Annotated in this window: 46 protein-coding genes, 1 tRNA gene and 1 pseudogene (1 of these 48 running past the window's edge); 13 read left to right on the top strand and 35 right to left on the bottom strand. The window is 64.9% G+C overall.

Annotated features, from left to right (window positions below; genetic code table 11):
• The 13 genes from M3I56_RS23980 to M3I56_RS23920 all read right to left on the bottom strand — a co-directional run.
• On the bottom strand, positions 1-327 hold the beginning of the coding sequence (locus tag M3I56_RS23980; RefSeq protein ID WP_254356128.1) for a CoA ester lyase. The gene continues 477 nt to the left of window position 1, outside the view; the window shows 327 of its 804 coding nt (coding positions 1-327); the start codon lies at positions 325-327; the stop codon falls past the left edge of the window.
• Positions 324-1,703: an MmgE/PrpD family protein gene (locus tag M3I56_RS23975; RefSeq protein WP_254356127.1), complete on the bottom strand. Its 1,380-nt coding sequence runs from the start codon at positions 1,701-1,703 to the stop codon at positions 324-326. The genes M3I56_RS23980 and M3I56_RS23975 overlap by 4 nt, the downstream gene beginning before the upstream one ends.
• 45 nt (positions 1,704-1,748) lie before the next feature.
• Positions 1,749-2,927, bottom strand: coding sequence for a CaiB/BaiF CoA-transferase family protein (locus M3I56_RS23970; RefSeq protein ID WP_254356126.1), 1,179 nt, complete (start codon positions 2,925-2,927; stop codon positions 1,749-1,751).
• 15 nt (positions 2,928-2,942) lie between these two features.
• On the bottom strand, positions 2,943-4,106 hold the full coding sequence (locus M3I56_RS23965) for an acyl-CoA dehydrogenase family protein (protein WP_254356125.1): 1,164 nt from the start codon (positions 4,104-4,106) through the stop codon (positions 2,943-2,945).
• Positions 4,107-4,144: 38 nt separating this feature from the next.
• Entirely contained in the window at positions 4,145-4,990 is an 846-nt protein-coding gene (locus M3I56_RS23960) for a MaoC family dehydratase N-terminal domain-containing protein (protein ID WP_254356124.1), read from the bottom strand.
• Between the two features lie 158 nt (positions 4,991-5,148).
• The gene (locus M3I56_RS23955) at positions 5,149-5,937 is read right to left on the bottom strand and encodes a citryl-CoA lyase (RefSeq protein WP_254341679.1); all 789 of its coding nucleotides are present in this window, start codon (positions 5,935-5,937) and stop codon (positions 5,149-5,151) included.
• A gap of 32 nt (positions 5,938-5,969) precedes the next feature.
• Positions 5,970-6,839 carry a MaoC/PaaZ C-terminal domain-containing protein gene (locus M3I56_RS23950; RefSeq protein WP_254356123.1) on the bottom strand — a complete coding sequence of 290 codons (870 nt, stop codon included), beginning with the start codon at positions 6,837-6,839 and terminating at the stop codon, positions 5,970-5,972.
• A 21-nt stretch (positions 6,840-6,860) separates the two neighbouring features.
• Positions 6,861-7,652: an enoyl-CoA hydratase/isomerase family protein gene (locus M3I56_RS23945; protein WP_254356122.1), complete on the bottom strand. Its 792-nt coding sequence runs from the start codon at positions 7,650-7,652 to the stop codon at positions 6,861-6,863.
• Complete coding sequence (locus tag M3I56_RS23940) at positions 7,649-8,785, bottom strand: hypothetical protein (protein WP_254356121.1); 1,137 nt, start codon at positions 8,783-8,785, stop codon at positions 7,649-7,651. The genes M3I56_RS23945 and M3I56_RS23940 overlap by 4 nt, the downstream gene beginning before the upstream one ends.
• Positions 8,782-9,957 carry a phenylacetate--CoA ligase family protein gene (locus M3I56_RS23935; protein WP_254356120.1) on the bottom strand — a complete coding sequence of 392 codons (1,176 nt, stop codon included), beginning with the start codon at positions 9,955-9,957 and terminating at the stop codon, positions 8,782-8,784. The genes M3I56_RS23940 and M3I56_RS23935 overlap by 4 nt, the downstream gene beginning before the upstream one ends.
• A 45-nt stretch (positions 9,958-10,002) precedes the next feature.
• Entirely contained in the window at positions 10,003-11,202 is a 1,200-nt protein-coding gene (locus M3I56_RS23930; RefSeq protein ID WP_254356119.1) for an acetyl-CoA C-acetyltransferase, read from the bottom strand.
• Positions 11,203-11,261: 59 nt separating this feature from the next.
• Entirely contained in the window at positions 11,262-12,554 is a 1,293-nt protein-coding gene (locus tag M3I56_RS23925; protein ID WP_254356118.1) for an acetyl-CoA hydrolase/transferase family protein, read from the bottom strand.
• On the bottom strand, positions 12,554-13,459 hold the full coding sequence (locus M3I56_RS23920; RefSeq protein WP_254356156.1) for an SDR family NAD(P)-dependent oxidoreductase: 906 nt from the start codon (positions 13,457-13,459) through the stop codon (positions 12,554-12,556). The genes M3I56_RS23925 and M3I56_RS23920 overlap by 1 nt, the downstream gene beginning before the upstream one ends.
• A gap of 303 nt (positions 13,460-13,762) precedes the next feature.
• Between M3I56_RS23920 and M3I56_RS23915 the strand changes: the two genes are divergently transcribed.
• Complete coding sequence (locus M3I56_RS23915) at positions 13,763-14,665, top strand: LysR substrate-binding domain-containing protein (RefSeq protein ID WP_028208306.1); 903 nt, start codon at positions 13,763-13,765, stop codon at positions 14,663-14,665.
• Positions 14,666-14,707: 42 nt separating this feature from the next.
• Here M3I56_RS23915 and M3I56_RS23910 read toward each other — a convergent pair whose 3' ends face one another.
• The 4 genes from M3I56_RS23910 to M3I56_RS23895 form a co-directional block, all read right to left on the bottom strand.
• On the bottom strand, positions 14,708-15,865 hold the full coding sequence (locus tag M3I56_RS23910; RefSeq protein ID WP_254356117.1) for an acyl-CoA dehydrogenase family protein: 1,158 nt from the start codon (positions 15,863-15,865) through the stop codon (positions 14,708-14,710).
• A gap of 69 nt (positions 15,866-15,934) precedes the next feature.
• Entirely contained in the window at positions 15,935-17,467 is a 1,533-nt protein-coding gene (locus tag M3I56_RS23905) for a class I adenylate-forming enzyme family protein (protein WP_254356116.1), read from the bottom strand.
• Positions 17,468-17,736: 269 nt separating this feature from the next.
• Entirely contained in the window at positions 17,737-19,110 is a 1,374-nt protein-coding gene (locus M3I56_RS23900; protein WP_254356115.1) for an MFS transporter, read from the bottom strand.
• A gap of 47 nt (positions 19,111-19,157) precedes the next feature.
• Positions 19,158-21,497: a cytochrome P450/oxidoreductase gene (locus M3I56_RS23895; protein WP_254356114.1), complete on the bottom strand. Its 2,340-nt coding sequence runs from the start codon at positions 21,495-21,497 to the stop codon at positions 19,158-19,160.
• 164 nt (positions 21,498-21,661) lie between these two features.
• Between M3I56_RS23895 and M3I56_RS23890 the strand changes: the two genes are divergently transcribed.
• Complete coding sequence (locus M3I56_RS23890; protein ID WP_254356113.1) at positions 21,662-22,546, top strand: IclR family transcriptional regulator; 885 nt, start codon at positions 21,662-21,664, stop codon at positions 22,544-22,546.
• Positions 22,547-22,636: 90 nt separating this feature from the next.
• Here M3I56_RS23890 and M3I56_RS23885 read toward each other — a convergent pair whose 3' ends face one another.
• Positions 22,637-23,878 carry a cytochrome-c peroxidase gene (locus M3I56_RS23885; RefSeq protein WP_254356112.1) on the bottom strand — a complete coding sequence of 414 codons (1,242 nt, stop codon included), beginning with the start codon at positions 23,876-23,878 and terminating at the stop codon, positions 22,637-22,639.
• A gap of 76 nt (positions 23,879-23,954) precedes the next feature.
• A complete protein-coding gene (locus M3I56_RS23880) occupies positions 23,955-25,832 on the bottom strand; it encodes an alkaline phosphatase family protein (RefSeq protein ID WP_254356111.1) in 1,878 nt (625 codons plus the stop codon).
• 281 nt (positions 25,833-26,113) lie between these two features.
• Between M3I56_RS23880 and M3I56_RS23875 the strand changes: the two genes are divergently transcribed.
• Positions 26,114-27,466 (top strand): NYN domain-containing protein, encoded by a 1,353-nt coding sequence (locus M3I56_RS23875; protein ID WP_254356110.1) that lies wholly within the window; start codon positions 26,114-26,116, stop codon positions 27,464-27,466.
• A 262-nt stretch (positions 27,467-27,728) separates the two neighbouring features.
• Here the strand turns inward: M3I56_RS23875 and M3I56_RS23870 are convergent.
• From M3I56_RS23870 to M3I56_RS23830, 9 genes and pseudogenes are all read right to left on the bottom strand, one after another.
• A pseudogene (locus M3I56_RS23870) lies at positions 27,729-27,959 on the bottom strand (hypothetical protein); the annotation flags it as partial.
• Between the two features lie 64 nt (positions 27,960-28,023).
• Positions 28,024-28,830: a hypothetical protein gene (locus M3I56_RS23865; protein ID WP_254356109.1), complete on the bottom strand. Its 807-nt coding sequence runs from the start codon at positions 28,828-28,830 to the stop codon at positions 28,024-28,026.
• Positions 28,827-31,058: a sodium:proton antiporter gene (locus M3I56_RS23860; protein WP_254356108.1), complete on the bottom strand. Its 2,232-nt coding sequence runs from the start codon at positions 31,056-31,058 to the stop codon at positions 28,827-28,829. The genes M3I56_RS23865 and M3I56_RS23860 overlap by 4 nt, the downstream gene beginning before the upstream one ends.
• Before the next feature lie 12 nt (positions 31,059-31,070).
• Positions 31,071-31,658 carry an LUD domain-containing protein gene (locus tag M3I56_RS23855; RefSeq protein WP_254356107.1) on the bottom strand — a complete coding sequence of 196 codons (588 nt, stop codon included), beginning with the start codon at positions 31,656-31,658 and terminating at the stop codon, positions 31,071-31,073.
• Positions 31,645-33,039 carry a lactate utilization protein B gene (locus M3I56_RS23850; RefSeq protein WP_254356106.1) on the bottom strand — a complete coding sequence of 465 codons (1,395 nt, stop codon included), beginning with the start codon at positions 33,037-33,039 and terminating at the stop codon, positions 31,645-31,647. The genes M3I56_RS23855 and M3I56_RS23850 overlap by 14 nt, the downstream gene beginning before the upstream one ends.
• The gene (locus M3I56_RS23845) at positions 33,036-33,779 is read right to left on the bottom strand and encodes a (Fe-S)-binding protein (RefSeq protein WP_254356105.1); all 744 of its coding nucleotides are present in this window, start codon (positions 33,777-33,779) and stop codon (positions 33,036-33,038) included. The genes M3I56_RS23850 and M3I56_RS23845 overlap by 4 nt, the downstream gene beginning before the upstream one ends.
• A 120-nt stretch (positions 33,780-33,899) precedes the next feature.
• Complete coding sequence (locus M3I56_RS23840) at positions 33,900-35,111, bottom strand: porin (RefSeq protein WP_254356104.1); 1,212 nt, start codon at positions 35,109-35,111, stop codon at positions 33,900-33,902.
• Positions 35,112-35,250: 139 nt separating this feature from the next.
• A complete protein-coding gene (locus M3I56_RS23835; protein ID WP_254356103.1) occupies positions 35,251-36,660 on the bottom strand; it encodes an APC family permease in 1,410 nt (469 codons plus the stop codon).
• 356 nt (positions 36,661-37,016) lie between these two features.
• Positions 37,017-38,033 carry an AraC family transcriptional regulator gene (locus M3I56_RS23830; protein ID WP_254356102.1) on the bottom strand — a complete coding sequence of 339 codons (1,017 nt, stop codon included), beginning with the start codon at positions 38,031-38,033 and terminating at the stop codon, positions 37,017-37,019.
• Between the two features lie 206 nt (positions 38,034-38,239).
• Between M3I56_RS23830 and M3I56_RS23825 the strand changes: the two genes are divergently transcribed.
• The 5 genes from M3I56_RS23825 to crcB all read left to right on the top strand — a co-directional run bounded on the left by M3I56_RS23825 (position 38,240) and on the right by crcB (position 44,168).
• Positions 38,240-40,222 (top strand): primary-amine oxidase, encoded by a 1,983-nt coding sequence (locus tag M3I56_RS23825; protein WP_254356101.1) that lies wholly within the window; start codon positions 38,240-38,242, stop codon positions 40,220-40,222.
• Positions 40,182-41,210, top strand: a complete 1,029-nt coding sequence (locus tag M3I56_RS23820; protein WP_254356100.1) for a hypothetical protein — start codon at positions 40,182-40,184, stop codon at positions 41,208-41,210. The genes M3I56_RS23825 and M3I56_RS23820 overlap by 41 nt, the downstream gene beginning before the upstream one ends.
• Before the next feature lie 49 nt (positions 41,211-41,259).
• Entirely contained in the window at positions 41,260-42,738 is a 1,479-nt protein-coding gene (styD, locus tag M3I56_RS23815; protein ID WP_254341634.1) for a phenylacetaldehyde dehydrogenase StyD, read from the top strand.
• A gap of 123 nt (positions 42,739-42,861) precedes the next feature.
• On the top strand, positions 42,862-43,608 hold the full coding sequence (locus tag M3I56_RS23810; RefSeq protein ID WP_254356099.1) for an SDR family oxidoreductase: 747 nt from the start codon (positions 42,862-42,864) through the stop codon (positions 43,606-43,608).
• A gap of 179 nt (positions 43,609-43,787) precedes the next feature.
• Complete coding sequence (crcB, locus tag M3I56_RS23805) at positions 43,788-44,168, top strand: fluoride efflux transporter CrcB (RefSeq protein WP_028208288.1); 381 nt, start codon at positions 43,788-43,790, stop codon at positions 44,166-44,168.
• Between the two features lie 67 nt (positions 44,169-44,235).
• Here the strand turns inward: crcB and cfa are convergent, their stop codons facing one another.
• Positions 44,236-45,399 carry a cyclopropane fatty acyl phospholipid synthase gene (cfa, locus tag M3I56_RS23800; RefSeq protein WP_254356098.1) on the bottom strand — a complete coding sequence of 388 codons (1,164 nt, stop codon included), beginning with the start codon at positions 45,397-45,399 and terminating at the stop codon, positions 44,236-44,238.
• Between the two features lie 235 nt (positions 45,400-45,634).
• On the opposite strand from cfa, the gene M3I56_RS23795 reads away from it, so the two are divergent.
• The gene (locus M3I56_RS23795) at positions 45,635-46,051 is read left to right on the top strand and encodes an HIT family protein (protein ID WP_254356097.1); all 417 of its coding nucleotides are present in this window, start codon (positions 45,635-45,637) and stop codon (positions 46,049-46,051) included.
• Between the two features lie 37 nt (positions 46,052-46,088).
• Here M3I56_RS23795 and M3I56_RS23790 read toward each other — a convergent pair whose 3' ends face one another.
• Together M3I56_RS23790 and M3I56_RS23785 are read right to left on the bottom strand one after the other, a co-directional pair.
• Positions 46,089-46,760 carry a nitroreductase gene (locus M3I56_RS23790; RefSeq protein WP_254356096.1) on the bottom strand — a complete coding sequence of 224 codons (672 nt, stop codon included), beginning with the start codon at positions 46,758-46,760 and terminating at the stop codon, positions 46,089-46,091.
• Positions 46,761-46,846: 86 nt separating this feature from the next.
• Positions 46,847-48,052, bottom strand: coding sequence for a porin (locus tag M3I56_RS23785; RefSeq protein WP_254356095.1), 1,206 nt, complete (start codon positions 48,050-48,052; stop codon positions 46,847-46,849).
• A 220-nt stretch (positions 48,053-48,272) separates the two neighbouring features.
• On the opposite strand from M3I56_RS23785, the gene M3I56_RS23780 reads away from it, so the two are divergent.
• Positions 48,273-48,363: transfer RNA gene (locus tag M3I56_RS23780), tRNA-Ser, on the top strand.
• A gap of 114 nt (positions 48,364-48,477) precedes the next feature.
• Here M3I56_RS23780 and M3I56_RS23775 read toward each other — a convergent pair.
• From M3I56_RS23775 to acs, 4 genes are all read right to left on the bottom strand, one after another.
• The gene (locus M3I56_RS23775) at positions 48,478-48,840 is read right to left on the bottom strand and encodes a hypothetical protein (protein WP_254356094.1); all 363 of its coding nucleotides are present in this window, start codon (positions 48,838-48,840) and stop codon (positions 48,478-48,480) included.
• 388 nt (positions 48,841-49,228) lie between these two features.
• Positions 49,229-51,247, bottom strand: a complete 2,019-nt coding sequence (locus M3I56_RS23770) for a sodium:solute symporter family protein (protein ID WP_254356093.1) — start codon at positions 51,245-51,247, stop codon at positions 49,229-49,231.
• Positions 51,244-51,609 carry a DUF4212 domain-containing protein gene (locus M3I56_RS23765; protein WP_254356092.1) on the bottom strand — a complete coding sequence of 122 codons (366 nt, stop codon included), beginning with the start codon at positions 51,607-51,609 and terminating at the stop codon, positions 51,244-51,246. Before M3I56_RS23765 ends, M3I56_RS23770 begins: the two co-directional genes overlap by 4 nt.
• A 100-nt stretch (positions 51,610-51,709) precedes the next feature.
• Positions 51,710-53,692, bottom strand: coding sequence for an acetate--CoA ligase (gene acs, locus M3I56_RS23760; RefSeq protein ID WP_254356091.1), 1,983 nt, complete (start codon positions 53,690-53,692; stop codon positions 51,710-51,712).
• Between the two features lie 337 nt (positions 53,693-54,029).
• Between acs and M3I56_RS23755 the strand changes: the two genes are divergently transcribed.
• The 3 genes from M3I56_RS23755 (at position 54,030) to M3I56_RS23745 (ending at position 57,381) form a co-directional block, all read left to right on the top strand.
• Entirely contained in the window at positions 54,030-54,926 is an 897-nt protein-coding gene (locus tag M3I56_RS23755; RefSeq protein WP_254356090.1) for a DMT family transporter, read from the top strand.
• Between the two features lie 233 nt (positions 54,927-55,159).
• Entirely contained in the window at positions 55,160-55,804 is a 645-nt protein-coding gene (locus M3I56_RS23750; RefSeq protein ID WP_028208416.1) for a TIGR00645 family protein, read from the top strand.
• Positions 55,805-55,857: 53 nt separating this feature from the next.
• Positions 55,858-57,381, top strand: a complete 1,524-nt coding sequence (locus M3I56_RS23745; protein WP_254356089.1) for a fumarate hydratase — start codon at positions 55,858-55,860, stop codon at positions 57,379-57,381.
• The last annotated feature ends 290 nt before the right edge of the window (positions 57,382-57,671 follow it).

Genomic DNA, 57,671 nt, shown 5'->3' with positions numbered 1-57,671 from the left:
GCCGTGCGCGCCTGAACGCACCGCCGCGACCTGCTCCGCGCTTTCCGCCTTCGGCAACATGATGCCCGCCACGCCCGCATGTCCCGCAAGTGCGGCGGCGTCATCGGCGAACCAGGGCGTGTCGGTGCCGTTCACGCGCACCCACACGGGGCGCGCCGCGTCCAGCGCCGCGAGCACGGCGTCGCGCGCCGCGCCCTTTTCCGCCGGCGGAACCGCATCCTCCAGATCGACGATCACGGCATCCGCCCCCGCGCCGCGCGCCTTCTCGAAGCGTTCGGGCCGGTTGCCCGGCACGAAGAGATACGAGCGGGAAAGCGCAGCGCTCATACACTCGCCCCTTCACCGAACAGCGTGCTTACGCGCTGCGCCTCGGCAATGCCCCACGCCGCGTCGAGCAGGCGCTGCGCTTCGCTCTCGCTCGCGGCGCCCGAGAATGCCACGAGTCGCACGAACTTCGCTGCGATCTCCTCGCGCGAGAGCGTATTGCCCGGGTCGCCCTTCGGCTCGTCCACGCGGCCCTGCAACGTGCGGCCGTCGCGCGTCGTCACGCTCACCTTGCCGATCCAGCGCGCGGGATACGCGTGGTCCACTTCCTCGTCGAGCGCCATCGTCACGCGTTCGCGAAACGCCGCGATATCGGCCGCCGAGTAGTCGCGCTCGAACTCGTTCACGCCCGCATAGCCGCGGTATGCGACCAGGCCCAGCACCGTCCCCATGTTGAATTTCGCCTGATGAACGGTGCTCGGCACGACCACGCTGCCGAGCACGTCGATGGCGCCTTGATGCACGTGCGCCGTTACGCTCGCGATATCGTCGGGACTCAGGCCGTGCGTGTCGATCACGGACAGCAGCGCGTCGGCGGCCGGATGCGTGTGACGACACGCCGCGTGATACTTGAACGACGTTTCGACCGTGGCCCAACGCTCGCCCAGGCGGTCGACCAGCTTCGTGGGATCGGCATCGCTCGACATGCCGGCCGCCATGCCTTGCGCGCCTTCGAGAATGCGCTGCGCGCCACGAAAGCCGTCCGCTGCGAGCTGGGCGGCCATCAGGCCGTTCGCAGCCGCCATGGCCGTGTGCAGTTGCTTCGAATCGGCCGCGTCGCGCAGGAACTCCCATAAGCCGCTCGCCTGCGTGCCTGCCGACCCGAACGCGTCGAGCATCTGCTCGGGCGTGAGCTTGAGCAGACGGCCCGCCGCGGCCGCAGCCGCGACCGTACCCACGGTGCCCGTGGTGTGAAATATCCTGTAGTGCGAGCGACCCATGAATTCGCCGACGCGGATGCCCACTTCGTAACCCGCCACCGAGGCCGCGATGAACTCCTGCCCCGAGGCGCCCAGCGCCTGCGCGAGCGCCAGCGTCACCGGAAACACGACGGTGGCCGGATGCAGCACCGAGCCGTTGTGCACGTCGTCCTGCTCGACGAAATGCGAAGCGGCGCCGTTGGTCATGGCGGCGAAATACGCCGTGGTACGAGTGCGATCGATGATGACATCGCACGGCCCTTGGGCCTCGGGCGCGCTGCGGGCGGTGCGGGCGAAGCGCGCAATCGTCTCGACCGGGCGCGCGCCCTTGCCCCCCAGCGCGGAGCCGAGCCAGTCCACGTAGAGATTGACGGTGCGCTCGACCACGTGAGTCGGGATCGAATCGAAGCGCAGTTGTGAGGCAAACGCCGCGAGTGCGCGGCTGGGATGATCTGTCATGGCAGCGTAGTTCAGTGAAGTCGGTTTGCGAGGCGCCAGGCGCGATCAGATAGCCCCGGCTTCGCGCAGCGCACCGATGCGCGTCGCGTCGTAGCCAAGCTCACGCAAAATGGATTCGGTATGCTGACCGAGCGCGGGCACCGCATCCATGCGCGCATCGAATGCAGAAGGTGCGCCCGGCGGCAACAGCGCCGGAACGGTCCCCACCGACGTCTGCACCTCGCGCCAGCGCTCGCGCGCCTGCAGTTGCGGATGCGCCCACACATCGGCCATCGTGTTCATCTGGGCGTTGGCAATGCCGGCGCGGTCGAGCCGTTCGATGACCTGTGCCGCAGTCAGCTTCGAAAACGCCTCGACGATCAGCTCGCGCAGTTCCGCACGGCGCGCGGAACGCTGGGAGTTCGCAGCAAAGCGTTCATCGATGGCCAGTTCGGGCTGCAGCAGCACATGCTCGCAAAAGAGCTTCCATTCGCGGTCGTTCTGCAAGCCGAGCATCACCGACTTGCCGTCACCGGCTGGAAACGGCCCATACGGATAGATCGTCGCGTGCGAGGCGCCTGCGAGCGGCGGCGGCGTTTGCCCGTCGATCGCGTAGTAGAGCGGATAGCCCATCCACTCCGCCATGCTCTCCAGCATCGAAACGTCGATGCGGCAGCCGCGTCCGGTGCGGCCGCGCATCAGCAATGCGCTCAGGATGTTCGAGTAGGCATACATGCCTGCGGCGATGTCGGCGATCGAGCAGCCCGCCTTCGCGGGCTCGCCGTGTGAACCCGTGATGGAGAGAAAGCCCGATTCGCTCTGGATCAGCAGGTCATAAGCCTTGCGCTCGCGGTAAGGACCGTCGTCGCCGTAACCGGAGATGTCGCACACGATCAGCTTCGGGTAGCGCTCACTCAGCGCCTCGTAGCTCAGCCCGAGTCGAGCCGCAGCGCCTGGTGCGAGATTCTGCACGAGCACGTCGGCGTCGGCTAGCAGCGCGTCGAGGATCGGCGCAGCCTCCTTGTGCTTGACGTCGAGCGAGAGGCTTTCCTTCGAGCGGTTCGTCCACACGAAGTGCGATGCCAGTCCATGCACGCGTTCGTCATAGCCGCGCGCGAAGTCCCCGACGCCAGGCCGCTCGATCTTGATCACGCGCGCGCCGAGATCGGCAAGCTGGCGCGTGCAGAAGGGAGCGGCGATCGCGTGTTCGAGCGTGACGACCTTGATACCGTCGAGTGGTCTCATGGCGCGCGCCTCCGGTCAGAACGAACGCGGCAGGCCGAGCACATGCTCCGCCACGTACGACAGGATCAGGTTGGTCGAGATCGGCGCAACCTGATAGAGGCGCGTCTCGCGGAACTTGCGCTCCACATCGTACTCACAGGCGAACCCGAAACCGCCATGGAATTGCAGGCATGCATTCGCGGCTTCCCACGAAGCGTCGGCGGCGAGCAGCTTCGCCATGTTGGCCTGCGCGCCGCAGGCCTCGTGCGCGTCGAAGCGGCGCGCGGCCTCGAAGCGCATCAGGCTCGCCGCTTCGACGTTGACGAACGCGCGCGCAATGGGAAACTGCACGCCCTGGTTCTGGCCGATCGGCCGCCCGAACACGATGCGCTCCTTGGCGTAGGCGCTCACCTTGTCGATGAACCAGTAGCCGTCGCCGATACATTCTGCCGCGATGAGCGTGCGCTCGGCGTTCAGGCCGTCGAGGATGTACTTGAAGCCCATCCCCTCCTCGCCGATCAGGTTTTCCGCCGGAATTTCGAGGTTATCGAAGAAGAGTTCGTTGGTCTCGTGATTGACCATGTTGAGAATCGGCTGCACGGTGAGGCCGTTGCCGATCGCCTCGCGCAAGTCCACCACGAAAATCGACATGCCTTCGGACTTCTTCTTCACATCGGCGAGCGGCGTGGTGCGCGCAAGCAGGATCATGAGATCCGAATGCTGCACGCGCGAAATCCACACCTTTTGCCCGTTGATCACGTAGCGATCGCCCTTGCGTACCGCCGTAGTCTTGATCTTCGTGGTATCGGTGCCCGTGGTGGGCTCCGTCACGCCCATCGATTGCAGGCGCAGTTCGCCGCTCGCGATCTTCGGCAGGTACTTGCGCTTTTGCTCGGCCGAGCCGTGGCGCAGCAGCGTGCCCATGTTGTACATCTGGCCGTGGCACACGCCCGAGTTGCCGCCCGAGCGGTTGATCTCTTCCATGATGACCGAAGCCTCGGTCAGGCCCAGACCCGATCCGCCGTACTCCTGAGGAATCAACGCAGCGAGCCAGCCGGCTTTCGTGAGCGCATCGACGAATGCTTCGGGATAGCCGCGCGCCTCGTCGATCTTGCGGAAATATTCACCAGAAAACTGCTGGCATAAATCGCGCACGGCTTCGCGGATGTCCTGAAACGAATCTTGTTGCGTGGTTTGCATGATCGAAATGAATTCGCTGTGAATAGTCGTGTTGCCGTTCAGGCGAGCGTGGCGGTGGCCTGCATCGTCAGATAGCCGTCGTGGTCTTTCGCCCAGAGTTCGACCGAGCGAGCGTCGTCCGCGAGCTTGCCGCACAGCGTGAACGCGTTGCCCGCGAACGTGGGCCGTACCGCGCGAAACGCGAAGGTCGCGATCGTGGCGTCGGGCCGCTCACGGTGCACGAGGTCGAGCAGCAGTGTGGTGATGAGCGGGCCGTGCACGACGAGGCCAGGGTAGCCCTCTTCCTGCGTGACGTACGGGAAGTCGTAGTGAATGCGATGACCGTTGAAGGTCAGCGCGGAATAGCGGAACAGCATGAGCGCGCTGGCAGTGAGCGTTCGCGACCATGTCTCGCCTTGAGGAGCTGCGACCGGTTTGGGTGCGCTCGCACCGGGCTGCGGCGCGTCGCGATAGACGATGTCGTGCTCTTCCTCGATGCACAGCGCCCCGCCGCTCTCGTAGCGATGCTGCACGGTCACGAACACGAGGCGGCCGCTGCGGCCGGTCTTGTCCTCGATGTTCGCGATGGTGGAAGTGCGCGCGGCCTCGCTGCCCGCGCGCAGCGGCGCGTGAAAGGTCAGGCGGCCGCCCGCCCACATGCGGCGCGGCAGTTCGACCGGCGGCAGGAAGCCGCCGCGTTTCGGATGTCCATCAGGGCCCGCTTCCGCGAGCGGCGAGACAGGCAGAAAATAGAGCCAGTGCCACAGCGGCGGCACGGCGCTATCGGGTGCTTCGCGGTCGAGTGTGGCCGCAAGCGCGCGCAGCGGGAACGCGGTGATGTCGTCGGTGAGCGTTTCGGTCTTGTCGAGCCACGCACTGAGCGTTGGCGTTTGCGATTCCGGCATGGCGTTTCTCCGTAGCGAGACTGTTGGCCATACTATGAACGGCTCGCGCCGCTTCGCGAAGTTGCCTTTGCCGAATCAGCCCTTTCGCTTTCGTTAATCCCCCGACCATTGCTGCGCGATACTTGCACACAGCTTTCAACCGGGACCGCGCGAGCGCCTCACGCTTCGCCGCGCAGATGGGCGGAGGCTTCGTCCTCCACACGCTGCCACAACTCGAACGACATGGGGCGCTCGCCTTCTTCGAGCAGATGACCCACCAGGCCAATCGCGCGCGCCATCACGCCGAAGCCGCGCACGATGCGCCACGGGAAGCCGAATTCGCAGCAGATCGCGCCGATTGCACCCGTCGCATTGATCGGCAGTGCCTTGCCCGATGCGCGCTCCGCCTCTGCGCCAATGAGTTGCATCAGCTTCACATAGCGCCCCGACATGCCGTTTTGCGCGGCCAGTTCGAAAAGGCGCGGCGTGCGGGGATCGATGGGCTTGTGCAGCGGATGACCGAGCCCCGGAATCGGCGTGCCGCGCGCGCGCCATGCGGCGACGGTATCGACTGCGAGTTTCTCCAGGTCGTCGCAGTGGCCGTCATAAGGAAGCGTTTCGGAAAGCATGCGGCATGCGCCTTCCATGCTGCCGACGAACACAGAGCCAAGCCCGCATAGCCCCGCTGCGACGGCCGCCTGCAGCGACTCGGGCGCGCCCGCGTACGTCATGCGCGCGGCGATGGCGCTCGGCGTCATGCCGTGCTCGACGAGCGTGATGACGATGGCGTTGAACATCGCGGACTGCTGCGGCGTGGCCGTCTTGCCCGTGAGTTGCAGAAACGCGAAGTCGCCGAGATTCATGTGGCCGAGCACTTCGTCGGGCAGGCTTTTGCCGCGCACGACGATACGATCGGGCGTGCTGTACGCGATATCGGAGCGCACGAGCGGTTTCGGTTGACGAGCCATAGTCCTGATTCCTTCGTTATACAGAATAGCGTTCAACGCAATTGCGCGCGGCCATGGTTGAGCACGAGCACGTCGCGTTCCAGCACGCGCGCGCGAAAACTCGCCTCGCTGCCGTCTCGCCACATCTCGGTGCGGATCGTCTCGCCCGGATACACTGGCGCAGTAAAGCGCGCGTGAAAGGCCGCGAGGCGTTGCGGGTCGCTTGCGCACAGCGTCTTGAGCACGGCATGCGCGGCCACGCCCCACGTGGCAAGCCCGTGCAGGATAGGCCGCTCGAAACCCGCCGCGCGCGCGACCTGCGGGTCGGCATGCAACGCGTTGTCGTCACCGCATAGACGATAAATCAGCGCCGTTTCCGGGCGCGTAGGCAGATCGCAATGATGATCGGGCACGCGCTCGGGCATCGGCGGTGGCGGCGCGGGGGCTTCATCGCTCAAGCCGCCGTTCGCGCTGAAGCCGCCGTCGCCACGGCAGAACGTGAACTGCGTGACGGTGGCATACAGCTCGCCGCTTGCCTTGTCGGTAATGCTACGCTGGATTTCGAGGAGCGCGCCCTTGCCTGCGCCTTTGTCGACCACGCGCGTAATGCGCGAGCGGCCGATCACGGTCGCGGCCGGTGGCAACGGCTTGTGCATCACGAGGCTCTGCTCGCCGTGCAATAGCCGCACCCAGTCGATGCCCGAGCGCGGGTCGCGCGCCCAGAAGCCGGGAAAGCCGAGCACGACGGCAAGCGTCGGCGGCACGCGCAATTCCTTTTCGTAGACGAATGCCAGGTCGTCCGGATCAACGGGATTGGCGCCGTATCCCACGGCGAGGCTGTAGAGCATGGCGTCGCGCGCGGTGTAAGTCTGCTCGACGTCCTTGAACGGCCAGTTGCGTAGGGTGTGATAGTCGATCGTCATGGCAGTGCGTTCAATGAAAGTTCAGGCCTCGGCGGCGGGCCACTTGAAGAGCGGATCGGCCTTCTCGCGAAAGCGCTGCACGGCTTCCCGATGGAATTCGGTCGTGAACGCAATGCCCTGCGCCGCCGACTCGATTTCGAGCATCGCGCGCAGGTCGCTGCCAAGCGACTGATTCAACGCGCGCTTGGCCAGACCGAACGCAATGGGCGATGCCGCCGCGAGGCTGGCCGCGACCTGCGCGGCGCGCGCATGAAGCTGTTCGGGCTCGACGACTTCGAGCACCGCGCCGATCTCCTTCGCTTCCGCGGCGCGTATTTCGCGCGCCGTAAAGACGAGATCCTTGGCGCGCGCGAGGCCCACCACGCGCGGCAGCGTATAGAACGCCCCGCAATCGGGCACGAGACCGACTTTCATGAAAGGCATGCAAAAGCGCGCCCGCGTGCTGGCAATCACGAAATCGGCGGCGAGTGCGAAGCTGAAACCCGCGCCGTAACACACCCCATCCACGGCCGCGATCACCGGGCGGTCGAGATCGATCAGCATGCTCACCCAGCCATGCAGGTCGTCGATCCGGTCGCGTCCCGCTTCGGCGCTCGTCACGTTCATGCCGCGCACGTCGCCGCCCGAGCAGAAGTCATTGCCCGCGCCGCGCAAAATGAGCGCACGCACGCCGCGGTCGGCACGTATGCGCTGCACGGCTTCGAGCAATTCCACCCGCATCTCGCCGTTGAGCGCGTTCTTCGCCTCCGGACGATTGAACGTGAGCGTCGCGACGCCCGCGTGCTGTTCAACCAGCACCGTTTTTTCGCTCATGCGCTCACCCCGGCGCTTGCGAGTTCTGCGAGCGCCTTGTCGAGCGCCGTGGTGAGATGCACAGGCTCGACGCCGGCGAATTCCACGTCGGGACGTGCGAGAAATGCCTCGATATGCGCCGCGCACGCCTCGCGCGTGGCGGCGAGTCCCGTGAAGCCGTCTTCGAGCCAGGCGACCGAGGCCAGCGGACGCGGGTGCCAGTCGCCATTGACGATCGCTTTGACCACCGTGCCGTCACGCACGAGCAGGCTCAACCAGATCAGCCCGGCCGGCGCCTTTTCGCGTCCGCGCACGATACGGTCGCCCGTCAGGGTGACCGGGCTGTAGCGCGTGGCCTCGCTTTTTTCATGGAACCAGCTTTCCTCGTGCAGTTCGCGCTCGTACTGCTGGGCGAAAACGAGTTCTTCGCTGCCCAGTGCGCCGGACTCGAGCGCCATTTCGCCGAACGCGCGGCGAACGCAGGCCGTGACCCAGGCAGTCAACTCATCGGCGTTCACCTTGCGGCCGAGTTCCTGCTCCAGGTACGTGTAGCGCGAGCCGAGATCCTTGTGCTTCTTGTCCTTGACCTTCTCGGGCGCCATGGGCATGGCGCGCGCCGCGATCGCCGTGTCGATCGCCTTCACGTTCAGCAGAATGCGGAACGTCAGCACCCCGCCTTCGATCTTGAGTGACGTGGCCACGAGCTTGCGTCCGTCGATCTCGACGTCGTTCAGCGGTCGGTAGGCGGCCTGCAGGCCGAACACTTCGCGCAGCGCTTCGGCGACGTGGCCGAGTATCGTGGGAAACGCCCGCGCCGCCGTTTGCGGCACGCCGGGCAGACCGATCGGCAGATAGAACGCGAGAAATGCCGAACCGCGCCCCGCGTAGATCGCGCCGCCGCCGCTCACGCGCCGCCGCGCTAGCACGTTGTTGTCGCGGCAGAACGGCAGGTCGAGCACCTGGTTCGGATCTTCGTTCACGCCTACGGTGATGCTGTCTTCGTTGAAGACGTTCAGATAGACCGTGGGCGGCGCGAGATTTTCGGCCACGGCGCGCTCGACGGCCGGCGACACCGAAATGGAAAAATCCGCGTAGCTGTGCCCGCCTACGACGAGGCGCCACGGGGTTGGGGTAGTCGTTGCGCTTGCATTCATGTCGTCTCTCTCCGTTGATCTTCTACCAGTGCTGCGCCTTCGATCTTCGCGACCGTCTCGATGGCGTCCGCGTGTATCAGCGTCTGGCGCTTGAAGCGCTCCGCTATAGCCTCAATCGCACAGCCCTGCACCGCCCCCTCCACCTGCAGCGTGAGATGGTCGCCCCCATGATCCTTTCTGCCGACCACGAGCCGATACGCGCCCGTCGCGCCCTCCACGCCCAGCAGCACCGTCTTCAACTCGGATGGGTAAACCTTCACGCCCTTGATCTTCACCATCGAATCGGCGCGCCCGAACACCACGCGCGGCAACGACACCGAGCGCCCATGCACGGGCGCGGTGCGCTCGAGCACGGCGAGGTCGCCGGTGCGGTAGCGCACGAGCGGCTGCAGTTCCTTCTGCAGATGAGTGAGCACGAGTTCGCCACGTTCGCCCTCGGCAACCGGCATGCCGGTGTCCGGGTCGATGACTTCGGCGTACAGAAGTTCATCGAACACATGCACACCCGTACCACCGGGGAACGTACGCGCCACGGGCAGGCATTCGGAAAGCGAGTAACTGTCGATCAGCAACGTGCCCGGCATCGCTGCGCGCACGCGAGCGTAAAGCGCGGCATTGCCTGTGAACGCTTCGCCGCCCGCGAAGAACACCCGCGGCACGGGGCACCCCGCTTCGATGAGCTTGAGCGCGTGCGACGGATTGCCGGCCAGCACCGTCACGCCGCATTGCCGCGCGACGCGCGCCGCGCGCTCGGTCTCGCCGGGACCATGCGGTATGCACGCCACGCCGCGCGCTTCCATCTGGGTCTGATAGAAAAGCCCCGCCACGAAGAGGTGATAACCGAACGTCACCATGCACACGTCGCCGGGACCGACGTCGCACGCGTCCAGATGCTGGCCGCACGCGGCTTCGATCGCGCGCAGATCGGCCGCGCTCTGCAGGATCGGCACGAGCGACGCGCCCATCGGCGTGAGGTGCACGCGAACCGGCGGCACGGCAGGCGCAAACGCGCCGTAGCCCGGGCGATTCATCTCGGCCACCAGTTCGGCGCGCGTCATGAGCGGCACGCGCTCGGCGAACTCCGCCGCGCTCGCGACGCTACCCGGCAGGCGTCCCGCATAGAACGGGTGCCTTTGCAGCCGCGAGAGCTGCGCGTTGAGTGCATCGAGCATCGTCTCCTCCTTTTTGTGTTCAGTAGGGCTACGAATCGTTTGCCCTCAAGCCGCCCGCTCGAAAATCGCCGCGATGCCCTGCCCGCCACCCACGCACATCGCTTCGAGGCCATAGCGGCCCTTGCGGCGCTGCAATTCGTAAAGCAAGGTCGTGAGCATGCGCACGCCGGTCGCGCCGATCGGGTGACCGAGCGAAATGCCCGAGCCGTTCACGTTCAGCCGCGATTCGTCGTGCCAGCCCCAGCCCTTGAGCACGGCGAGCACCTGGCATGCGAAGGCCTCGTTCAGTTCGACGAGGTCGAGTTGATCGAAGCTGAGCCCGGTCTTTTGCAGCAGCTTTTGCACCGCCGGCACCGGGCCGATGCCCATCGTCGCGGGCTCGCATCCCGCTGCCGCCCAGCCGGTCAGGTAGCCAAGCGGCGTGAGGCCCAGTTTGTCGAGCTGATCTTCGGCGACGATCAGGCACGCCGCCGCGGCATCGTTCTGCTGGCTTGCGTTGCCCGCCGTCACCGTGCCGCCTTTCATGAGCGGCTTGAGCTTCGCAAGCGACGCCTCGCTCGCGTCGGCGCGCACGCCTTCGTCGCGTGCGAACAGCACCGGGTCGCCCTTGCGTTGCGGCACCGATACCGCCACCACCTCCTCGGCGAAGCGGCCCGACTCCCATGCCGCCGCCGCACGCTGGTGGCTGCGCACAGCGTAAGCGTCGGCTTCCTCGCGCGTGATGCCGTATTGCTTCGCGAGGTTCTCCGCCGTTTCGATCATGCCGGAGATATAGCCGAAGCGCGCTTCGGGCTGCGAGCGTTGGCGGCCGCGCTCGAGACGATCATGCATCTTCACCGAGCCCGCGCGAGCGCCCCAACGCATATCGGTCGTGTAGTACTCAATATTGCTCATGCTTTCCACGCCACCGGCCACGACCACGTCCGCCGCGCCGCTCTGCACCATCATCGCGGCGGTCACGACCGCCTGCAGGCCGCCGCCGCAACGGCGATCGAGCTGCATGCCGGGCACCTGCACGGGAAGCCCCGCTTCGAGCGCGGCCCAGCGGCCGATGCAAGGCGTTTCGCTGTTCGCATACGATTGCGCGAAGACCACGTCTTCGATACGCGCCGGGTCCACGCCGCTGCGCGCGATGGTTTCGCGCAGCACCGCGGCCGCGAGCATCTCGACGGAAACAGGGCGCAGGCTGCCGCCGAACGTGCCGACCGGCGTGCGTACCGGCGCGACTATCGCTGCTCTTCTCATTTCGGATTCCTTTGCATATTGTCTGATTGTTGTTCGCCGCGTCATGCGCCCGCGTTCCGTCAAACCGCTATCGCATCCCGCCGCTCATGGTGTTGCGCGGCCAGTTGTTCGCGCCACTCCGGCGGCGCGATGGCGAGCATGCGCTCGGTACGCTGCGCGAGCGTGAGCCCTCGCAGGTCCGCCACGCCGTGCTCGGTGACGATCACCGCCGCGTCGCTGCGCGGCGTGCTGACCGGCCCCGAAAGACGCGCGACGATGCGGCTGCCATGCCGCGTGCTCGATGCGAGCGCGACGATCGCGACGCCCCCGTGCGAGCGCGCCGCGCCGCGCATGAAATCGAGCGCCCCACCCACCGCGCCCACATAGCGGCCACCGGCGGCCTCCGCATTGACCTGGCCCGTCAGATCGACTTCGAGAGCCGAGTTGATCGCCACGAAGCGATCGAGGCTGCCGAGCACGTCGATATCGTGCGTATAGGCCGTGGCGCGAAACTGAATCTGCGCATTGCGGTGCGCATGCGCGTAGACCTTGCGCGTGCCCATCATCGTGCCGGCCACGCTCACGCCTCGATCGCGCGGCTTGCGGGCATTCGTCACCACACCGGCTTCGATCAGATCGACCACGGCGTCGCCGATGGTGCCGCTATGCACGCCAAGGTCGCGCCGGTCGCGCAACTGCGCGACGATGGCCTCGGGCAGCGCGCCCAGCCCGAACTGGATCGTCGAGCCGTCTTCGATCAGGGAAGCGGCGTGCTGCGCGATGCGCCGCTCGATGTCGCCGGCCTGCGCGGGCGGCGCTTCCAGCGGCGTGCGGTCGGTATGGATCAGCACGTCGAAATCGTCTGCGCGCAACATGCGCTCGCCGTAGGTCCAGGGCGCTGCCGCATTCACCTCCGCAATGACCACGCGCGCGCTGTCGATCAGCGGCACGAGATACTCGTGGGCGATCGAGAGGCTGTAGCGTCCCGCCTCGTCCGCGGGGGCAACTTGCAGCAGCAACACGTCGATGCGGTTCGGACCGCTGGTCAACGCGCTGCGAAACTGCGAGTAGTGACACGGAAGAATGTCGAGCACGCCTTCGCGTTCGAGGCGCCGGTTCGTTCCCGACGCGCCATAGGCCATGAAGTCCACGCAGTCGGCATACGCGGGCTCGAGCGTTTCCGACCACGACGCGCCCACGAACACGCGAAAGCGCCCGCCTATCGCCTTGCGCTGCGCCATCAGCAGCGCGGTGAGCGTGCACGGCTCGGCTCCGCACTGGCCCCACGCGAGCGTGTCGCCCGGGCGCACGTACTGCGCGAAATCGAGCTGCGCGGCGTCGACGATGCGCGCCGCGCGCGGGCCGCGCGTCATCAGACGGGGTCCCAGCTGAAGACATCGGCGGAAACATCGAGCGTATGGAACGATTTTCGCAGCGCCGGCATGGCATGCTCGGCAATCGTCTCCGGTGTCCAGCCTTCGCCGCGATGCACCGAGCGCACGGGGCGCGGCTGGCTCATCAGAAAGATTTCGTTGTTGCGGACTGCGAAAATCTGGCCCGTCACGTCAGCGGCCTGCTCACTGGCGAGGTAGACGGCGAGCGGTGCGATCTTCGCGGGCGTCATCTGCTTGATCTTGGCGACGCGCGCTTCCTGTTCCGGCGAATCGATCTTGATCGAGTTGATCATGCGGCTCCAGGCGAACGGCGCGATGCAGTTCGAACGGACACCGAACTTTTCCAGATCGAGCGCGATGGATTTCGACAGGCCCGCAATGCCGAGCTTCGCCGCGCTGTAGTTGGCCTGCGCAAGATTGCCGATCAGCCCCGACGTGGACGTCATATGCACGAACGCCCCGCTGCGCTGCTCCTTGAAGTGGTCGGCGGCGGCGCGCGAGACGTAGTAAGAGCCGTAGAGGTGAACCTTCAGTACGGCGTCCCACTCTTCTTCGCTCATCTTGTGGAAGAAGCGGTCGCGCAGGATACCCGCGTTGTTCACCACGCAATCGATACGGCCGAACACGTCCAGCGCGTTCTGCACGATGCGGGCGGCGCCGGCGGCGTCGGCCACGCTGTCGGTGTTCGCCGTGGCCTGGCCGTCGAACGACTTGATCTCGTTCACCACGGCCTGCGCGGGGCCGTCGTTATGCCCTTCGCCGGTGAGCGAGGCGCCCACGTCGTTCACCACGACTTTCGCGCCGTGGCGCGCCATCATGAGCGCGATATCGCGGCCAATGCCCCCGCCCGATCCCGTCACCACCACGACCTTACCGTCCAGCATTCGTTGCGTCGTCATCGTTTTCGCTCCTCCAGCCCGCGTTGCGCCGGGCATTGATCCGATTTGATTCGATTGGATTTGTTATGCGGCAAGCTGTGCCGTTCGTGTTGCAGCTTGACGCATCGGCCAAGGCTGCACAATTTGGATATCCCGAACGCCTGTTTCGGCCAGGATTAACCCGTACTATCGCTAATGGCGTGCATTGCGCTGCGGCGCAATAATGGCTGGAGTCTGCTCGTCCCGCATGTTTTTTGTATCCCTCGAACGAACGAGCTGACGTACATTGGAGTTACGGCTAGTCAACCCATGCATTTCGATCTCGTCGACCTGAAGCTCTTCACCCACGTAGCCGAGGCGAGCAGCCTCACGCGCGGCGCCGAACGCGCGCACCTGTCGCTGCCCGCGGCGAGCACGCGTATCAAGAATCTCGAAGAACAAGTGGGCGTGAAGCTCCTGAGCCGCACGAGCCAGGGGGTCACGCTAACGGGCCCCGGCGAGACGCTGCTCGCGCACGCGCGCCGCGTGCTCAAGCAGCTCGAGCAACTCACGGGAGACCTGCAGGAATACTCGCAGGGTGTGAAGGGCCATGTGCGCGTGTTTGCGAACACCACGGCGATGAGCGAGTTTCTGCCTGCCGTGCTGCGCACCTACCTCATCAATCATCCCGACGTGTACGTGGACATACACGAGCGCCTTTCGCCCGATATCGTGCGCGCCGTGCAGGACGGCACGATCGATATCGGCATCGTGGCCGGCAATGTGCGCACGGAGGGACTGCAAGTGCTGCCCTACCGGCGCGACCGGCTCGTGCTCGTCACCGCACTGAGCCACCCGCTTTCGCAAGCGAGCGAGATGGCGTTTGCCGATACGCTCGACTACGACTTCATCGGGCCGCCCGACGAAAGCGCGATTTTCTCGTTTCTCAAGCGCGCCTCGTCGGATTTGCAGCGCACGATACGCTGGCGCATCCAGATCGGCAATTTCGAAGCCGCGTGCCGCATGATCGAGGCGAACATCGGTATTGGCGTTCTGCCCGAGGGCACGGCGCGTCGCCACGCGCAAACCATGTCGCTCAAGATCGTGCCGCTCACCGACGAGTGGGCGGTGCGCAAACTGCAGATCTGCATGGCCGACCGCGACGCATTGCCGCTGTTCGCGCGCAAGCTCGTCGATCTGCTGGTGGCCGACGGCAGCGGCCGCCTCGAATAAAACCCATGACGCGGCGCGCGTGCTGCGCGCCGCCCCTCTCGCCTAGCGCCCGCCAGCCGCGCGAATCATGTTGCGCGCGATGACGATCTGCTGGATCTGGCTCGTGCCTTCGTAGATGCGGAAAATGCGCACATCGCGGTAGAAACGCTCGATGCCATAGTCGGACATATAGCCCGCGCCGCCGAAAATCTGCACCGCACGGTCTGCCACCCGCCCGCACATCTCGGATGCGAACAGCTTCGCACACGCGGCCTCCGTGCTGACGTTCTGGCCGGCGTCGCGCCGCCGCGCCGCGTCGAGCACCATGCAGCGCGCCGCGTAGAGTTCAGTTTGACTATCGGCGAGCATGGCTTGCACGAGCTGGAACTCGGCGATCTTCTCGCCGAACTGCTCACGCTCCATCGCGTAACGCAGCGCGTCGTCGAGCATGCGCTGCGCTACGCCCACGCAGATCGCCGCGATATGGATGCGCCCCTTGTCGAGCACCTTCATCGCGGTCTTGAACCCCACGCCTTCCTTACCGCCGATGAGGTTCCCCGCGGGCACCTTCACGTCCTCGAAGATGACGTCGCAGGTATGCGCGCCGCGCTGCCCCATCTTCTTGTCGCGCTTGCCGAAGCTGATGCCGGGCGTCTTCGCGTCGACGATGAACGAGGTGATGCCGCCCGCGCGCGGCTCGTCGGGATTGGTGCGCGCCATCAGCGTGAACATGCCGGCTTGCGGCGCATTCGTGATGAAGCGCTTGGTGCCGTTCACCACGTAGTGGTCGCCGTGCCGCTCGGCGCGCGTCTTGATCGAGGCGGCGTCCGAGCCCGCGCCCGGTTCCGTGAGCGCAAAGCTCGCGATGATCTCGCCGCTCGCAAGCTTCGGCAGCCACGTCGCCTTTTGCTCGTCGGTGCCGTCGATCACGATGCCCTGCGAGCCGATGCCCACCGTCGTGCCGATGATCGAGCGAAACGCAGGCGAGGTCCTGCCGAGTTCGAACATCACGAGCACTTCTTCTTCCATCGTGAGATCGAGCCCGCCGTACTGCTCCGGGATGGTCAGGCCGAAGAGACCCATGGCCTTCATGTCGTCGACGATATCGGCCGGAATTTCATCGGTTTCGGCCACGCGTTCTTCGTTCGGCACGAGACGCTCGCGCACGAAGCGCGCGACGTTGTCGAGCAGAACGTTCATCGTTTCCTGGTCGCGAATCATGGAGTATGCCCTGCAATCGTTGATCGGGCGGCACGACGCCGCCCGTGAGGAAAAGAAAATCGGGAATGCTCAGCGAGCGCGCACGGCCCGTTTGGCCATTTCGCGCAGCGGCTGCTTTTGCAGCTTGCCGCTGGCCGTAGTCGGAATCATGTCGATGGTCACGATCTCGGAAGGGCGCTTGTAGGCCGAGAGCCGCTCGCTCAGGTAGTGGGCAAGCTCGTCTGCGTCGATCGTCGCGCCCTCCTTCGCTTCCACGAAGGCCACGACTTCCTCGTTGCCTTCGGCGTCGCGCCGCCCCACCACGGCGCTCTGGCGCACTGCCGCGTAGGTGTTGATGACCGACTCGACTTCGATCGGATAGACGTTGAAGCCTGAACGGATGATGAGATCCTTCGAGCGGCCGACGATGAAGAGCGCGCCGTCCGCGTCCAGCCGGCCGAGGTCGCCGGTCTTGAGCCAGCCTTCTGCATCGAGCACTTCCGCAGTCAGGCCTGGCTCGCGATAGTAGCCGTGCATGACGCCGGGACCTCGCACCCACAATTCGCCCGCTTCGCCGCGCGGCACATCGTGACCGTCGGGGCCGACCACGCGCAACTCGGCGCCCTCGACGATTTCGCCCGATGACACGTCCTTGCGCGGACGGTCCATGCGCGTGATGAAGAGCGAGCCCGCGTACTCGGTCATGCCGTAGCCGTGATGCAGCGGCATGCCGAAGCGTGTTTCGACCTGCTGCTTGAGTGTGGGATCGAGCGGACCGCCGCCCGTGTAGAGGTAGCGCAGACGCGGCGCGTGCACCGTGCCGCCGTGCTCGCGCACGTAGGCGACGATGCGCGTGAAGAGCGTCGGCACGCCCTGCAGGATGGAGATTTCGGAGGCGCCGAGCGCTTTCACGACCTCTTCCGCCGAAAAGCGCGCCGCGAGATGCAGGCTCGCGCCCGCTTCGAAAGTGGCGAGCAGCAGCGTGGCGAGGCCGAAGATATGCGACATCGGCATGACCGCGTACGCGCAGTCCGCCTGTGTCATGTCGCGCGACGTCGCCGAGACATGCGCGAAATGCAGCAGGCCGCGATGCGTGGCCATCACCCCCTTGGGCTGGCCCGTCGTGCCCGACGTGTAGATGAGCACCGCAACCTCGTGCGCGAGCGCCTCGGCCTCGCGCGCCGCGTTGAGGTCGGGCGCGGCCATCATCAGCGGGCCGAGCCCGGCGGGCGCGATTTCGCGCGCGCGATAGCGCACGCCGTGACGCAGCGCGTCAGGCGATGCACCGTGCGTAAACAGCATGAGACGCGGCCCGCAATGCGCGCGGATCGTCTCGATCTCGCGCTCCGAGAGCCGCGCATTGACCACGGCCGGCCACGCGCCGATTTCCGCAAGCGCGAACAGCAGCGTCACCACGGCCGAGCAGTTTTCGGCCACGATGAGCACGCGGTCGCCCACGTCCACACCCTGCTCGCGCAAAAACCGCTGCGCTTGCCCAACGTCGCTCCAGAGCTGCCCGAAGCTCGTCACCTTTGCTTCTTCGCGTATCGCCACGGCCTCGGGCGACGCCTCCGCCCAGTGCCGCGCGATATCGCTGATCTTGCGCGCCGCTCGCCTCACCACTCTCACCTCCCGTCGTTGCTCTTTGACTGCGTACGGCGCGCCGTGGCACGCCGCATCGCGACAGGTATCAGTGTGGTTCAGGCGCGGCCTGCCAACAATTCGTTTTCGATAAAGCCGGCATTCGTCTGCCGAGAAGTCGGAATTCACCCCGATGGCCGGGGCTTCGAGGCGATTAGCGTCTCGACCGGGCGCGTGCTCGCGAGGCACTCAGCGCTCGCGCGTGACGCGTGCGAGGCACCGGCGCGGCCCTACGCAGGCGCTGCCGCCAGTCACTCCACCTGCGCCGCCGCACGCTCGCCTCCCATCGTGCCCTTAGCGGCGCTATTCGCCCGATGAATCGCCACGATGCCCGCGAGCGACACGCAGGCCGGCGCGGCCGCCGCGAGAAAGAGCGCCGAGGACGACCATTGCAGGTGCAGGAGCGCGCCGCCCAGCACCGGACCGACGACCGAGCCGATCCGCCCCACGCCGAGACTCCAGCCGATGCCGGTCGAGCGCAGCGAGGTCGGATAGTAGGTCGCGGCGAGCGCGTTGAGCGCAGGCTGGCCGCCGATGATCGTGAAGCCCGTGACGAAGATCGCCACGAACATCGCGGCCACGGAAACCATCACGGCCGGATTGCCGATGGCGGCCGTCGAGACGATGGCGATCAGGAACGTCGTGGCGAGCACGCGCGTGAAGCCCGCGAGGTCGATGATGCGCCCGAGCAGCAGCGTGCCGATCACACCGCCGCCCCACAACGCCGTGCCGGCGAACACGGCGGTCTGGGTCGAATAGCCGGCGTCGCGGATCACGGTCGGCAGCCAGTTCGAGAGGAAATACATGGCGAGCAGGTTTGCGAAGTTCACGACCCACAGCAGCACGGTCACGCGCGCGCGCCCTTCCTTGAACAGTTCGACGAACGGCACGCCGCGCGAGCGCGTTTCCCCGGTCGTGAACTGCACGCCGGCCGGCAACGCGAGCGCCGGCGCCACGCGCGACAGATTGCGGCGCACGCGCGCCTGAATGTGCTCGCCGCGGCCGCGAAACAGGAGGAACTGGATCGACTCGGGCAACGCGAGCCACATCAGCAGGCCGAGCACGAGCGGAATCGCGCCGCCCACGAAGAACACGGCGCGCCACCCGAACGCGGGAATCAGCGCCGCGGTGATCAGGCCACCCACCACGCCGCCCAGCGTGAAGCCGCACGAGACGATCATCATGAGCGTGACGCGCATGCGGCGCGGGCTGTACTCGCCCGCGAGCGCCATCGCATTCGGCATGATGCAGCCAAGCCCCAGCCCCGCGACGAAGCGCCAGGCCACCAGTTCCGCAATCGAATGCGCGAAGCCCGTCGCGACCATGCACGCAGAAAAGAACAGCGTCGCGCCGATCAGCACCGGGCGGCGGCCGATCTTGTCGGCGAGCGTGCTGAACGTGAGCGAGCCCACCAGCATGCCGAACAGGCCCGCGCCGAACACCGGCGAGAGCGTTTCCTTCGCAATGCCCCATTCGCGGATCACGACCGGCGCGACATAGCCCATCGCCTGCACGTCGAAGCCGTCCATCACGAGACACAGCGCGCACAGCGTGACCACCAGTAGCTGATACGGCCCGAACCGGCTTTCGTCGATGATGCCGGTAACCTCCACCGCCTTATTCATGCAATGTCTCCAATCATTATTTGGTCGTCTCGATCGCTCTGCGGCGACTAGAGTTCGAGGATCAATCGCCCGCTTTTCGCGCGCGAGCAGCAGGTCATCATGCGGGTTTGCGTGTCCCGCTCGGCGCGCGTGAGCACCACGTCGCGGTGGTCGATCTCGCCCGCCAGCACGCGCACCTCGCACGAGCCGCACAAGCCTTCTTCGCAATCGGTCTGCACGTCGATGTTCGCGCGGCGCAGCGCGTCGAGCACGGTCTGGTCCGCACCCACGTTGAGCACGAGCCCCGAGTCTTTCAACTCAACTTCGAACGCCTCTTCCTGCGAGGGGTCGAGCTTGCCGCCTGTCGCGGCGAAATGCTCCACGCGCAGCGCATCCTCGGGCCACGCCTCGCGGCAGGCTTCGAGCGATTCGAGCATGCGCGCGGGGCCGCATGCGTAGACGCGCGTTTGTTCGTCGACGTGCAGCGCGGCGAAATCGTTGCGCGTGCCTTCTTCCGAGACGTGCAGATGCAGGCGCTCGCCATGCAGCTGCGCGAGTTCGTCGACGAGCGCCATCGTCTTGCGCGAGCGCCCGCTATAGTGCAATTCGTAGTCGATGCCCAGCTCGCGCGCGCGGCGCGCCATGGCGCTCACCGGCGTGATGCCGATGCCGCCCGCAATGAAGATCGCGCGCCGCCCTGCTTCGTCGAGCCGGAAGTGATTGCGCGGGCCGCGAATCTTCAGACTCATGCCTGCGCGCAACGCGTCGTGCACCCACGCAGAACCGCCGCGGCTTTGCGTTTCGCGCAGCACGGCGATCTCGAACGCACCCGTGTCGGCGGGGTCCGAGCACAGCGAGTACTGGCGCGAGATGCCGGTGTCGCCGCACTCCACGTCGATATGCGCGCCCGGCGCCCAGCGCGGCAGCGCGCCGCCGTCCGGCGCGACGAGACGCAAACGGACGATGCCTTCGGCCACGGCGTCCACACGTTCGACCACCATAGGCCGCGAAAGCGCGTGCGCCGATGGCTCGCCAATGCGCACCGCCACCTGCGCGCCGAGCAGCGCCGGATTCGCGCGCTCCGGATTTTGCGCCGGGTCCCATTCCACCAACACATGCTCGGGACCCCGGAACGACGTGTTCGGTACATAGGTGAACGTCTGCTCGGCCAGACGCATGTGCGGCAAGCGGCGTGTGAACTCTTCGAGGAAGATCTGCATCTCCATGCGCGCGAGGTTCTTGCCCATGCACTGGTGCGAGCCATAGCCGAAGGTGACATGGTCGCTTGCGTTGTCGCGGCGAATGTCGAACAGGTCGGCATCGGCAAAATGGTGTTCGTCGTGATTCGCCGAGGACGTCACGATGAGCAGCTTCGAACCCGCCGGAATGTCGATGCCGCCAATCTGCACGTCCTTCGTCGCGAGGCGCCGCCAGGCCGCCACCGAGCCGTTGTGGCGCAGGCACTCCTCCACCGCGTTCGGAATCAGGCTCGGGGCCTCGCAGATCTCGCGCCACGCGTGCGGGTGCTGCAGCAGCAGCTTCATTGCGTTCGCCGTGGCGTTGGCCGTGGTCTCGTGCGCGGCCACGATGCCGGCCATCATCATCGAATGCAAATAGGAATCCGTGACGACTTCGGGATGCGCCTTCTGCTTGCGGATGCCATATTGCATCCAGCCCGGGCCATCCGGGTTCTGGCGCATCTTGTCGAGCACCTTGCCCGCGAACTGCCAGAAGTTGCCCACCGCGTGTGCGACTTCGACCTGCTCTTCGGGGCGCGGCCGGCCCCATGTATTGACCGTGTGCGCAATCGAGTACCTGCGCAGCAGGTCCATGTCCTCTTCGGGCACGCCCAGAAAATGCAGCGCCACGGTGAGCGGCACTTCCCAGAGCATCTGGTCCACGAGGTCGGCGCGCCCTGCGTCGATGAAGCGGTCCACGTACTCGCGCGTGAGGCGCCGCACCATTGGTTCGTGGTGCTTGAGATGTTCGGGCGTGAACGGCTCCATCAGCGCGCGGCGGCGCGGCATGTGGGCAGGCTCGTCCTCGTTCACCAGCGTGCGGTTCATGGCGTAGCCGTACGACTCCAGCACCGCGTTCGCCTCGGGACCGGTGGGCGTGATCTTTTCGAGCGCGATGGAGGGTGAGAATGTGAGGTTGTCGCGAAAGATCGCCTTGATGTCGTCGTAGCGCGTGACCACCCAGTAACCAAGCTGAGGGCTATAGAACACGGACTCCTGCTCGCGCGCCCAGCGCACGTATTCGGGCGGGTCCTGCTGGTAGCCGTCGCTGAACGGGTCGAATGCCGCGGCATTGGCGCTGACCGGGCAGCGCGGCGCGGCGTTTGCGTCGTGACTCGCTGCGTGGGGGAACGGGCAGCGGCCCGCCGACGGGGAAGGTGTCTCGCTCATAGGCCTCTCCTGCATGCTGCGTGCATTACGTTTTGCGTAACTCTAGTACGCATTGCGTAATTGCGAGATAGGGGTTAACGTGCAAGCACCTCAGGCACCACGCCGCCCCTACGCGCCCTAAAATCCGCGTGAATCCAACCGATACCCCAGCGTCCCCGTCCAGCATGGAAAGCAGGAAAACCACCCCCCGCCGCCCCGCGGCCAAAGTCGCCGAAGCGTCGACGTCCCCCAAAGTCGCGAGAAAGACGAAGGCCGTAGCCGCACCGCGCGAGCGCCGCCAGCGCGTGCAATCCGCGCAAACGGGCATGGCCGTGCTCAAGGGTCTTGCGCGCCTGGGCGGCCGCGCGAGCCTCTCGGGGCTCGCCGCCTGCGTGGGCGAGAGCCCCGCGAAGGTGCATCGCTATCTCGTGAGCCTGATCGAGGAAGGCCTCGTCGCGCAGGACACCGCCACCCAGCAGTATCTGCTCGGCGTCGAGGCGATGATGATCGGCGTGGCCGCCATGCGCCAGGCCGATCCGGTGCGCATTGCGGAACCCGCGCTCGTGCGCCTGCGCGAGACGCTCGAAGTGACGTCGTTCGTCGCGGTGATGGGCAACAAGGGGCCCACGATCATCCGTTTCGAGGAGCCGGGGCTGCCGGTGACCGTCAACGTGCGGGTGGGTTCGGTGATGTCGCTGCTATGGTCGTCCACGGGCCGCGTGTTTCTCGGCCTGCTCGACGACACGCGCGTGCTCGCGCAAGCGCAGGAAGAACTCGCGCATGCCGAGGCTTCGTTGCGCGCGCAACTGAATGCGAGCGATCCGATCGGCACGTTGCGGCGCGACGTGCAGGCGGCGCGCTGCGCGAGCGTGCGCGACACGAATCTCAAGGGCATCAGCGCCGTGTCGGCGCCGCTCTTCGATCACACCGGCAAGCTCTGCGGCGTGCTCACGGCGCTGGGCGCCACGGGCGGCTTCGACGCCACGCCCGAGGGCCCGAACGGGCGCGCCGTACGCCGCGAAGCGGACGCCGTGAGCGCCCTCCTCGGCTACGTGGCGCGCGGCGCTTAACGCTTCGTCAGCGTGGTCGGCGCGGGGGCAACCGGCTTCGTTGGTGCCCGGTTCAAAAACTGACCGGGCTTTTCTTTTTTCTGCACGATGTTAGCGAGGCACTGTCTGTGCGTCCGCGTCAGTCAGGGTATCCAGGAACGCCACCACGTCGCGGATATCCGAGTCTGACCAGACCGGTTTGCCGCCCAGGTGATTCGTCAGCGGCTCCGTCTTGGTATCCACATTACTGCGCAGATTCTTCGGCAGGTCGTCAAACTTCACGACGTGGCCGTGCGCGTCTTTCGAATACCACTTCTCCGGGTTCGTGTCGCGCTCGACATAGAAGCGTAACGAATCTTCAAGCGTATGGTACATGCCATTGTGAAAGAAGACGCGTCGCGTGGCGACGTTGCGAAGCGTGGGCGTGCGGAACATCCCGCAGAACCACTTCTGCTGCTTCGCCTCGTCTTGACGCAGCGGCCCACATAACCCCATGTCGAAGAAATTCGGATCGTGGTTGGCCGGAATATCCATGTTGCGTGGCACACCCAGCGTCTGAAAGTTGTAATCCGTCAATGCCGGATGCGCGCCGTGAGCGCCTTTGTTGATCAGGTGACAGCTTGCACAGTTGCCCTTGTCCGGGTCGCTGAACAGCTTCAATCCGTGCGCTTCCTGTGGCGTGAAATGATCCTTGCCGTCGAGCACGCGGTCGAACTTGCTGGAATACGGCGCGAACGAAGAATCATTGAACTGGAATGCCTGCAATACCTTTCCAAGGTCCGCCAGCGCCTGCGTCGGTCGCGAGAAAATGTCCTGGCCGAATGCTTCCCGGAACTGCTGTGCGTAGGCGCTTTTGCTCAGCTTCTGCGCCACGTCATCCGCGCTGCTGTTTGCCATTTCATCCGGATTGAGCAGGGGAAATGCAGCCTGATCCGCGGGGGAGTTGTAGCGTCCATCCCACGTGTATCCGCCGATGGGCTGATTATCTCCGTCCTCGAGACGCTCTTTCAGGCTATTTGCCTGCGTGAACGTCCAGTAAGGCACAGCACGCAAATAGCGCAGCGACGGCGCCGAGCGCAGTCCGGCTCGATCGAGGTTTGGACCACCCAACTGGACTGCCAGGCCGTTCGGCGGCCCATAGGCATTCGCAGGACTGTGACAGGAGGCGCATGACTGCTTGCCGGAAGCCGACAGCGACGGATCGAAGAACGCCGCCTTGCCGATAGCTGCCAGATCAGGCGCACGGTCTTTGACCGTGGCTGCTTGAGCGTCCGGTGCATGTTGGTCGCATGCGGAAAGCAGGCAAATGCAAAGGGCCGTTGCGAGAACAGCCCTTAAAGGAAATTGGCGCATGACGGATCAAGAAAAGAGCCCGGTTCAAACCGGGAACCGGGCTTAGACAACAAAGTACTTGTGAGACCGCCAGGGATTAGCGGTTATCGATGTTGGCCGACGTGAAGATCGGCTTGAGCGATGCATCATCAGCGTAGCCGAGATACGAGCCCATGCCGAAGTTGTCTTCGAGCGAACGCAGCATCGCGTAGTGGTTGTAGCCCGTACTATCCACGTGACCGCCCTTGATGAACGGCGACAGCAGAAGCGTACCAATCTGATCGCCACCGACTCCGAGGTAGTTCAACGCAATCGACACGCTCTGCACGGATGCAGGCAGCGTCGCCGGGTTGATACCGAGCAGGGCTGCTTGAGCCACCGGCAGCGTGGACATCGTGACCTGTTCCGGACGCGTCACGTTCGGACCCGTTTGCTGGTTGCAGCCAGGGCACTGGTTGCCCATCTCCGGCTCCAGCAGGGAAAGCGTCGTGCCATCTGCACTGACCGCCGTTGTCGGCGTGAGTCCTGTCACGACGCCTTCGTCCGTGGTGATGATGATCAGGCCGTCCTGCTTGTAGGCGGGCGAAGCCTGGATCAGCGGGATCGTGTTCTTCAGGAACGCGTCGATCGAAGCCAAACCACCAGGCTGACCGTTTTTGCAGCCCTTGCCCGCAGCGCCCGTACCGTCACCATCATGACCATCGTCACACAGGTTCGGCGTGATGAAGGAGAAGTTCGGCGTCGTGGCAATCGACTGAAGATCCGTGGCCAGGTCGTCTTGCAGGTTGACCACGTGCGCGTCGCAGTTCGCCAGATCATCGATGGTCGAATGGAAATACGGGAACGGATTATGGCGCGTTGCGTACTCATCGCCCGCCACGTCACCCGAAGCAGAAGGAGCCTGCGCGGCCTGCGTGCCGTCCACAGCCTTCGTCGGGTCGGTGCCCGCGAGCTGCGCGGTACGGCGCGGGAACGAACAGGTTCTCGTGCCGTCACGGTTCAGGTCGTTGCCCATGTCCTCGTTGTAGCTGCGCCACGTGAGCCTGGCTTGTTCCATCTGGTTGCCAATATGCTGCACGCGAGCCGGGAACACGCAGCCGCCGCTCTGGTGGCCGTTTACGTCCGTCCCTGCCTTGAGAACTTTGGGGTTCGCCGAGTCGTTGCCGGCATCCACGATATCAGACCACACCTGGAAGCAGTCCGTTTCGGTGTCGTGCGTCGACGGCTGACCCGACACCATCGATATGTAATTGTCGAGCGAAACGTGGCCGGTGCCGTAGTAGTTCGAGAGGAACGTGCCCTGCGGCATCAGCGATTTTAGGTACGGGTCCTGGTTCGAATCCGAGGCCGTCGTGCCGTACGTCGATTCCGCGCTCTTGTTTTCGAGCACGATAACCCAGACGTGCTTGATCGCCTTGCTCGAAGCGACGGTTGCAATGTACTGGTCGCTCGCTGCCTTCACCACGGCGTTGCCGTTGGTGTTGAAGTCGCCCAGCAGGGTGTCCGGCGTCGTGCCGATCTTGTTCGCCAGTTGCGTTTGAGCATCCGACTGCGACAGGCCGCTGTCCATCAGTTGCGAAAGCTGCGTGGTGATCGCGCTGACGGAACTGACGCCGCGCGGCGAACGGAACGTAGCCGTGCTGTTGAACGCCGTGCCCATGTTCTTGGCCGATGCGTCGTTCTCCGTGGCGCCGCTCAGGTCGGCAACGATGTACTTCCACGACCCATTGCTCGTATCGGAGATCGAGAACTTGCCCTGGGCATCCGAGCGCGCGACCGGCTCGCCCGGGTCGCACTTGCCATTGTTGTTCACATCCAGGCAGACCGCCGCATTCTGGATATAGCTGCCGAGCACCTGACCGGTGACCTTCGGTCCGCCGTCCGAACCGTTGCTTCCGCAACCAGATAACCCCGCCATTACGCCGATGCTCGCCAGCATCGCGAGCGCCCCCCTGCGCGACTGTATTTTCTTCACAACTGTCCCTCGTTATAAGTCGGACCACCCGACGGATTTTGACTCGCGGAAAGTCTATGTAAGTTGTGTTACACACTTGTTAAGGAGCTGTTAGGCAATTAGATACATGTGAAAATGACTGCGTTTTACGGCCGCATGTTCAAAAACCGCTCCAGATAACCATGCTTGCGCACACAACTAACAGGTGCGCGGGGCGACACGCCACTATGACGATTCCCGGCCCATCGCTGTGCAACCGGCTATCATGTGAATTCAAACGGTAGATGGAACGAATCAATCACATGGCCTCCCCACAGGAAAACGTCAGCATGGCGGTGTTCTGCGACTTCGAGAACGTCGCGCTCGGCGTGCGCGACGCGAAGATCGACCGCTTCGATATCAAGCCCGTGCTGGAGCGGCTCTTGCTCAAGGGCAGCATCGTCGTGAAGAAGGCCTATTGCGACTGGGAGCGCTACAAGGGCTTCAAGGCCGCGATGCACGAAGCGAGCTTCGAGCTGATCGAAATTCCCCACGTGCGCCAGTCGGGGAAGAATTCGGCCGATATCCGCCTCGTCGTGGATGCGCTCGATCTCTGCTACACGAAGTCGCACGTGGACACGTTCGTAATCGTGAGCGGCGACTCCGACTTTTCGCCGCTCGTCTCGAAGCTGCGCGAAAACGCCAAGAAGGTGATCGGCGTGGGCGTGAAGGACTCCACCTCCGACCTGCTCGTTGCCAATTGCGACGAATTCATCTTCTATGACGATCTGGTGCGCGACCTCGTGCGCGATCAGCAGACGCATGGCAAGGGCAAGAGCAAGGACGCCGGCGGCGCGAAGCGCCAGGGCGGCGAGGAGCGCCAGCCCAAGCAGGACGGCGACGAGCGCAAGTCGAAAGCCGTCGCCTTTGCGATCGAAACGCTCGACGCCCTCGTGCTGGAGCGTGGCGAAAGCGGCAAGATCTGGGCTTCCGTGCTCAAGAGCGCCATCAAGCGCCGCCGGCCTGACTTCAACGAAACGCGCTACGGCTTCCGCGCGTTTGGCAATCTGCTCGAAGAGGCGCAGTCGCGCGGCCTGCTCGAAGTGGGCCGCGACGACAAGTCGGGTACGTGGGTGTCACGGCTGAACCCGCCCCCGCTCGCGGCTGCCGCCGCCAGTGTGTCAGCGCCGGAAAACACGGCGGCGCGTGCCGAGGAGCCGCGCGGCAGGCGCAAGGGCCGCCGCAATGGGCGTGGAAGCGGCGCGGCCGACGTGCGCGAAGCGGCAGTCGAGCAACCGGTCGAGACGCAAGGCGAGATTCCGTTCGAGCCGGTCGAAGCGCTCGCGCACGCAGCGCATCGGCACGACGCCGCGCCGCCCTTCTCCGCCGAGCCATTCGACGCGAACGGGAGCACCCGCGCGCCGCAAGAGGCATACGAGGCGCCCGAACAGGCCACCAATGTCGAGACCGCCGCGCCCGCCCCCGCGCGAGCGCGCAAGACGGCGGCTCGCAAGAGCCCCGCGCGCAAGAGGACATCGAAGAAAGCAGCCGAGACGCCGGCCAGCGCCGCGGACGAACCGGCGAGCGAGGCCGCAGCGCCGGCCGAGCCCGCTGCAAAGAAAGCACCGTCGCGTGCGCGCCGCGCGCGCAGCAAGGCCACTGCGGAAGAAAGCTGAATATTGCGCCACGCGCGCCGCTCGCCGTGGGCGGCGCGCGGCGCATCGGTCAATCGCCGAACGGATTCGCGGGGCGCTTGCCCTTCGCAGGCGGCGCTTCCTCACTCGCGGGCGTGGTATCGCCGAAAGGATCCTGCTTGCCCGACGGTCTAGCCGCTCCAAACGGCTTCGCGGCCTGCGCCGGTTTCGATCCGCCGAACGGATCGTGTGCGTCGGCCGCCTCGTCGGCATCGTCCTCCACGGCTTCATCCTGTGCCTGTGGGAGGTTGTATTCGGACCGCACCTGCTCCAGCACGCGCGCCACGCTCGCTTCGAAGCCAGCCGCGTTATGAAAGTGCTGCATCGTCCAGTTGCAGCCGCTGCGGTCGGGCTCCTGCAACTGCGGGCGCGGCACGCCGATCTTCACGCCGTCGTCGACCACTTCCTGGAGCTTGTGGATGCGCCGGTGCACTTCCTCCTGCAGCCGCGAAGCATTGAGCGTCTTGCGCAACATTGCAAACCTCCTTTCCTGTACGCGTCACGTCGCGCGAGTCTAGCGCAGTGGCGCGCTCGCGTCGCTACGTCGCCGGCGCATTCATGTGCGCGAGCGCGTCGCGCATCGAATCGCTCGGCACCACGAGCTGCCCCGTGAACGGCGTATCGAGGTCGGCGATCACATAGACCGCCGACGAAATCGACACCGCGCCGAGCACGATCAGCACGATCGCCAGCGCGTTACGCGGCGCGACGAGCCCGAAGCTCAGGAAGATCAGGATCAGCCAGAGCGCGAGCATCGTGAAGAACGGCCGCGAAATCGTGCCATGCGCCTCTTCGATGAGACGCCAGCGCGTATCGGTCACGCGGTCGAACATCTGCGAGAGCGGGCTCACGAGCGCCTGGTGGTAGGCGTCGTGTGGCGCGAGCGTTTCGATTTCATGCCCTACCGAGTCGAGCAGCGCGCCGAGTGGCCGGCTTTCGAGTTCGTCGTTGCCGACGCCCGGATCATGCGGATAGTAGTTGCCCGACGGCGGCTTTTCCTGCGCCCAGGTCGAGGCGATGGCGCTTGCCGTATAGGCGCGCAGCAAGGTGCGCGCCGCGGCCGCGTCGGGACCGTATTCGCGCAGGCGTTGATCGAGCTGGATCAGGTTGGCGGCGTAGGCGCGCATGTCGTTGGTCGCCGTATCGAAGCTCGATTTCGCCGACGCGGTGAGCAGGCTCAGCACGAGCGCCGCAAAGGTCACCAGCATGCCGATCACGAGTTGCACGAGCTGCACGGTTTCATGCTTGCGATGCTCCTCGGGCAACAACGGTCGCAACAGCACGCCGAGGCCCGTGCCCCCGAGCAATAGCGCGAACACGAGCAAGGCCTGCTGAATTTCGGTCATGGCGACGGCCTCCGTTCATCGGCGGCGGCGTTTTCCACCTGTGCGGCGGTGTCGGGGCGCGCCTTTGCAGGCTCTGTGTACGCTTCGGCGCCGCCGACGCTCAATGCGTCGATGCGCGTATGAATCGCCTTTGCCTGCGTCTCGCCCGGCACGAGATCCGGATGCGCCCGCGGTACGGCGAGCTTCCACGCGGTGTCCAGTTCGCGCTTGATCGAATCGTAGATCTCCTTCGAAATGGAGCGGTCCTCATACATGGCCTGCACGCGTTCGCGCCCTTCCCGCAGCGCGTAGAGCAGCAGCATGCGCCGCTCGAGCACGTCCGAAGCCTGGCCGAAGCAATGGCGCACGTCCGCAAGCCCATGCTCGGCCGTCGCGATGCGCGCCCTGAGTATCGTCTTGAGCAGCGCCGCGAGACGCTCGCCCAGCAACGGCGTGAGGCTTCGGTCGTTGAAGACGATCAGCTGATGCAGCACGACCCGGCGGCACATCAGGAGTTCGAATCGATCGGCGAGCGCGTCGCCATACGGCTGCCGCACGCGTAGCCAGCGATAAAGCAATCGTGCGACGCGCATCTCAATCGTATCCGCCAGTATTTTTGCGGCGGCGCGCTGATAACCGAGGCGCCCGCCTACGCGCGCCTCTTCGATCATGGCGTCGGTGTTGCGCATCATGGCGTCGAGATTGCGGATCGTGATGATGCCGCTGCCATACTGCGGAATGAGGTCGCGCTCCTTCGCCGCGAGCGTGACGAGGCCGATCACAAGACGCTCACGGTCGGAGAGCGCCGCTTCGAAATCGAATGCAGTCGCGCTCATGTCGACGCTGCGCCGGAACGTATGGCAGGCCTGGTCGGCGATCGCATCGGGAATGTGAAAGGTGCGTGCCGCCATATGCACGCGTTCGGAGACGCCGATCGACGAAAGCTGCACCGCCTTCTGCTGCAGCGCCTGCTCCTGCGGCGAAAGCAGATCGAGGTGCAGCCGCCGGATCAGCAGTTTGAGCGACGTGCCGTTCACGATCAGGCTCACGAGCACGAAGCCAGTCGCGAGAATCGCGACGAAGCGGCGCGTGGAATCGGGCAGCGCCGTGTCCTGCGCGAGGCCGAGCGCGAGCACGAGCGTCACCGCGCCGCGCAGTCCGCCCCACGCGATCACGAGCTCGTAGGCGGCGCTCACGGGCTCGGTGAGCCGCATTCGGCTCAGTAGCGGCAGCATGCCGAACACCACGACGACGCGCGCCGCGAACGCCGCCACCACCACGACGGCGAGCGCAACGAGATCGATCCACTGCGCGTTACGCAGCGTCGCGGGAATCTGCATGGCCGCGAGCAGAAAGATCGCAGCGCCCGCCATGGCCGCGATCTGTTCCCAGATCAGTTGCAGATGCTTCCAGTTGACAGGCGACAGGCGCGTGCTTCCCAGACCGCTAATGACGAGCCCGGCCGCAACCACGGCCACCACGCCCGAGACGTGCAACGTCTGGTCGGCGAGGAGATAGAGCGGATACGGCAGCGCGAAACTGAGCGAGATTTCAGCTTTACCCTCGCCGCCCAGCGCCGGCAGGAGCCACGCGAACGCGCGCCCGGCCAGCGCGCCAACCAGCAGCCCACCGCCAAGCGCGATGCCGAGCGTGCGCAGCGCGGCCGTTGCCGAGACATTGGCGGCGTCTCCCGTGATCGCGGCGATCAGCACGCTGGCAATCGCAATCGCGGCTGCGTCGTTGAGCAGGCTCTCGCCTTCCACGAGGCGCACGAGCCGCTCGGGCGCGCCCACTTCACGAAACACGGCGAGCACGGCGGAAGGGTCGGTCGTCGCGATCATCGCGCCGAGCAGGAGGCCGTCGACGAGCGGACCGAGACCTGTGAGCCGGATCGCGCCGCCCACCATGCCGGTCGTAACGAACACGGCCACCACGGCAAGCAGCAGAATGGGCGCCGAGTCGCCGAGCATCTCGCGCACGTTCACGCTGAGCGCGGCCTGGAACAGCAGCGGCGGCAGGAAAATCCACAGGTAAGCCTCGGGCGGCAGCCGAGGCGCAAGCGCAGGCATCACGAAGTTAGCGGCGAGCGTGGGCCAGGCCTCGCCGCTCACGAGATAGATGCCGCCCAGCGTGAAACCCCACGCGGCGAGCAGGACCGATTCGGAAATCGACCAGCGCAGGCTCACCGCCTGGACGAGGGCGATACTCGCCAACAGAAAGCCGCTCAGGAGAAGGACGTGGATGACCATGGCGTGCAACCGTCACGGCGCCGGCAGCCACACCACCGTCAACGACCTCACCCCTTGTGCCCCCTGGATCAGCACGCCTTCGATATCGGCCGTCGCGGACGGCCCCGTGACGAGCGCAGCGTAGCGCGCGCTGAGAAAATCGTCGCGCCGGTATGCGTCCTGCAGCCCTGCCACCAGTTGCGCGGGATCGAGCAGCACCACGAGATGCTGCACGATATAGCCGAGCGCGTTCACCACGTACTCGCGCTCGCTCAGCCACAGCGACCCCGTTTCCGCCACGCCGAAGCGCGCGCGCACGACACCCACGTCGACGTCTTCGAGCGAGGCCGGCTTCGTGGCGGCGCTGATCTCGCGCGTGCCCTGCACCTCTGGCGTGGCCGACGCGATACGCGCCTCGCTGCCAAAACGGCGCAAGATCATGGCGCGCACGTCGGCCGCGCTTTGCACCTGCGTCTCGCTGCCGCCCATCAGTTTGAGCGCGGCGCCAAAGCGCTCGCGCAGATCTCCCGCGGGCGCTTCGAACAGCGGCACCTCGGGCAACGGTTCGTGCGCTGGCTGCGCGGCGCGCACGCGCGCGAGGAACGCCTCACGATCCGCCATCGCCGCCTCCCTTGCGGTTTTTCCGGTACCACGTGTGGAACGTGGTATGCGGCACATGCGGCAGATCGCGCTGTTTGCCCCAAATATTGAGCGGGTTGTAGAGCATGAAGTTCGGCAAGCGCCGCAACGCGCCCTCGAGCGACTTCACCGTGCCGCGATAAAGCGTCGGACTGCCGAGCAATCGGCCAGCCATCTTCAGCACTTCCTGCTTCACGAACGGCACTTCGTGCTGTGCCGCGATGACCTGCCGCCACTGGTAAATCTGCTCGTGAATATTGATCTTCACGGGGCACACATTCGTGCAACTGCCGTTGAGCGTCGAAGCGAACGGCAACGCGCTGAAGCGTTTGAGGTCGAAGGTCGGATTGATGATCGCGCCTATTGGCCCCGCATAGGTGCTGCCGTACGAGAGGCCGCCGCTGCGCCGGTACACGGGACAGGTATTCATGCACGCGCCGCAGCGAATGCATTTGAGCGAATACCAGAACTCGGGCATGGCGAGCCGCTCGGACCGGCCGTTGTCGACGAGCACGAAATGCATTTCCGCACCGGGCCGCGGCGCGCGGAAATGCGAGGTGTATTGCGTGATCGGCGAGCCGAGCGCGCTGCGCGAGAGCATACGCACGAATACGCCGAGATCGGACAGGCGCGGAATCAGCTTCTCGATGCCCATTGAGACGATGTGCAGCGGCGGCACGTTGGCGGAAAGGTCCGCGTTGCCCTCGTTGGTGCACACCACCACCGTGCCCGTTTCGGCCACCGCGAAATTGCACCCGGTCATGCCCGCCGTTTTCTCGCGCACGAACCACGGCCGCGTGTTCATACGCTGGCTTTCCGCCAGATAGTGAATGTCGTTGTTGTGCGGATCCGTGCCGATGGTGCGGCCGAACACTTCGGCCACGTCGTCGCGCAGCTTGTGCACGGCGGGCACGACGATATGGCTGGGCGGCTGCTTGTCGAGCTGCTGGATGCGCTCGCCAAGGTCGGTTTCCATCACCGAAATGCCGCGCGACTCCAGGTACGGGCGCATTTCGCACTCGTCGGTGAGCATCGACTTGCTCTTCACGAGCGCCGTCATGCCGCGCTCGCTCAGGATGCGATAAACGATTTCGTTGTGTTCCTCGGCCGTATCCGCGAAATGGACCTGCACGCCATTGGCTTGCGCCGTGCGCGTGAAATGGTCGAGGTAGTCGGCGAGATGCGAAAGTGTATGCGCCTTGATTTGCGAGGCGAGCGTGCGCAGCATTTCCCATTCGGGAATGGCGTGCGCCTGGGCGTCGCGCTTCGAGCGCAAGTCCCACAGACGCTTGTCGTGGAAGGCGACGTGCTCCGGCCGAGAGAGAAACGTGCCAGCGAGCTTCGCGTGTTCGACTCGCTTCATTCGCGCGCTCCGTTGAGCACCTGGGCAATATGGATGAAGCGGATGTCCGCGCTCATGCGCTCGGCGCAGCCCTGCTGGTGCATGAGGCAGGACATGTCGGCAGAAACGATGTATTGTGCGCCCGCGCTCACGTGATCGACCACCTTGTCCTGTCCCATGCGCACCGACACCGCTTCTTCGGTCACGGCGAACGTGCCGCCGAAGCCGCAGCATTCGTCGGGACGCGCCGGCTTCACGAACTCGATGCCCTTCACATGTTCGAGCAGTGCGAGCGGCTTCGAGAATGTCGGACCCGCGATTTCCGAAACGGAAGCTTCCTGCAAATGGCGCAGCGCGCTGCAGCTATTGTGCAAACCCACGCGCCACGGAAATTCGGCCCAGGGGAATTCGCGCGCGCCCAGCACGTCATGCAGGAACTCGACGAGCTCATAGGTGCTCTCGCGCACCTTGCGCACGGCGTCGGTCTGCTCGATCGCGGTGAAGTGGTCGCGCACGTGATTCACGCAGCTCGCCGAAGGCCCGACGATATAGTCGTAGCCCGCGAAGGCGCGCGCAAACACCCGCTCCGCGCCGGCTGCCTCGGCCTGCGCGCCGCTGTTGGCCATGGGCTGGCCGCAGCAGGTTTGTTCGAGCGGATAGTCGACCTCGCAGCCGAACCGCTCCAGCAGTTCCAGTGTGGCGATTGCGACTTCGGGGTAGAACGCGTCGATGAAGCAAGGGACGAACAAGGCAACTTTCATGCGCGGGCTCACACGAAAAGCGGACCCGAACATTCTACTGCCGAACGGCGCGGGCGTCGCGCGAAGCGTGTACGCGCTGCGGGTTGCCGCGGCGCATCATGCTGCGCCGCGGCTTTTCGCTCAAAAGTTATGGCGAATGCCCGCGATCACGGCAAGCTGCTTGTCGGTGTTCGAATTCACGAGGTTCGGGATCTGCGCCAGGTTCTGCGTCGCCCCGCTCGCGGCATCGATCCCAAGACCGGCCCCCGACGACTTCTGGCCGATCGCCACCGCATAAACCGCCGTGCGCTTGGAGAGGCTGTACACCGCGCCCAGATTGATCTGGTGAAGCCGCGTGGACGAGCCGCCGTCCGGATGCGCGTCGTTGAAGATATAGGCGAAGCCGAACTGCAGCGCGGGCGAGTATTGCCACGACGTATTCAGCTCGGCAATATCGAACGAGACGTCCGCGCCCTGCGGCCGCGCCGCATCCGCGAAATAGAGACTCTGCGAGAGACGCGTATGCGTATAGCTGAGCGCCACGCTGACCTTGTCGAACGCGTACGAGCCGCCCGCGCCGAAAATACTCACGCGCTGGGCATTCTGAAGTTCGCAGTACGATGCACTCGGATTGCTGCAACTGAAGTCACCGATATAGCCGGCTTCTCCGCCCAGCGCTGCCTGCAGCGGATTGCGCAACTCGAGGTAACCGGCAGAAAGCGAAAGCGGCCCGTTGGCGTAATTCGCAGCCACCGACCAGCCGCGGTTCTGCGAGAAGTTCCCCGCCACGCCGCCAAAACTGAACAGGCCGCCTAGCGTGAAGCCGCCGAAACTGGGACTCATGTATTTGATCGAGTTATTGAAGTTGAACGCTTCGTTGAGATTGTCCACGTCGCCCAAGTGCGAGCCATAGAGCGTCGCCCAGTTGTTGCTCGACACATAAGCGCCCAGATCGTCGGAAAACGGATCGTACTGGCGGCCCAGCGTGAGCGTGCCGTAGCGGCTGTTCGCAACGCCCACCCAGGCGTTGCGATTGAAGAGCGTACCGCCCTGCAATAGCGCGCCGTTCTGCGAGAAGAAGCTGTTTTCGAGCGTGAAGTTGACGCTCGTGCCGCCGCCAATGTCTTCGCTGCCCGTGAGGCCCCAGCGCGACGGCACGAGGTTGCCGCCGCCCAGCTGCCAGTTCGCGTGGCCGCTCGTGCTGCCGTCTGCGTGCGTGGTCTGCTGGTTGGTCGAATAAATGAGGCCCGCGTCCACCGTGCCGTAGAGCGTGACTGAAGATTGCGCGTGTGCGCTAATCGCGAGGGCGCACGAAGCCAGCGCCAGCGCCGTGCGCTTGACGATATTTGCCATGTCGTTGTCTGTTCGAAAAGAGGTGGGCCCCTGCGCTGCATGCACGTGCGCGGCCGGAGCGCGGCGCCGGAGATCGCGCCACACTCGTCAGGAACTGCGTGAATCGGGGGCTTCGCGCGAAGCGCGTCCCGGGCGTTTCCTATTGGCCGAAGCGCGCGTAGATGTCCGGCCGCGAACGCTTGAGCACGAAGGCGATCATCACGCCGATCAGCGCCACCGCGAGCACGACCCACGGGAACGCGCGCACAACGGGGCTATTGGAGCCGGCGAGCGCGTCGAGATTGCCGATCAGCACGATGCCGATGGAGAGCAGACCGCAGCCACCGAGCACCGGCGCGAGGAACGCGTGCCAGACGCGCGTATCCTTCTTCGTGGCACGGAAAAACGCCGCCACCGAGAAACTCGTGACCGCCTGCAACATGACGATGCCGATGGTGCCGAGCGCCGAGCCCCAACTGAACACGATATTGAACGGATCGCTGCCCGCGACTACGAAAAGGCCCACCGGCACAGCGACCGAAAGCGTCTGCAGATAGCTCGCGAGATACGGCGATCCGTACTTCGGATGCAGGCGGTCGAGCACTGCGGGAAGAATCCCCTCACCCGAGAGCGCGTGGATGTAACGCACGATCGTGTTGTGGAACGACAGCAGGCTCGCGAAGATGCTGGAAAGCAGCAGGAAGCTCATCGTCGTGGTCATCGCGCCGCCCAGGTACTTCGTCGACTGGATGAACCAGAAGTCGCCCGGCTGCTTCGTCGCGACGTCCGCGACGTTGCCGATGCCATAGGCACAAACAATGGCCCACGTGACGAACGCAAAGAACACGAGAATCAGCGTAACGGAGACATAAGTGGCGCGCGGCACCGTGACCTTCGGGTCGCGGCACTCCTTGCCGTAGATCGCCGTTGCCTCGAAGCCGATGAACGACGCGAGCGCGAACATCACCGCGATGCCGAGGTGGCCGCTGAAGACGTGACGCGGCGAAAACGGCGCGAGCGTGAAGCCATCCGGACCGCCATGATGAATCACGATCGCGAGGCTCAGCAGCAGCAGGATGCCGAGTTCAAGGCACATGAGCACACCGAGCAGGCGGCTGTTCAAGTCGATGCCGCGAATGCCGGTGAACTGCACGACCACGAGGCACGCGAATGAATACACGTACCACGGCAGCGAACCATGCAGCAATGGCCCGAGCACCACCGTGCAGAAGAAGCCGAACAGGCCGTACAGCGCGATCTGGATGCTCGTGTACGAGAGCAGCGCGACGAGTGCGCCGGCCATGCCAACGGGGCGGCCGAACCCCGCCGTGATATATGCGTAGAACGCGCCGGCGCGCACGATGTGGCGGCTCATCGAAGCGAAGCCCACGCTGAACACGAGCAGCACCACGCCCGCGATCACGAATGCGCCAGGAATGCCCGCGCCGTTGCCAAGGCTGATGGCGGGCGGCACCGCGCCCAGCATGCCGGTGAGCGGCGCCGCTGCGGAAATGACGAGAAAGACGATCTGCCAAAGCCCGAGCAGGCCGCGATGTGAGTCCACTGCCACGTTGTCTCCAACGAGGTGAGCGGGAGAATACGGTTCGTTCATCGTTGCCTCTGCCGGTGTCTGTTCTGGGTTCGCCATACGACACGATGAAGGACCGCGTGCCTCTGGCGCTCGACGAATCAAATATCCCGATTCGGATTGAGCGCATGGTAGGCAGCTAATAAACCCGCCGGCTTGGCGCAACGCGCCAATTACTCGATAAAGTGCGCCAGAGCTGGAGCGGGTTTTCACTTACCCGGCTTGAAGCGGTCGATATTACCTTCGGCATCCTGATTAATGCCGTGGATTGGGCATTCGTACTTCATTCAGCCTACAAACTTACGGGAAGCCATCAATTCGCTTTCACGATTTGCGCGCTAACGGGTTCGCTTGGCGCCTGCTCGGCCCCAGTTGCGCGTCGCACGCCATAGCACGGTGGCGTCGGCATAACCCACTGCGCGGGCCACGGCCGCATTGGTCATGCCCTCCTGCTCGCGCAGCACCGCCACGCTGCGCTCGCGCTCTTCGCGAATGATCTGGCGCACGGAGGTCCCGGCATCGGCGAGATGCCGCTGCAAGGAGCGGTCCGAAAGCCCGAGGTCCTTGGCGATATCGCCGACCACGAGCTTCTCGCGCGCGAGCCGGCGCGTGACGAGATCGCGCACCTGGTCCACGAGGGTATGCGGGATCGTGTCGCGCGAAATAAGGTCGGTGGCGTGGCGCTCCATCATGCGCGCCATCTGCACGTCGGCACTCTTGAGCGGCGTGTCGAGATCGTGCGGATGCATGACCACGCCGTTTGCCGGCTGCTGGAAGCGCACCGGCACGCGAAAGAGGCGCAAATAGGGCTTGAGGTCCTCGGGTGCCGCGTGCTCGAAATGAATCTCACACGGCGTCCACGCCGCGCCCCGCACCTGGCGAATCATGTGGCACATGGCGGATACGCTGTACTCGGCGTCCTGGCGGCGCGGCCAGATCTGCGCATGCGCGATGCGATAGCTCCACATCGGCCATGCGTTGTCGCTCACGAGATCGACGGCCGTCGCGCTTTGCCACGAGCCGAGCGTATCGGTGAACTTGCGGATTGCGGCACCGAGCGTGGGCGACGACATGAACACGAGGCCAGCCGGCCCCAGTTCCGTGAGCTGCAATTCGGTGCCTAAACGCAGGCCGAGAAAGGGTTCGTCGAGCATCTGCGCCGCGCGTTCGAACGCGCCCACGTAACGCCCCAGCGCCACGATTTCATAGGGGTTGGAAAGCTGCCGGCGACTCAGACCGAACTCGGCCAGCAATGCATCGCAGTCCGCACCAGCAGCGTCGAGTGCACGCACGATGGGACCCATCACGGCACCGCGAATCATTGGGAAACCGCTATTGACAGGCACTCTTTTCATGTCTCTCTCCATTAGGGCCTGTATGTGCCGACGTTTTAATCATCGATCGTCTCTGGCGCACTCTATCGCCCCTTTGGCGCGTTTTGCAAGCGCGAAAAAAATACGGCGTTTCTACGATTGACCCATCGACATCGCGTGAGACGAATGCGGATTCTTCAAACCGTCCCATGCCCTGTTGCGCCCAACGTCATCCTTACGAAATGCTTATGAACACGAATCCGAATGCGCATCCGCTCGACCCGTTGAGCCTCGCCGAAATGCAGCTTGCCTGTGACATCGTGAAAGCCGCGGAGCAACTCGATGAATATGGGCGCTTTCCTGTCACCGAATTGCGCGAGCCGCCCAAGGCGGAAGTGCTCGCGTACAAGCATGGCGATTACTACTCGCGCCGCGCCTTCGTCATCGCAATCGATCGCACCCGCATCCAGACGCTCGAATTCGTCGTGGACCTGCGCGAGAAGAAAGTGGAATCGCGCAAGGCGCTCGCCTTGCAAAGCGCGCCCTATGGCCAACCGCCCGTGATGATCGAAGACTTCATGAATGCGGAGCGCATCGTCAAGGAAGACGCCACATGGCGCAAGGCCGTGAAAAAGCGCGGCCTTACCGAAGACGAACTCGAGCGCGTGCAGGTCGACCCGTTCTCCGCGGGCGCATTCGACCGCCCGAACGAGAATGGTCGCCGCCTCGTGCGCTGCGTGAGCTACTACCGCGAGTCCCTGACCGACAATGGTTACGCGCACCCCATCGAAGGCGTCGTCGCCGTGGTGGACCTGCTCGCGCACAAGGTGATCGAGCTGATCGACGACGGCCGCATCATCCCCATTCCGCGCGCAAAGCATAACTACGACACGCCGAGCCTCGGCGCGCCTCGCGCCACCGTCAAGCCGCTCTCCATCAGCCAGCCCGAAGGCCCGAGCTTCACGATAGACGGCTGGCAGGTTAGTTGGCAGAACTGGAAATTCCGCGTGGGCTTCACGCCGCGCGAAGGGCTCGTGCTGCACCAGATCACGTGGGACGACGGCAAGAGCGCGCCGCGCCCGATCGTCTACCGCGCGAGCGTGACCGAGATGTGCGTGCCCTACTCGGACCCCACGACGAACCACTACTGGAAAAGCGCATTCGATGCGGGCGAATACGGACTCGGCAAGCTCGCGAACCAGCTCGAACTCGGCTGCGATTGCCTCGGCACGATCCGCTATTTCGACATTCCGTCCGCCGACGACTTCGGCAACGGCTTCACGATGAAGAATGCGGTGTGCCTGCACGAAGAAGATTACGGCACGCTCTGGAAACACTACGAGTTCCGCACCGGCGTGTTCGAGATGCGCCGCTCGCGCCGGCTCGTGATCTCGTTCTTCGCGACGGTGGGCAATTACGACTACGGCTTTTACTGGTACTTCTATCAGGACGGCACGATCCAGCTCGAATGCAAGCTCACGGGCATCATCCAGACCTCGGCGGTGGCGGACGGCGACACGTATCCGTGGGGCGGCATGGTCACCGAAAACCTGGGCGGCCCGACGCATCAGCACTTCTTCAACGCGCGCCTGCACATGATGGTGGATGGCGAGAAGAACTCCGTCACCGAGCATGAATTCACGCCGCGCGCGATGGGTGCCGAGAATCCGTACGGCAACGTATTCGATACGAGCAAGCGCGTGCTCAAGACCGAGCAGGAAGCGGCGCGTAACGCCAACGGTCAAACCGGGCGTTTCTGGAAAGTCGTGAACCCGAACGTGAAAAACCGCGTGGGTGCGAATCCGGGCTACAAGCTCATCATCAACGACTCGCCGCTCATGCTCGCCGATCCCAACTCGAAAGTGCGCCAGCGCGGCGGCTTTGCCACACGCCACGTGTGGGTCACGCCGTACGACGCGACGCAGCGCTACGCGAGCGGCGACTATCCGAACCAGCACGCGGGCGGCGACGGCCTGCCGCGCTATATCGAGGCGAACCGCAACGTGGAGAACGAGGACATCGTGCTGTGGCACAGCTTCGGCCACACGCACGTGTGCAAGCCCGAGGATTTCCCCGTGATGCCGGTGGAGTATGCGGGCTTCATGCTCAAGCCCAACAACTTCTTCTATGGCAATCCCGCGATGGACCTGCCGGGCGGGCGCGATCCGCATAGCGTGCAGGACGATGCAAATGCGCCCGAAGCAAAATCGTGCTGCCGCAGCAAGCAGTGAGCACGCGATGATGCCGCGCGAGCGCCGCCTTGCTGTGATGCACGCGGGACGTCCGCTGTGTGTCTGGGCGTCGATCACAGGCGGCGCGAGCGCGCTTGCTGGAGGCGTCATGATCGCGGCGATGCAGGCCGGCGCGCCGTTTGCCGCATTCGCCGCGAGCGCGCTTGCCTTGCTTGCGATGGCGCTGATCCCAGGCACGCTTGCTCGCTGCATCGCGACGCGTGCCACCGTGCCGATCGCGAGCGCACTCGTCCTCACGATCGCGGCAATGAGCGCCGGCGCGCGCGCAGGTGCAACGCTCGCGCAGACGCCGCTCATCCTGGGCGGCATCGCCCTGATCGCCGCTGCGTGTGCGCACTTGCGGTGCGCGCGTGATGGCGCGGCACGATCGATGCATACGCACGCAACGGCGCCAGTGTGGCACAACGGCATACTGCTCACCGCACCCGCGCTGCTTGCGGGCCTATCGAGCGGCGTGCTCGCGCGCTTCCAGTTTTTTGCGCTCTGCGGTGGCGCTCCGATATCCGTGACGCAGGTAGTGACGTCGCTCGCCGTGGTGAGTCTCGCAGGCTGGCTCGCCGATCGCGTCGATTACCGGCGCGCGCTGCTCGTGCTCTTCGTATTGCGCGGCTCGCTGCTCGCCTCGCTCACGTTCGATTGTCTCGCGCCGTGGGCTGCGCTCGCTGCCCCCGCATTCGCCGTGCTCGATTACCTGACGCTCCCCACGCTCATGCGCGGCGGCCGAGCGTCTCGCGCGTCGGGTGCCGGCTGCCCCGGCCTCGCGCATCACGCAGGCATGCTTGCAGGCGCGGCGCTCGCCACCACGTCATGGGGCTTTGGACAAGGCTTTTACGCGCTGTTCCTCGTTGGCGGCGCGCTCAATCTTGCATGTGCATACGCATTCGCGACGCCACGCCGATTCCCTACGCACGCGCCCTACGCTGCTTCAGCCGCACTCGCTGCGGGCAGCACAATCGACTTACGCTGAAACAATCACCGAAGAAACGTTCGCATTGCTACTTAAATCAGGAGACCGTATGGACCGCCATGACTTCACGCACACGATCCGCACACAGATGTTCGTCGACGGCCGTTTTTGCGAAAGCGGCAACGGCCGCACGTTTGCCGTATTCAATCCCGCCACGGGCGCGGAGATCGCCCAGGTGCCCGACGCCAGCGACGCCGACATCGACGCCGCCGTCACCGCCGCGCGCCGCGCTTTCGAAGCCGACACGTGGCGGTGCATGCCGCCCGCCGCGCGCGAGCGCCTGCTGCTCAAACTCGCCGACCTCGTCGAGCAGCACGGCGACGAACTCGCCGCGCTCGAAACGCTCAACCAGGGCAAGCTGCTAGGCTTCTCCAAGATGCTCGAAGTGGGCGGCAGCGTGCAATGGCTGCGCTATATGGCCGGCTGGGCCACCAAGATCGAGGGCAGCACCGTAGATCTCTCGCTCGCGTTCCCACCCGGCGTGCGCTACAACGCCTCCACGCGGCGCGTGCCCGCGGGCGTGGTCGCCGCGATCGTGCCGTGGAATTTTCCGCTGCTGATGGCGGTCTGGAAAATTGCGCCCGCGCTCGCCTGCGGCTGCACCGTGGTGCTCAAGCCCGCCGAGGAAACGCCGCTCACCGCCATACGCCTTGCCGAACTCGCGCACGAAGCCGGCTTTCCACCGGGCGTGTTCAATGTCGTCACGGGCCAGGGCGAAACGGCGGGCGCGGCGCTCGTTCGCCATGCGCAGGTGGACAAAGTCACCTTCACGGGGTCGACCGAAGTGGGCCGCATCATCGGCAAGCAATGCGCGAGCGACCTCAAGCGCGTGTCGCTGGAGCTGGGCGGCAAGAGCCCCGTGATCGTGCTCGACGACTGCGATCCGCAGCGTGCGATCGAAGGCGCGGCCGGCGCGATCTTCTTCAATCACGGCCAGGTCTGTACGGCAGGCTCGCGCCTGTATCTGCCGCGAGCGCGTTTTGATGAGATCGTCGACGGCATCGCACACGTTGCGCGCGCAACCGTGCTCGGTTCGGGTTTCGATGCGGCCACGCAAATGGGCCCGCTCGTTTCGGCGCGTCATCGCGCCAAGGTCGCCGGCATGATCGCGCAGGGACGCGCCGAAGGCGGCGAGATCGTGGCGGGCGGCGGCGACGGCAATCGACCCGGCTTCTTCATCGAGCCAACGGTGATTTCGAACGCGGCCAACAAGCCGCTTACCGTCGTACGCGAAGAGGTGTTCGGGCCGGTGCTCGTCGCCATGCCGTATGACGATGTCGAGGAGGCCGTCGCGGCGGCGAATGCTTCGGAGTACGGTCTGGGCGCGAGCGTCTGGACCAACCAGCTCGACCGCGCGCTGCGCGTAGTAGACGGCGTGCAGGCGGGCACCGTATGGGTGAACACGCACAACATGGTCGATCCGGCACTCCCCTTCGGCGGCTTCAAGGCCTCGGGCATCGGCCGCGAGCACGGCCGGGCGATCATCGACGCGTACACGGAGACGAAATCCGTCTGCATCGCCTACTGAGCGCCGCAATGCAGCATTGTTAATCGAAATGGAATGATGAAATCCGGCGGCACACAACGATCGCCGCCATGGTTTCGTCCATGATCGAGCCCGTTCTCACCACTCACGAGAAGGACTCCGATCATGAACGCATCCACGAACTCGTGCGGCGTCGCCATCGTCACGGGCGCCTCGCGCGGCATCGGCGCCGCCATTGCCGAACGTCTCACACGCGACGGTTGCGCCGTCGTCATCAACTATGCATCGCGCAGCGCCGAAGCCGAGGCGCTCGTCGCGAAGATCGCGGCGGGCGGCGGGCGCGCCGTCGCCGTGCAAGCGAACATCGCGAAGGCCGGGGACGTGCGCCGCCTCTTCGAGACCACCGCCGAAGCGCTGGGCCAACCCACGCTGCTCGTGAACAACGCGGGCATCATGAAGACGGTCACGGTGGCCGATTCGACCGACGCGATCTACGACGAAACCTTCGACATCAACGTGCGCGGCACGCTCAACACGCTGCGCGAAGCGGCGACGAAGCTCGCGGACGGTGGCCGCGTGATCAACTTTTCCACCTCCGTGCTCGCGATGAATCTGCCCGGCTACGCGCTCTATACGGCAAGCAAGGCGGCCGTGGAGACGATCACGCGCGTGTTCGCACGCGAGTTGCGCGGACGCTCCATCTGCGTGAACGCGGTTGCGCCAGGGCCGGTGGCGACAGAACTGTTCCTCAGCGGCAAAAGCGAAGAGCAGGTCCAGCATTTCGCGAACATGCCGCCGCTGCAGCGCCTCGGGCAACCCGACGACATTGCGGGTGTCGTGTCATTCCTCGCGGGCCCGGACGGCGGCTGGGTCAACGGCCAGGTGCTGCGCGCGAACGGCGGCATCGTCTGACACGCCGCCCGGCGCGGGTTCGCGGCAGAACCCGGGCAGCACGTGGTCTGAGGGCAAGCCGCCGTGGCGTGAAACCGCCGGTCACGGCCGGTGCTACACTCCGTGCTCGAAAACGGTAGAAAGACAGAGCCGGCGACATGGCGCGCCGGCTCATATTGCGCCCTCAACCACTCCAGACCATGTATTTGTCCATCTTCGCCGTCGGCATTGGCGGCGCGCTCGGTTCGCTGCTGCGCTGGGTGCTCGGGATACGCCTGAATGCCCTCTACCCTGAGCTGCCGCTCGGCACGCTTGCGTCGAACATCATCGCGGGCTATGTGATCGGCGTTGCGGTCGCATACTTCGGGCGCATGCCCCAGCTCTCCGCCGAGTGGCGCCTCTTCGTCATTACCGGCCTCATGGGCGGCCTCTCCACGTTCTCGACCTTCTCAGCCGAAGTCGTGTCGCATCTGCAGCACGGACGTTTCGGCTGGGCTGCGGGCGAGATTGCCATTCACGTGTGCGCCTCGGTCGTCATGACGATCCTTGGCATCGCAACGGTCTCGGCACTGATTCGTTGATCTGCAACGAAAACGGCCGCGTTCGCCATTCGCGAAACGCGGCCGCATGGGTGAGGCGACGGGAAGATCAGGCAGGACGCTGATAACCGCCCGGCAAACCGTTCTTCGAAAACACCCACTGCCACAGCTGAATGTCGCGCGCACGGAACGCCCCGGCACACGAAAGCAGGTAGTAACGCCACATGCGGTAGAACCGCTCGCCCATCTGCGCCTTGAAACGCGGCCACGCGGCCTCGAAATTCGCGTGCCACGCCATGAGCGTGCGGTCGTAGTCGGCGCCGAAGTTATGCAGGTCTTCGGTCACGAAGAGACCGCCCGAAGCGTCGGCGATCTGGCCAATGGTCGGCAACTCGCCGTTCGGGAAGATGTATTTGTCGACCCACGGATCGGGCGTGGTGTCGCGGCGGTTCTTTCCGATCGTATGCAGTACGAACAGCCCGTCGTCAACAAGACAGCGCTGCGCAACTTCCATATAGGTGCGATAGTTCTTCGGGCCCACGTGCTCGAACATGCCCACGCTCGCAATGCGGTCGAACTTCTCGTCGAGCAGCCGATAGTCCTGCAGGCGGAATTCAACCGGCAGATCCTTGCAGCGCTCAGCGCCGAGCGCGGCCTGCTCCTTCGAGATCGTCACGCCCACGCACGACACGCCATAGTGTTCGGCCGCGAACTTCATGAGGCTACCCCACCCGCACCCGATGTCGAGCAGACGCATGCCGGGCTTCAGGCCCAGCTTGCGGCAGATGAGATCGAGCTTGGCATCCTGCGCCTCGTCGAGCGTCTTCGCGCCGCCCGACCAGTAGCCGCAGGTATAGGCCATGTTCCTGTCGAGCATCGCCTCGTAGAATTCGTTGCCGATATCGTAGTGCTGCTGGCCCACCTTCCATGCCCGGCGCACGGTCTGGCGATTCATGAGGCGCGCCTTGAGCGCGTGGAAGACGAGACGGGAGGGATCGATCTGGTCATCTAGATGCGCGCGCAACACATGTGCGAAGAATTCGTCGAGCTGCTCGCAGTCCCACTGGCCGTCCATGTAGGCCTCGCCGAGGCCCAGGTTGCCTAGCGCCAGCACGCGCTCAGGCACCTGCGGATCGTGGATGCGCATGTCCCACGGCCGGGTGCCGTTGAACTTCACGTCAGCGCGCGCCAATAGCTGGGCTGTAAACCGCCAGGCCCCCGAAACGGTGGCCTCACGAACGGGTTGAGCTGCTTCGAGATCAGTCGTTGCCATACGTGCTCCATGCGGCTGGAGTCGGGTCCTTGGTACCTTGCTCCGATGCCATTCAAGAGGTTGCTTTCAAGACATTCGTCGTCGCGCGCGCTGCGAGAAACTCTATGATGCACCTACTTCAAAAAACGTGCAGGAACACGCACAGGCCATATGGGGCGGGCCACAATCGCAAACTCGACCCAAACCCATCGCCCCGGCGCGAGCAAACGGCGCGCCCGAACTGGAGAGACTGACCATGGCCTACGACGACAAAAACATCTTCGCGCGCATCCTGCGCGGCGAAGCACCCTGCATCAAGGTGTACGAGGACGACGCGACGCTCGCGATCATGGACGTCATGCCGCAATCCGAAGGCCACCTGCTCGTGCTGCCGAAGGAAGGCGCCGAGTTCATCTACGACCTTTCGCTGGAAGCCGGCGCCGCCGCGATGGCGACGGTGCAGAAGATGGCGGTTGCGATGCGCAAGGTGCTTGCGCCCGAAGGCCTGTTGATCGCGCAGTTCAACGGTGCCGCCGCCGGGCAGACCGTACCGCACGTGCACTTTCACCTGATTCCGCGCCGCGCGGGCGAAGAACTGCGCCCGCATGCGCGTGACATGGCCGACATGGCGCAACTCGAAGCGCTGGCCGCGCGCATTCGCGCCGCACTGTAAGCGATATGTAAATGCTGGCGTGGGCTGCGCTTAAGTTTCAAATGCCGTCGAACTGAACGAATTCGTCGAGCGGTACGCGAGCCGAGCGCCACTGGTTGATGGGCGCGTCCGGGTCTTCGTGACCGATCGCCATGCCGCAGAACACCATGCGTTCGCGCGGCAAGGCGAGAAACTCGCCAACGCTCTGCGCGTAGCGCGCCCAGCATTCCTGCGCGCAGCTATGCAGGCCGGCTTCGCGCAGGAGCAGCATCACCGTCTGCAGGAACATGCCAAGGTCGGCCCATTGCGGCGGCCCCATCTGACGATCCACGCTGCAAAAGAGTGCGAGCGGCGCGTCGAAAAACGCGTAGTTGCGCGCGAATTGCTGTAGCCTGCCTGGCCGGTCCTCGCGCGCGACGTCGATGCTGCGGTAAAGATCCTCGCCCACCTGATAACGACGCTCGCGATACGGCGAACCCAGTTCGCGCGGATACACGTCGTACTCCATCTGCTCGCCCGCGGGCGCCTGCGCAATACGATTGGCCATGATCGACCTGAGCTTCGTAAGCGATTCGCCGCCCACGATATGAACATGCCATGGCTGCAGATTGCCGCCCGAGGGCGCGCGCGCAGCGGTATCGAGCACGCGGCGAATGACGACGGGGTCCACCGGATCGGGCAGAAACTGACGCACGGACTTGCGGCTGGTGACGGCTTCGCTGACCTTCAAGCAGATTCTCCTCGGGCGATCGACGAAGCATTATCGGCGATCCCCCGCACGGCTGCCGACGCTCGCCGCATAGGTCCGTGCTGGCGTCAGAACTTGTGACGGATCCCCACTACGACGAGCGCCTGATTGTCGGCACCCGAACTCACACCGAAGTCGCCGATCGATGCCTGCGCAACGACACTCGTACCCTGCGCGTCGAGCGTGTGGCCACTCGCCTTCTGGTAGCCGGCGAGCGCGTAGAGATCGGTGCGTTTGGAGAGCGAGTAATCGCTGCCGAGGTTCACCTGGTTGTAGTGTGCGGACGACGGCCCCGTGAGCGATGTGTAGTTGTAGCCCGCGCCCGCGCGCAGCGCCGGTGTGATCTGGTAGTTCAGGAACGCCGAGCCGCTGTTGAATTTTGCGGTTTGGTGGAAGGTTGAGTACGCATCGTTTGCGTATTGCGTGTTCGAGTAGGCCAGCCCGAAGCTCAATGCACCCACCGTATAGCTGCCACCGGCGCGCACGATCTGGATGGAGCTCGCGCTTGCGAAGCCCTGATTGATGACCGTGTTGAAGAGACTATCCGAGCTGCTCGTCCAGGTGCGCACGCCGGAAGTGAGCGTGCTGCCACCGTTGGCGAAGAAATAGCCGGCCGCGAGCGAGAGCGGCCCGTTCGAGTAGGCGGCGCCGAGGCTGTACGTCTGGCCGCTGCCGGCCGCGCCGGCCACGCCGCCGAAGCCGTACAGCGCCTCGAACTGCAGGCCTGCGACGAGCGGGCTCGCGTACTTGACCGAGTTGCTTACGCGCAGGCTGTTGTCGTAGTTGTCGAGGTCGCCGGGCGTGCCGAATACGCCGCCGAACGGACCGTCGGCGGTGAGCGGCTGCACGAGATCGACGAGCGGATCGTACTGGCGGCCGAGCGTGAGCGTACCCCACGTCGTACTGGCGAGACCGACGATCGCCTTGCGCCCGAATTCGCGGCTGCCCTGCCCGAGCGCGCCGGTGCCTACGTTGAGGCCGTTTTCGAGCTGGAAGATGGCGGCAAGTCCGTTGCCGAGATCCTCGGTGCCGCGCAAGCCCCAGCGGCTGCCCGAGAGATTGCCGCTGCTCAGCTTGACGAGCGTGGACTGGTTCAGGCCGTTCGCGCCCTGGGCGTTGTGCACGTAGGCCAGGCCGGCATCGACGATGCCGTACAGCGTGACGCTGCTTTGTGCGTGGGCGCTCGTGGCAATGGTGGCGCCCGATGCGGCGAAGGCGAGCGCGAGAGCGGCGGTTAGCGGGCGGCGTGTGAGAGAGGCATTTTTGTTGTTCATGCGGGGCGTTCCGTTGCGTGTGGTGATTGTCGCTACGCGGTCCTTGCGAGGCGGCTGCAAGGCCGGTGCGGCAACGTTACGGAACGCCCGGCAAGCGGGGAACGAACGATTTCTGAGTTGCTTAGGGGGTGCGGCGGACTTTGCAAAGCGCAGATCGTGCCAGACGCGGCGTGAGCGCTTTCCTCCGGCGCGCGGAGTCTGCTATAATTCGCCTCCCGCCGGAGAGATGGATGAGCGGTTTAAGTCGCACGCCTGGAAAGCGTGTATAGGTTAATAGCCTATCGGGGGTTCGAATCCCCCTCTCTCCGCCAGAACAGAACGCCGAAACCCCGTAAGCTCAATGACTTACGGGGTTTTTGTTTTTCAAGCCCGTCAAATAGTCCGCCCGAGAGGGAATAACGTGCGCGAGCCACGTCCAAGCACCCTCAATTACACCCACTCACAGTGCAATACTTGTTGTACACGAGCCCTTTCCCGTCCATCCCCGAGATCGTTCGCGTGCCATTGCCGTAGTTCGTGATCGTCTCGGTCCACGTCGACCCGTCGGCGGCCTGCCCTGTGATAAACGTCGTGTCGCCGATGGATGCACCGGTCTGCTCCCAGGCCTCGCCCGGCAGCTTCTGCTGATACCCGTTGACCGTAGACGTGTTGCCGAAGCGCTGCACCGTGTACGAATTGCCCGATTCGTCGACGCAGTTCTGGAAGGCATCGTTGCCCCAGCACTTGGCAAAAGCGGCGGGCGCCGCAAAGGCGCCGAAAACGATGAGGCTGAGTGCAATGCGCTTCAATGACTTCCCCGAGAAAACGCCCTTTTTCTGGCTCGATTCACCGCGAGTCCCAGACCGGCGGCGCGAAATTGTACCGTAGCCGCCAAGGCGATCTATCGGATGCGCCGGATGCGCTGCATCGCACGCTCCCGCTAGTTATCGGACAAAAAACGGATGACTTGATGGGCGAAAAGAGAACCGCAGCGCTGCTAGTCGTTAAGCACTCGACGCTAAAAGGAACGCCGAATCGACCAGATCAGTCAGCAGAAAAGGACGTCGGGCCGTGGCCCGACGTCGAACTCCCGCGTACTGCTTCGAGGACCGGCGCGGGAACGAGAGGACTTCAGTATCTCCTCGCCCGCCCGTTTTTTAGGTGCTCGAGCGCACACCCGCAATCAGGTCCCTGCCCTCACGGGTGGCGGATATAGTCCACCAGCGCGAGCGTATACGCGTCCGGCTTGCGATCGAGCAGACTCACGCCGATCGCCACGAGAAAGCCCGCGGGCACACCGAACACGCCCGAGCTGATAGGTTCGATGCCGAACCATCGCGGGCCCGCGAAGCCCGTGAGCTGCGTGAAGAACGGGTACGTCGAGACGATGTAGTAGACGCACACGGTCAGCCCCGCAATCATGCCCGCCACGGCGCCAAATCGCGTCGTGCGCTTCCAGAACACGCCGAGCACGAGCACGGGAAAAAGACTCGACGCCGCCAGCGAAAACGCCGCCCCCACCAGAAACAGAATATTGCCCGCGTTGAGCGACGCCACATACGAGGCGAACAGCGCCACGCCGAGCAGCAGGATCTTCGACATCGTCACGCGCCGCTGGCTCGACGCGCTCGGATCGACCATGTGGTAGTACACGTCGTGCGAGAGCACGTTCGAGATCGTGAGCAGCAGACCGTCCGCAGTCGAGAGCGCGGCCGCGAGCGCACCCGAGGCGATGAGCCCCGACATCACGTACGGCAGCCCCGCAATTTCCGGGGCGGCGAGCACAACCATGTCGGGCTGCATCTGGATGTCGCTCCAGCGCACGACGCCGTCGCCGTTCACATCCGCAATGCTGATGAGGTACGGCTCGACGCGCCGCCACTGCATGACCCAATGTGGCAGATCGTCGAAGCGTTGCCCAACCAGATGCGTGAGGATCTCGAACTTGATCAGCACCGCGAGCACCGGCACGGTCAAATAGAAGAGCGCGACGAAAAAGAGCGTCCAGCCCACCGAGCGCCGCGCCGAGGCCACCGAGGTCGTCGTGTTGTAGCGCGTGAGGATGTGCGGCAGGCTCGCCGTGCCAAGCGAAAGGCACAAGAGCAGCGAAAGGAAGTTGCGTTGATGAATGCGCCGCTCGGCATCGTCGGCGGCGGGAAACGGTTCGTTCATCGGCACGGGCGGCGCGGCGCGCTCGAGCAGGTCGTCGCGCTGGTGCGTCCACACCATGCGCGCGGCGTCCACGTCGCGCGGGAAGGCGTTGAGCTCGCGCTCCAGTGAATCGATATCGCGCAGCGGACCATTGTGGCGGCGCAGGTCCGCGAGCGATTCGACGAGATGCGTCTTCTCCGCGACGTACGACTGCGGCAGCGTGTCGAGGCGCGTCTGCCATTGCGCCGCGCGCTCGCGGTAGGCGTCGCGCACGGTGGCTTCGGCACTCGCGCCGCGCACGTCGTGCTCGAGTGCTTCCACGCGCTGCATCACGTTGCCGTATTCGATTTGCGGCAGCCAGCCCAGGCCGTCGCGGTGCGCGATCAGCGAGACCGGAATCAGGATGGCCGCGATGAGAATGATGTATTGCGCGACCTGCGTCCACGTCACGGCGCGCATGCCGCCGAGGAACGAACAGACGAGGATGCCCGCCAGCCCGCAGAAAATGCCGATGGCGAAATCCACGCCGATGAACCGCGTGGCGATCAGCCCCACGCCCTGGATCTGCGCGACGAGATAGACGAACGAGCAGAGGATGGTCGCGAGCACGGCGAGCGCACGCACGAGGTTGCTCGAGAAGCGCGTGCCGAGGAAGTCGGGAATCGTGTAGCGCGCGAGCTTGCGCACATACGGTGCGAGCAGGAAGGCAACGAGGCAATAACCGCCCGTCCAGCCCATCAGGTAAGCGAGGCCGTCGTAACCGCTCGCGTAGAGCGAACCCGCAAGGCCGATGAACGACGCGGCGGAAAGCCAGTCGGCGGCCGTCGCCATGCCGTTGAAAAACGAGGGCACGCGCCGCCCTGCCACATAGTATTCGACGAGGTCCGAGGTGCGCGAAAGCAGCCCGATCACCGCATAGACCGCGATCGGCACGAACAGGAACACATAGCCGATCCACATGCCGGGGCCGGTGGAAAGCTCGATCCGCCACATCACGTAGACGAAGGCGAGAAAGCCGAGCGTGTACAGCGCGTAGGAGCGAATGAGCCGGTGCGCAAGCCTCATCGTTGCTGTGCCTTGCTGGCTTCGCGAATGGCGACGTCGGCTTCGAGCGCGGCTTGCAGCACGCGGTCGGCGCGCTGCATCAGCACGATGTAGATCGTGACGAGCAGCACGTAGAGCAGGATCGCGCCCTGTGCGCCGAGGTAGAACGGCAGGCTGAAGCCCGCGAAGCGCAGGTCGGCGAGCTGCCGCGCAAAGAGCGGCGCGACGAACGAGACGAGGAAGCCGATCGTCATCAGCACGGCGATCAGCGCGAGATTGAAACGCCAGTAGCGCCGATGCGCGCGCGCCATCGCCTCGCTCACCGGGGGTGGCTCGGGCAATGGATTGAGATTGTTCTGCGGGGTAGTGTGTGGCGCGGCCATGCGCCTGTGTAGCAAAAACGCGTATGGCCGGCAATCCGGGGCAATGCGGGGATCGATGCGGTGCGCGGCGCCAGCCAAGGCGCCGCGCCAACCTCGGCGTTTAGAGCGATTCGCCGAGCTGGTCCAGAATCGCCGGGTTTTCCAGCGTGGAAACGTCCTGCGTGATCGCCTCGCCCTTGGCCAGCGAGCGCAGCAGACGGCGCATGATCTTGCCCGAGCGCGTCTTCGGCAGGTTCTCGCCGAAGCGGATGTCACGGGGCTTGGCGATCGGCCCGATCTCCTTGCCCACCCAGGCGCGCAGATCGTTGGCGAGCTTCACGGCCTCGTCGCCCTGCGGCCGCGTGGCCTTGAGCACCACGAACGCCACCACGGCTTCGCCGGTGGTGTCGTCGGGTCGGCCCACCACGGCGGCTTCGGCCACGAGCGGGTTCGCCACCAGCGCCGACTCGATCTCCATCGTGCCGAGGCGGTGGCCCGAAACGTTCAGCACGTCGTCGATACGGCCCATGATCGTGAAGTAGCCCGTGTCCTTGTCGCGCACGCTGCCGTCGCCGGCCAGATACAGCTTGCCGCCCAGTTCTTCGGGGAAGTAGCCCGACTTGTAGCGATCCGGGTTACCCCACACATTGCGGATCATCGCGGGCCACGGACGCTTCACGACGAGAATGCCACCCTGCCCGTTCGGCACGTCCTGGCCGGTTTCGTCGACGATCGCCGCCATGATGCCCGGCAACGGCAGCGTGCACGAACCCGGCACGAGCGGCGTCGCGCCCGGCAGCGGCGTGATCATGTGGCCGCCGGTTTCGGTCTGCCACCAGGTGTCGACGATCGGGCAGCGCTTGCCGCCCACGTTTTCGTAGTACCACATCCACGCTTCGGGATTGATCGGCTCGCCGACCGTGCCGAGAATGCGCAGCGAAGAAAGGTCGTAGCTCTTCGGGTGCACCTTCGCGTCGGCTTCGGACATCTTGATGAGCGAGCGGATCGCCGTCGGCGCGGTATAGAACACCGTGACCTTGTGTTTGGCGATCATGTCCCAGAAGCGGCCGGCGTTCGGGTACGTGGGCACGCCTTCGAACACGACCTGGGTCGCGCCGATCGTGAGCGGGCCATAGGCGATATAGCTGTGGCCCGTGATCCAGCCGATGTCGGCCGTGCACCAGAACACGTCCGAGGGCTTGTGATCGAAGGTCCACTTCATCGTTTGCGCGGCCCACAGCAGGTAGCCGCCCGTGCTGTGCTGCACGCCCTTCGGTTTGCCCGTCGAGCCCGACGTGTAGAGGATGAAGAGCGGGTGCTCCGCGCCCACCGGCACCGGCGCGCACGTATCGCTCTCGGCCGCCGAAAGCTCGTGCATCCACTGGTCGCGGCCTTCGTGCCATGCGACCTTCCCGCCCGTGCGCTTGTAGACGATCACGCTGTGCACCGCTTCGCAGCCGCCCATGGCGAGCGCTTCGTCGGCAATGTTCTTCAGCGGCAGCGCCTTGCCGCCGCGCATCTGTTCGTCGGCGGTGATGAGCGCGACCGCGCCCACGTCGACCATGCGTTCGTTGAGCGACTTCGACGAAAAGCCGCCGAACACGACCGAGTGCGTCGCGCCAATGCGCGCGCAAGCCTGCATGGCGACCACGCCTTCGACCGACATCGGCATGTAGATGACCACGCGGTTGCCCTTCTTCACGCCGCGTTTCTTCAGCGCATTGGCGAAGCGCGACACGCGCGCGAGCAGGTCTTTGTAGGTGACGTTCGTGACGGTGCCGTCGTCGGCTTCGAAGACGATCGCGACGCGCTCGCCATTGCCCGCTTCGACGTGGCGGTCGAGGCTGTTGTACGAGGCATTGAGTTCGCCGTCCTCGAACCACGTGTAGAACGGCGCCTTCGATTCGTCGAGCACCTTCGTGAAGGGCTTTTGCCAACTCAGGGTTTCGCGCGCGAGGCGCGCCCAGAAGCCTTCGTAATCGCGTTCGGCTTCGGCGACGAGCGCCTTGTATGCGTCCATGCCGGACACCGTGGCGCCAGCCACCGTTTGCTCGGAAGGCGCAAAGACGCGGCGTTCCTGAAGAACCGATTCAATCGCAGACATCGACAACCCCTTGGTGAAGATGAAACGTCAAACTCGTGGACACGCATGAGCATCTTCAATGCCCATGCGCGCCGTCTCCGTGCGCCGCCGCCCGCTTGCGGGCACGGCGCTATTGGCTTGCGCCGGGAGCCACCATTGTGGCATCCCGGCATGCATGGGCGCGCAATACAGGCACGATCGTGCGCGATCTTCGCAAACCACCCATGCCGGCAAGATTAAGCGTAGCAACTTACCGTCCACTTACGCGCGCACACGCAGACAATGCAAGCGGCGCGCCATGGCACACAAGTAAGCAGACATTTAGAATGCTAACTGAACTGCGCACCCGGATTCCAGCTTGAATCGCTATTCCCTGTTTCTCATTGCCTCGATGCTGCTCGTGGGCAGCAACGTCGGCATCGGCAAGTCGATCGTCGCCTTCATTCCCGTTCCACTCTTCGCGCTGCTGCGCTTCGTGATCGCCGTCGCGGTGCTCGGCCCGCTCCTGCGTCGCTCCAAAATGCAACAGGTGAAGCGCGGCGAATGGATCAATCTGTTCCTCCAGGCGCTGTTTGGGACATTCGGGTTTACGCTGCTGATGCTCGGCGGCGTGCATCGCACGAGCGCGGTCGCGGCCGGCGTCATCACGAGCACGATCCCCGCCGTGGTCGCCCTCGTCTCCTGGCTCTTCCTGCGCGAGCGCCCCGACGCGCGCGCGCTCGCTTCCATCGTGCTCGCCATTGCGGGCATCGCGGTCATTAATCTCGCCCACGTGGGCGGCAGTGGCGACAGCGGCGCCAGTTCGTTGATCGGCAACCTGATGGTGCTCGGCGCGGTGTGCTGCGAATCGCTCTATGTGATCCTTTCGCGCCGTCTCACCCAAACGCTGGCGCCGCTCGACATCTGCGCATACACACACCTGTTCGGGCTTCTGCTGATGCTGCCCATCGGGCTGCCCGGCGCACTGTCGTTCGATTTCGCGAGCGTCCCTGCGGGCATCTGGTGGCTCGCGCTCTGGTACGGGCTTTCGGCGAGCGTGTTCTCGTTCTGTCTCTGGATGATGGGCATCCGCCACGTGCCGGGCAGCATCGCCGGCGTGTTCACGGCCGTGCTGCCGGTAGCCGCGGCCGTGTACGGCATCGCGTTCCTCGGCGAGCGCCCCACGCCCGCGCACGGCATTGCGCTCGCCTGCGTGGTGGCCGGCATCGGGCTCGCGAGCCTCAAGATAAGGCGTCTGCCGCCGGTGGCCTCGTGACCATTCCGTAATGAGGTTGAAAGTATCGGGGCGCGGGCAGCGCTGCCGGAATCCCGGCGAGCCCTTTGTGCGACGCTGTACAATAGCGCCCGCCCCGGCCCCTCGCGCGCGCCTTCTGGCCCTAACCAGACGAGTGCGCTCAGGCAGCCCCACTTGGGCAGCCCCACTTGGGCAGCCCCACTTGGGCAGCCCCGCTTTGGCAGCCCCACCCGATTTCGTCACCGTGATTGCCCATGTCCGCCGCACGCCCCCAGCCGCCTTCCGCCGCCGCACCGGGTAAAGCCCGTCGCCGCATGCGCCCGCTGCCCAGCATCATCTTCATGAGCCGCTGGCTGCAGGTGCCGCTCTATCTGGGCCTGATCGTCGCGCAAGCGGTGTACTGCGTGCTGTTCCTCAAGGAGGTCTGGCACCTCGTGAGCCACGCCACCACGCTCGACGAAACCAGCATCATGCTGGCCGTGCTCGGCCTGATCGACGTGGTGATGATCTCGAACCTGCTCATCATGGTGATCGTGGGCGGCTACGAGACCTTCGTCTCGCGCCTGAATCTCGAAGGCCATCCCGACGAGCCCGAATGGCTCGACCACGTGAACGCCGGCGTGCTCAAGGTGAAGCTCGCCATGGCGCTCATCAGCATTTCGTCGATCCACCTGCTCAAGACCTTCATCAATCCCGACGCCGCTTCGGCGCATACGGTGATGTGGCAGGTGATCATCCACGTGGCGTTCCTCGCTTCCGCGCTCGTAATGGCGTGGATCGACCGCATCACCACGCATACGCACCCCGAACACTATCAGGAGCTCGCCGCCCGCCATCCGGCGCCGGGCGGGCCCGCCGCTGCGCGTCGCGCGGTTCCCGAGCACGCCGAGTCCGACTGAACCGCGCACACGGCAGACATTATTCAAAACACCCGTCCCCACAGAAGCTAGCCATGACCGTCATCAAACAGGAAGACCTCATCCAGAGCATTGCGGATTCGCTGCAATACATCAGCTACTACCATCCGCAGGACTACATCGAGGCGCTCGGCCGCGCCTACGAACTCGAAGAGAGCCCGGCCGCGAAAGACGCAATCGCGCAGATCCTCACGAACAGCCGCATGTGCGCCGAGGGCCGCCGCCCGATCTGCCAGGACACCGGCATCGTCACGATCTTCGTGAAGGTCGGCATGGACGTGCGTTGGGACGGCGCCACGATGGGCGTGACCGACATGATCAACGAAGGCGTGCGCCGCGGTTACCTGAACCCGGACAATGTGCTGCGCGCCTCGATCGTGAGCCCGCCCGAAGGCGGCCGCAAGAACACGAAGGACAACACGCCGGCCGTGATCCACTACGAGATCGTGCCGGGCGACAAGGTCGACGTGCAGGTTGCAGCCAAAGGCGGCGGCTCGGAGAACAAGTCGAAGTTCGTGATGCTGAACCCGTCCGACTCGATCGTCGACTGGGTGCTCAAGACCGTGCCGACGATGGGCGCGGGCTGGTGCCCGCCGGGCATGCTCGGCATCGGCATCGGCGGCACCGCTGAGAAGGCGATGCTGATGGCGAAGGAATCGCTCATGGAGTCGATCGACATCCAGGAGATCATCAAGCGCGGTCCGAAGGACTGGGTCGAAGAACTGCGCGTCGAACTGCACGAGAAGGTCAACGCGCTCGGCATCGGCGCACAGGGTCTGGGCGGTCTCGCCACCGTGCTCGACGTCAAGATCATGGCCACGGCCACGCACGCGGCTTCGAAGCCCGTCGCGATGATCCCGAACTGCGCCGCCACGCGCCACGCGCACTTCGTGCTCGACGGGTCGGGGCCGGCCAGGCTCGAAGCGCCCTCGCTCGACGCATGGCCGAAGGTCAACTGGGAACCGAACACGGAAACGAGCAAGCGCGTCGACCTCAACACGCTCACGCCGGAAGAAGTCGCTTCGTGGAAGCCTGGCCAGACGCTCTTGCTTTCGGGCAAGATGCTCACGGGCCGCGACGCCGCGCACAAGCGCATCGCCGACATGCTCGCGAAGGGCGAGAAGCTGCCGGTGGACTTCAAGAACCGCGTGATCTACTACGTCGGCCCGGTCGATCCGGTACGCGACGAAGTGGTCGGCCCGGCAGGTCCCACCACGGCCACGCGCATGGACAAGTTCACGGAGCTGATGCTCTCGCAAACGGGCCTCATCTCGATGGTCGGCAAGGCTGAGCGCGGCCCGGTCGCCATTGAGGCGATCAAGAAGCACAAGGCGGCTTACCTGATGGCGGTGGGCGGCGCGGCTTACCTCGTGTCGAAGGCGATCCGCGGCTCGAAGGTCCTCGCGTTCGAAGACCTCGGCATGGAAGCCATCTACGAGTTCGACGTGCAGGACATGCCGGTGACGGTCGCAGTCGATTCGTCGGGCACCTCGGTTCACAAGACCGGCCCCGCCGAATGGCAGGCGAAGATCGGCAAGATTCCGGTCGCCACGGTTTGATGCCTGCCTGATGCCTGTTTAAAAACCGGGGCCGCGCGCCCCAATGCTCTCAACTTAAGCCCCGGAAGTGCTTGTAAACGAACCGTGGGACCTGTAAACTTCACACCATAACTTCCTGATAAATCAACGATATGAACTCAAATACCGGCGTCTTCCCGCCTTCTGGCTGAGTTCTCCGATTTCCTGTTCGATCCGGCGCTCGCCGAGCGCGTGCGCCGCACCCCCACCGCCTTTACCCGCAATCGCACACTGACGTTGCCGCGCATGGCCGCGATGATGATGTCCGCCAT

The organism is Paraburkholderia sp. CNPSo 3281 (genome assembly GCF_024206515.1).
Lineage (GTDB): Bacteria > Pseudomonadota > Gammaproteobacteria > Burkholderiales > Burkholderiaceae > Paraburkholderia > Paraburkholderia nodosa.
The sequence above is the reverse complement of the archived record's forward strand: the minus strand, read 5'-3'. Positions and strand labels throughout refer to the sequence as shown.

Excerpts from the sequence above, each read along its gene's own strand:
- M3I56_RS23975 (WP_254356127.1), bottom strand. The coding sequence starts at position 1,703 with ATGACAGATCATCCCAGCCGCGCACTCGCGGCGTTTGCCTCACAACTG.
- M3I56_RS23970 (WP_254356126.1), bottom strand. The coding sequence starts at position 2,927 with ATGAGACCACTCGACGGTATCAAGGTCGTCACGCTCGAACACGCGATC.
- M3I56_RS23965 (WP_254356125.1), bottom strand. The coding sequence starts at position 4,106 with ATGCAAACCACGCAACAAGATTCGTTTCAGGACATCCGCGAAGCCGTG.
- M3I56_RS23960 (WP_254356124.1), bottom strand. The coding sequence starts at position 4,990 with ATGCCGGAATCGCAAACGCCAACGCTCAGTGCGTGGCTCGACAAGACC.
- M3I56_RS23955 (WP_254341679.1), bottom strand. The coding sequence starts at position 5,937 with ATGGCTCGTCAACCGAAACCGCTCGTGCGCTCCGATATCGCGTACAGC.
- M3I56_RS23950 (WP_254356123.1), bottom strand. The coding sequence starts at position 6,839 with ATGACGATCGACTATCACACCCTACGCAACTGGCCGTTCAAGGACGTC.
- M3I56_RS23945 (WP_254356122.1), bottom strand. The coding sequence starts at position 7,652 with ATGAGCGAAAAAACGGTGCTGGTTGAACAGCACGCGGGCGTCGCGACG.
- M3I56_RS23940 (WP_254356121.1), bottom strand. The coding sequence starts at position 8,785 with ATGAATGCAAGCGCAACGACTACCCCAACCCCGTGGCGCCTCGTCGTA.
- M3I56_RS23935 (WP_254356120.1), bottom strand. The coding sequence starts at position 9,957 with ATGCTCGATGCACTCAACGCGCAGCTCTCGCGGCTGCAAAGGCACCCG.
- M3I56_RS23930 (WP_254356119.1), bottom strand. The coding sequence starts at position 11,202 with ATGAGAAGAGCAGCGATAGTCGCGCCGGTACGCACGCCGGTCGGCACG.
- M3I56_RS23925 (WP_254356118.1), bottom strand. The coding sequence starts at position 12,554 with ATGACGCGCGGCCCGCGCGCGGCGCGCATCGTCGACGCCGCGCAGCTC.
- M3I56_RS23920 (WP_254356156.1), bottom strand. The coding sequence starts at position 13,459 with ATGCTGGACGGTAAGGTCGTGGTGGTGACGGGATCGGGCGGGGGCATT.
- M3I56_RS23915 (WP_028208306.1), top strand. The coding sequence starts at position 13,763 with ATGCATTTCGATCTCGTCGACCTGAAGCTCTTCACCCACGTAGCCGAG.
- M3I56_RS23910 (WP_254356117.1), bottom strand. The coding sequence starts at position 15,865 with ATGATTCGCGACCAGGAAACGATGAACGTTCTGCTCGACAACGTCGCG.
- M3I56_RS23900 (WP_254356115.1), bottom strand. The coding sequence starts at position 19,110 with ATGAATAAGGCGGTGGAGGTTACCGGCATCATCGACGAAAGCCGGTTC.
- M3I56_RS23895 (WP_254356114.1), bottom strand. The coding sequence starts at position 21,497 with ATGAGCGAGACACCTTCCCCGTCGGCGGGCCGCTGCCCGTTCCCCCAC.
- M3I56_RS23890 (WP_254356113.1), top strand. The coding sequence starts at position 21,662 with ATGGAAAGCAGGAAAACCACCCCCCGCCGCCCCGCGGCCAAAGTCGCC.
- M3I56_RS23885 (WP_254356112.1), bottom strand. The coding sequence starts at position 23,878 with ATGCGCCAATTTCCTTTAAGGGCTGTTCTCGCAACGGCCCTTTGCATT.
- M3I56_RS23875 (WP_254356110.1), top strand. The coding sequence starts at position 26,114 with ATGGCCTCCCCACAGGAAAACGTCAGCATGGCGGTGTTCTGCGACTTC.
- M3I56_RS23865 (WP_254356109.1), bottom strand. The coding sequence starts at position 28,830 with ATGACCGAAATTCAGCAGGCCTTGCTCGTGTTCGCGCTATTGCTCGGG.
- M3I56_RS23860 (WP_254356108.1), bottom strand. The coding sequence starts at position 31,058 with ATGGTCATCCACGTCCTTCTCCTGAGCGGCTTTCTGTTGGCGAGTATC.
- M3I56_RS23855 (WP_254356107.1), bottom strand. The coding sequence starts at position 31,658 with ATGGCGGATCGTGAGGCGTTCCTCGCGCGCGTGCGCGCCGCGCAGCCA.
- M3I56_RS23850 (WP_254356106.1), bottom strand. The coding sequence starts at position 33,039 with ATGAAGCGAGTCGAACACGCGAAGCTCGCTGGCACGTTTCTCTCTCGG.
- M3I56_RS23845 (WP_254356105.1), bottom strand. The coding sequence starts at position 33,779 with ATGAAAGTTGCCTTGTTCGTCCCTTGCTTCATCGACGCGTTCTACCCC.
- M3I56_RS23840 (WP_254356104.1), bottom strand. The coding sequence starts at position 35,111 with ATGGCAAATATCGTCAAGCGCACGGCGCTGGCGCTGGCTTCGTGCGCC.
- M3I56_RS23830 (WP_254356102.1), bottom strand. The coding sequence starts at position 38,033 with ATGAAAAGAGTGCCTGTCAATAGCGGTTTCCCAATGATTCGCGGTGCC.
- M3I56_RS23825 (WP_254356101.1), top strand. The coding sequence starts at position 38,240 with ATGAACACGAATCCGAATGCGCATCCGCTCGACCCGTTGAGCCTCGCC.
- M3I56_RS23820 (WP_254356100.1), top strand. The coding sequence starts at position 40,182 with ATGCGCCCGAAGCAAAATCGTGCTGCCGCAGCAAGCAGTGAGCACGCG.
- styD (WP_254341634.1), top strand. The coding sequence starts at position 41,260 with ATGGACCGCCATGACTTCACGCACACGATCCGCACACAGATGTTCGTC.
- M3I56_RS23810 (WP_254356099.1), top strand. The coding sequence starts at position 42,862 with ATGAACGCATCCACGAACTCGTGCGGCGTCGCCATCGTCACGGGCGCC.
- crcB (WP_028208288.1), top strand. The coding sequence starts at position 43,788 with ATGTATTTGTCCATCTTCGCCGTCGGCATTGGCGGCGCGCTCGGTTCG.
- cfa (WP_254356098.1), bottom strand. The coding sequence starts at position 45,399 with ATGGCAACGACTGATCTCGAAGCAGCTCAACCCGTTCGTGAGGCCACC.
- M3I56_RS23795 (WP_254356097.1), top strand. The coding sequence starts at position 45,635 with ATGGCCTACGACGACAAAAACATCTTCGCGCGCATCCTGCGCGGCGAA.
- M3I56_RS23785 (WP_254356095.1), bottom strand. The coding sequence starts at position 48,052 with ATGAACAACAAAAATGCCTCTCTCACACGCCGCCCGCTAACCGCCGCT.
- M3I56_RS23770 (WP_254356093.1), bottom strand. The coding sequence starts at position 51,247 with ATGAGGCTTGCGCACCGGCTCATTCGCTCCTACGCGCTGTACACGCTC.
- M3I56_RS23765 (WP_254356092.1), bottom strand. The coding sequence starts at position 51,609 with ATGGCCGCGCCACACACTACCCCGCAGAACAATCTCAATCCATTGCCC.
- acs (WP_254356091.1), bottom strand. The coding sequence starts at position 53,692 with ATGTCTGCGATTGAATCGGTTCTTCAGGAACGCCGCGTCTTTGCGCCT.
- M3I56_RS23750 (WP_028208416.1), top strand. The coding sequence starts at position 55,160 with ATGTCCGCCGCACGCCCCCAGCCGCCTTCCGCCGCCGCACCGGGTAAA.
- M3I56_RS23745 (WP_254356089.1), top strand. The coding sequence starts at position 55,858 with ATGACCGTCATCAAACAGGAAGACCTCATCCAGAGCATTGCGGATTCG.